Annotated in this window: 33 protein-coding genes, 1 other RNA gene, 3 pseudogenes and 1 other annotated feature; of the genes and pseudogenes, 18 read left to right on the forward strand and 19 right to left on the reverse strand. The window is 55.2% G+C overall.

Annotated features, from left to right (window positions below; translation table 11 throughout):
* Window positions 1-406: 406 nt before the first annotated feature.
* The 3 genes from clpB to rluD all read right to left on the reverse strand — a co-directional run bounded on the left by clpB (window position 407) and on the right by rluD (window position 4,819).
* A complete protein-coding gene (gene clpB / locus HYQ67_RS20125; protein ID WP_202306826.1) occupies window positions 407-2,980 on the reverse strand; it encodes an ATP-dependent chaperone ClpB in 2,574 nt (857 codons plus the stop codon).
* 130 nt (window positions 2,981-3,110) lie between these two features.
* Window positions 3,111-3,842 (reverse strand): purine nucleoside phosphorylase YfiH, encoded by a 732-nt coding sequence (gene yfiH, locus HYQ67_RS20130; RefSeq protein WP_202306827.1) that lies wholly within the window; start codon window positions 3,840-3,842, stop codon window positions 3,111-3,113.
* Window positions 3,839-4,819: a 23S rRNA pseudouridine(1911/1915/1917) synthase RluD gene (gene rluD, locus HYQ67_RS20135; protein ID WP_202306828.1), complete on the reverse strand. Its 981-nt coding sequence runs from the start codon at window positions 4,817-4,819 to the stop codon at window positions 3,839-3,841. Before rluD ends, yfiH begins: the two co-directional genes overlap by 4 nt.
* Window positions 4,820-4,950: 131 nt before the next feature.
* Between rluD and bamD the strand changes: the two genes are divergently transcribed.
* The 4 genes from bamD to pheA all read left to right on the forward strand — a co-directional run bounded on the left by bamD (window position 4,951) and on the right by pheA (window position 7,872).
* The gene (gene bamD / locus HYQ67_RS20140) at window positions 4,951-5,688 is read left to right on the forward strand and encodes an outer membrane protein assembly factor BamD (protein WP_202306829.1); all 738 of its coding nucleotides are present in this window, start codon (window positions 4,951-4,953) and stop codon (window positions 5,686-5,688) included.
* A gap of 271 nt (window positions 5,689-5,959) precedes the next feature.
* Window positions 5,960-6,301, forward strand: a complete 342-nt coding sequence (raiA, locus tag HYQ67_RS20145; RefSeq protein ID WP_202306830.1) for a ribosome-associated translation inhibitor RaiA — start codon at window positions 5,960-5,962, stop codon at window positions 6,299-6,301.
* A gap of 264 nt (window positions 6,302-6,565) precedes the next feature.
* Window positions 6,566-6,690: a sequence feature (Phe leader region), on the forward strand.
* Window positions 6,567-6,614: a pheA operon leader peptide PheL gene (gene pheL, locus HYQ67_RS20150; RefSeq protein ID WP_202306931.1), complete on the forward strand. Its 48-nt coding sequence runs from the start codon at window positions 6,567-6,569 to the stop codon at window positions 6,612-6,614. Its footprint overlaps the feature before it by 48 nt.
* Before the next feature lie 21 nt (window positions 6,691-6,711).
* Window positions 6,712-7,872, forward strand: a complete 1,161-nt coding sequence (pheA, locus tag HYQ67_RS20155) for a bifunctional chorismate mutase/prephenate dehydratase (protein WP_202306831.1) — start codon at window positions 6,712-6,714, stop codon at window positions 7,870-7,872.
* Window positions 7,873-7,907: 35 nt separating this feature from the next.
* On the opposite strand, the gene HYQ67_RS20160 is transcribed toward pheA, so the two are convergent.
* From HYQ67_RS20160 to aroF, 3 genes are all read right to left on the reverse strand, one after another.
* A complete protein-coding gene (locus HYQ67_RS20160) occupies window positions 7,908-8,780 on the reverse strand; it encodes an SMP-30/gluconolactonase/LRE family protein (protein ID WP_202306832.1) in 873 nt (290 codons plus the stop codon).
* Between the two features lie 71 nt (window positions 8,781-8,851).
* Window positions 8,852-9,973, reverse strand: coding sequence for a bifunctional chorismate mutase/prephenate dehydrogenase (gene tyrA / locus HYQ67_RS20165; RefSeq protein WP_202306838.1), 1,122 nt, complete (start codon window positions 9,971-9,973; stop codon window positions 8,852-8,854).
* 11 nt (window positions 9,974-9,984) lie between these two features.
* Window positions 9,985-11,055, reverse strand: a complete 1,071-nt coding sequence (gene aroF / locus HYQ67_RS20170) for a 3-deoxy-7-phosphoheptulonate synthase AroF (RefSeq protein WP_202306840.1) — start codon at window positions 11,053-11,055, stop codon at window positions 9,985-9,987.
* Between the two features lie 286 nt (window positions 11,056-11,341).
* Between aroF and HYQ67_RS20175 the strand changes: the two genes are divergently transcribed.
* Window positions 11,342-11,716, forward strand: coding sequence for a DUF2799 domain-containing protein (locus HYQ67_RS20175; RefSeq protein ID WP_202306841.1), 375 nt, complete (start codon window positions 11,342-11,344; stop codon window positions 11,714-11,716).
* Between the two features lie 97 nt (window positions 11,717-11,813).
* Here the strand turns inward: HYQ67_RS20175 and rplS are convergent, their stop codons facing one another.
* The 5 genes from rplS to ffh form a co-directional block, all read right to left on the reverse strand.
* Window positions 11,814-12,164 (reverse strand): 50S ribosomal protein L19, encoded by a 351-nt coding sequence (rplS, locus tag HYQ67_RS20180; RefSeq protein ID WP_064513203.1) that lies wholly within the window; start codon window positions 12,162-12,164, stop codon window positions 11,814-11,816.
* Between the two features lie 43 nt (window positions 12,165-12,207).
* Window positions 12,208-12,975, reverse strand: a complete 768-nt coding sequence (trmD, locus tag HYQ67_RS20185) for a tRNA (guanosine(37)-N1)-methyltransferase TrmD (RefSeq protein WP_202306850.1) — start codon at window positions 12,973-12,975, stop codon at window positions 12,208-12,210.
* Window positions 12,976-13,021: 46 nt separating this feature from the next.
* A complete protein-coding gene (rimM, locus tag HYQ67_RS20190) occupies window positions 13,022-13,570 on the reverse strand; it encodes a ribosome maturation factor RimM (protein WP_202306852.1) in 549 nt (182 codons plus the stop codon).
* 18 nt (window positions 13,571-13,588) lie between these two features.
* Window positions 13,589-13,837: a 30S ribosomal protein S16 gene (gene rpsP, locus HYQ67_RS20195; RefSeq protein ID WP_202306856.1), complete on the reverse strand. Its 249-nt coding sequence runs from the start codon at window positions 13,835-13,837 to the stop codon at window positions 13,589-13,591.
* Between the two features lie 113 nt (window positions 13,838-13,950).
* On the reverse strand, window positions 13,951-15,312 hold the full coding sequence (ffh, locus tag HYQ67_RS20200; protein WP_202306858.1) for a signal recognition particle protein: 1,362 nt from the start codon (window positions 15,310-15,312) through the stop codon (window positions 13,951-13,953).
* Between the two features lie 171 nt (window positions 15,313-15,483).
* Between ffh and HYQ67_RS20205 the strand changes: the two genes are divergently transcribed.
* Window positions 15,484-16,272, forward strand: a complete 789-nt coding sequence (locus HYQ67_RS20205; protein WP_202306859.1) for a cytochrome C assembly family protein — start codon at window positions 15,484-15,486, stop codon at window positions 16,270-16,272.
* 25 nt (window positions 16,273-16,297) lie between these two features.
* The gene (locus HYQ67_RS20210) at window positions 16,298-17,584 is read left to right on the forward strand and encodes an HlyC/CorC family transporter (protein WP_202306860.1); all 1,287 of its coding nucleotides are present in this window, start codon (window positions 16,298-16,300) and stop codon (window positions 17,582-17,584) included.
* A gap of 147 nt (window positions 17,585-17,731) precedes the next feature.
* Here the strand turns inward: HYQ67_RS20210 and grpE are convergent, their stop codons facing one another.
* Entirely contained in the window at window positions 17,732-18,313 is a 582-nt protein-coding gene (gene grpE / locus HYQ67_RS20215) for a nucleotide exchange factor GrpE (protein WP_202306861.1), read from the reverse strand.
* Between the two features lie 119 nt (window positions 18,314-18,432).
* Here grpE and nadK point away from each other — a divergent pair, with 119 nt between their 5' ends.
* From nadK to bamE, 3 genes are all read left to right on the forward strand, one after another.
* Entirely contained in the window at window positions 18,433-19,326 is an 894-nt protein-coding gene (nadK, locus tag HYQ67_RS20220) for an NAD(+) kinase (protein WP_202306862.1), read from the forward strand.
* A gap of 86 nt (window positions 19,327-19,412) precedes the next feature.
* On the forward strand, window positions 19,413-21,074 hold the full coding sequence (recN, locus tag HYQ67_RS20225; protein ID WP_202306863.1) for a DNA repair protein RecN: 1,662 nt from the start codon (window positions 19,413-19,415) through the stop codon (window positions 21,072-21,074).
* Between the two features lie 220 nt (window positions 21,075-21,294).
* The gene (bamE, locus tag HYQ67_RS20230; RefSeq protein WP_202306864.1) at window positions 21,295-21,633 is read left to right on the forward strand and encodes an outer membrane protein assembly factor BamE; all 339 of its coding nucleotides are present in this window, start codon (window positions 21,295-21,297) and stop codon (window positions 21,631-21,633) included.
* Between the two features lie 229 nt (window positions 21,634-21,862).
* Here the strand turns inward: bamE and HYQ67_RS20235 are convergent, their stop codons facing one another.
* On the reverse strand, window positions 21,863-22,156 hold the full coding sequence (locus HYQ67_RS20235) for an RnfH family protein (protein ID WP_202306866.1): 294 nt from the start codon (window positions 22,154-22,156) through the stop codon (window positions 21,863-21,865).
* Window positions 22,146-22,583 carry a type II toxin-antitoxin system RatA family toxin gene (locus HYQ67_RS20240; RefSeq protein ID WP_202306875.1) on the reverse strand — a complete coding sequence of 146 codons (438 nt, stop codon included), beginning with the start codon at window positions 22,581-22,583 and terminating at the stop codon, window positions 22,146-22,148. The genes HYQ67_RS20235 and HYQ67_RS20240 overlap by 11 nt, the downstream gene beginning before the upstream one ends.
* A 154-nt stretch (window positions 22,584-22,737) precedes the next feature.
* Here HYQ67_RS20240 and smpB point away from each other — a divergent pair, with 154 nt between their 5' ends.
* From smpB to ssrA, 6 genes are all read left to right on the forward strand, one after another.
* Window positions 22,738-23,220: an SsrA-binding protein SmpB gene (smpB, locus tag HYQ67_RS20245; RefSeq protein ID WP_202306884.1), complete on the forward strand. Its 483-nt coding sequence runs from the start codon at window positions 22,738-22,740 to the stop codon at window positions 23,218-23,220.
* 735 nt (window positions 23,221-23,955) lie between these two features.
* Complete coding sequence (locus tag HYQ67_RS20250) at window positions 23,956-35,487, forward strand: BapA/Bap/LapF family large adhesin (RefSeq protein ID WP_202306893.1); 11,532 nt, start codon at window positions 23,956-23,958, stop codon at window positions 35,485-35,487.
* 76 nt (window positions 35,488-35,563) lie between these two features.
* Window positions 35,564-36,970, forward strand: coding sequence for a TolC family outer membrane protein (locus HYQ67_RS20255; protein ID WP_202306895.1), 1,407 nt, complete (start codon window positions 35,564-35,566; stop codon window positions 36,968-36,970).
* On the forward strand, window positions 36,967-39,156 hold the full coding sequence (locus HYQ67_RS20260; protein WP_202306897.1) for a type I secretion system permease/ATPase: 2,190 nt from the start codon (window positions 36,967-36,969) through the stop codon (window positions 39,154-39,156). The genes HYQ67_RS20255 and HYQ67_RS20260 overlap by 4 nt, the downstream gene beginning before the upstream one ends.
* Before the next feature lie 7 nt (window positions 39,157-39,163).
* Window positions 39,164-40,327 carry an HlyD family type I secretion periplasmic adaptor subunit gene (locus HYQ67_RS20265; protein ID WP_202306933.1) on the forward strand — a complete coding sequence of 388 codons (1,164 nt, stop codon included), beginning with the start codon at window positions 39,164-39,166 and terminating at the stop codon, window positions 40,325-40,327.
* Window positions 40,328-40,383: 56 nt separating this feature from the next.
* Window positions 40,384-40,747: a transfer-messenger RNA gene (gene ssrA / locus HYQ67_RS20270) on the forward strand.
* 277 nt (window positions 40,748-41,024) lie between these two features.
* Here ssrA and HYQ67_RS20275 read toward each other — a convergent pair.
* Together HYQ67_RS20275 and HYQ67_RS20280 are read right to left on the reverse strand one after the other, a co-directional pair.
* Complete coding sequence (locus HYQ67_RS20275; RefSeq protein ID WP_202306899.1) at window positions 41,025-41,696, reverse strand: hypothetical protein; 672 nt, start codon at window positions 41,694-41,696, stop codon at window positions 41,025-41,027.
* A 63-nt stretch (window positions 41,697-41,759) separates the two neighbouring features.
* Window positions 41,760-41,975, reverse strand: a pseudogene (locus tag HYQ67_RS20280) (hypothetical protein); the annotation flags it as partial.
* A gap of 264 nt (window positions 41,976-42,239) precedes the next feature.
* On the opposite strand from HYQ67_RS20280, the gene HYQ67_RS20285 reads away from it, so the two are divergent.
* Together HYQ67_RS20285 and HYQ67_RS20290 are read left to right on the forward strand one after the other, a co-directional pair.
* Window positions 42,240-42,473 (forward strand): helix-turn-helix domain-containing protein, encoded by a 234-nt coding sequence (locus HYQ67_RS20285; RefSeq protein ID WP_202306903.1) that lies wholly within the window; start codon window positions 42,240-42,242, stop codon window positions 42,471-42,473.
* Window positions 42,474-42,560: 87 nt separating this feature from the next.
* Window positions 42,561-42,923 carry a SymE family type I addiction module toxin gene (locus HYQ67_RS20290; protein ID WP_202306914.1) on the forward strand — a complete coding sequence of 121 codons (363 nt, stop codon included), beginning with the start codon at window positions 42,561-42,563 and terminating at the stop codon, window positions 42,921-42,923.
* A 49-nt stretch (window positions 42,924-42,972) separates the two neighbouring features.
* Here the strand turns inward: HYQ67_RS20290 and HYQ67_RS20295 are convergent, their stop codons facing one another.
* The 3 genes and pseudogenes from HYQ67_RS20295 to HYQ67_RS24305 all read right to left on the reverse strand — a co-directional run.
* On the reverse strand, window positions 42,973-43,236 hold the full coding sequence (locus tag HYQ67_RS20295) for a hypothetical protein (RefSeq protein ID WP_202306916.1): 264 nt from the start codon (window positions 43,234-43,236) through the stop codon (window positions 42,973-42,975).
* A 601-nt stretch (window positions 43,237-43,837) separates the two neighbouring features.
* Window positions 43,838-46,011: pseudogene (locus HYQ67_RS20310) on the reverse strand (hemagglutinin repeat-containing protein); the annotation flags it as partial.
* A gap of 1,737 nt (window positions 46,012-47,748) precedes the next feature.
* Window positions 47,749-48,669 (reverse strand): annotated as a pseudogene (locus HYQ67_RS24305) (VENN motif pre-toxin domain-containing protein); the annotation flags it as partial.

A 48,669-nucleotide genomic window follows, 5' to 3' on the forward strand; every position in this document is an offset into this window, starting at 1 on the left:
AATGAATTACTGCCTGGTCACTCTTCAAGACTTGATATTTTTTTGCATCCGAAGATGCTTGAGATATCAATCCTGCGAGTGCCCACACAGATTGTCTGATAAATTGTTAAAGAGCAGTGAGTTACGCGCTTTCGCTTGCTAACTCGAGGTGGCGTATACTACGCTTTCCTCTTTCAGAGTCAAGCGTTTATTTTCGCTTTCGTCTGACTGAAGGGCCGGTTTGTAAGCCGTTGTGCCGTGTCAGTGGAGGCGCAGTATAGGGATTTTTAGGAATGTGACAAGCATAAAATTGAAAAATCTTATCGTTTGATTATTTTCCAGGCAATAACGATAAGAACCACCTAATATCGCCTGGTTTTTAAACAGAAACGAGCCCCGAAGGGCTCGTTTCTTTCTTTTTTGTGACTTACTGCACTGCCACAATATGATTATCTTTTACTTCCAGCCTGACGGCTTTACCCGGTATCAGCTCACCAGAGAGGATTTGCTGCGCCAGCGGGTTCTCGATTTGCTGCTGAATAGCCCTTTTCAGCGGCCTTGCCCCATATACCGGGTCGTAACCGCTTTCACTCAACAGCTTCAACGCATCTTCAGAGATAGTGACTTCGTAGCCACGCTCTTCAAGACGCTTATACAGGCGCTGCAGCTGAATCTGAGCAATAGAGGCAATATGGCGCTCACCCAGCGGATGGAAGACCACCACCTCATCTATACGGTTAATGAATTCCGGACGGAAGCTCTGGCTGACAATACCCAGAACCAGATCCTTCATATGCCCGTAGTCCAGCTCGCCGAAACGCTCCTGAATCAAATCAGAACCGAGGTTAGACGTCATAATGACGACGGTATTTCTGAAGTCGACCGTTCTGCCCTGCCCATCCGTGAGTCGTCCGTCATCCAGCACCTGCAATAAGATGTTGAACACATCCGGATGCGCCTTCTCCACCTCATCAAGCAGGATGACTGAATAAGGACGACGGCGAACAGCCTCGGTCAGATAACCGCCTTCTTCATAACCTACATAACCCGGAGGTGCCCCCACCAGCCGCGAGACGGAGTGTTTCTCCATGAACTCAGACATATCGATACGCACCATCGCGTCATCGCTATCAAACATAAAGTTCGCGAGCGTTTTGCACAGCTCTGTTTTACCGACGCCGGTCGGCCCCAGGAACAGGAACGAACCGATCGGACGGTTTGGATCGGAAAGCCCTGCACGGCTACGACGAATCGCGTTCGATACCGCTTCCACTGCTTCATCCTGGCCGATAACCCGATGATGGAGATCGTGCTCCATGCGCAGCAGTTTTTCCCTCTCACCTTCAAGCATGCGGGCTACCGGGATCCCCGTCCAGCGTGCCAACACATCAGCAATCTCTACGTCAGTGACTTTATTACGCAGCAGGCGCATGGTCTTACCTTCGCTCTGCGTCGCAGCTTCCAGCTGTTTCTCAAGCTCCGGGATTTTCCCATACTGCAGCTCGGACATACGGGCGAGGTCACCCACGCGGCGAGCCTGCTCAATGGCAATCTTCGCCTGTTCCAGTTCGGCTTTAATAGTCTGGGTGCCGGAGAGCGACGCTTTCTCTGCTTTCCACTCTTCTTCAAGAACGGAGTATTCGCGCTCTTTCTGTCCCAGCTCTTCTTCCAGCATATTCAGGCGTTTTTGGCTCGCCTCATCCGATTCTTTCTTCAGCGCCTGCTGTTCCAGCTTCAGCTGGATGATACGGCGGTCAAGGCGATCCAGCTCTTCCGGCTTCGAGTCGATCTGCATACGAATGCTGGACGCCGCTTCATCTATCAGGTCGATGGCTTTATCCGGCAGCTGACGGTCCGCAATATAGCGATGCGATAAGGTCGCCGCCGCCACGATTGCCGGGTCAGTGATCTGCACATGGTGGTGCAGCTCATAGCGCTCTTTCAGCCCACGCAGAATGGCGATGGTATCTTCCACTGTTGGTTCAGCCACGAACACTTTCTGGAAGCGACGCTCAAGGGCCGCATCCTTTTCAATATACTGACGATACTCATCAAGCGTTGTGGCACCCACGCAGTGCAGTTCGCCACGCGCCAGAGCAGGCTTAAGCATGTTGCCCGCATCCATTGCGCCATCGGCTTTACCGGCACCGACCATGGTATGCAGCTCATCAATAAACAGAATGACGTTGCCTTCCTGCTTAGAGAGATCGTTGAGCACGCCTTTCAGACGCTCTTCAAACTCACCGCGGTATTTCGCACCGGCCACCAGCGCTCCCATGTCGAGAGCAAGCACACGGCGGCCTTTCAGCCCTTCCGGTACTTCACCATTGATGATGCGCTGCGCCAGTCCTTCAACGATGGCGGTTTTACCTACGCCCGGCTCACCGATCAATACCGGGTTGTTTTTGGTACGACGTTGCAGCACCTGAATAGTGCGGCGAATTTCTTCATCACGGCCAATGACCGGGTCAAGCTTGCCCTGCTCGGCACGCTCGGTCAGATCGACAGTATATTTCTTCAATGCCTGACGCTGGTCTTCGGCATTCTGATCGTTCACGTTTTCCCCTCCACGCATTTGCTCTATGGCAGCAGTCACGTTTGCCGTGGTGGCACCCGCAGCTTTCAGCAAGTCTGTCAGTGAGCCACGCGACTCCAGCGCTGCCAGAACAAAGAGTTCAGACGAGATAAAATTGTCATTTCTTTTTTGCGCGAGCTTGTCGCACAGGTTTAAGACACGCACCAGGTCCTGAGATGGCTGAACATCGCCACCGGTACCTTCCACCTGCGGCAAGCGTCTCAAGGCTTGTTCAATGGCCGTGCGTAGCTGCCCCGCGTTAACGCCTGCGGAGGTCAGTAAAGGACGTACAGATCCACCCTCCTGATTGAGCAGCGCGCTCATCAGGTGAAGGGGTTCGATGAATTGGTTGTCTTGCCCAAGTGCGAGAGACTGGGCATCAGCGAGAGCAAGCTGGAATTTATTGGTAAGACGATCCAGACGCATAACTCCTCCCATTAACAGGTCAAATTTGCTACTGGAGATTAAATGAGGTCATCCCTCAATTATTCAAGGTTAATGACCTGAAATATGTGAAGTAATCGTTACCCGTACTGGATCGTCTTGATTCTATAGGTTATATCAGCCAAATGAAACTTGCCATACGGCCGGTGATTCTGTCCCGACGATACGAGAAGAAATCTTCCGCTTCGCTATGGGTGCAACGATCGCCGCCGTAGACCTGTTCGATACCCATATTCGCCAGGCGCTGGCGCGCAAGGGTGTAGATATCAGCAAAATATTTTTCGCCCATCGGACGGAAAGCCGCATCGGCCTTCGCATCCTTCTGCATAAACGCCTCGCGGACTTCCGGGCCAACTTCAAACGCGTCAGGGCCAATAGCAGGCCCCATCCAGGCGATGATATTTTCCGGGCTGTCCTTGAAGCAGGCAACGGTCTCTTCCAGCACGCCATCACATAATCCACGCCATCCGGCATGCGCGGCGGCGACTTCGGTGCCTGCCTTATTACAGAATAACACCGGCAGGCAGTCCGCCGTCATGACGGCACAAACCGTACCCGGCGTGTCGCTGTATGACGCATCTGCTCGTTTGGAAGCGTAAGGCTCGTCGGTTAAGCGCAGCACGGCTTTTCCATGCACCTGCTCAAGCCATACCGGCTTAGAAGGCATACCCGAGGCAGCATAGAAAAGACGGCGGTTCTCTTCGACGTGCTCCTGGTTATCACCGCAGTGAGCCCCCAGATTAAGCCCGTCATAAGGAGAGTGGCTTACCCCGCCGATGCGAGTCGAACTACAGGCACCGACGCCTGGAGGTAGCGGCCATTGCGGGACGATCACTTTGCTCATAGCCAGTCCAGTTGATCCTTGTAGGCTATGGTATCCGCGCGCAGTGCTTCTATCAGGTCCACCATGTCCTGGGGGATTGGCGCATGCCACTCCATCAGAACGCCGCTGATCGGATGATAAAGACGCAGCATAGTCGCATGCAGAGCCTGACGGTCAAACTTACGCAGAACCGAGACAAACTCTTCAGAGGCACCTTTTGGCGGACGCGGGCGGCCACCGTAGAGCTGATCGCCTACCAGCGGATGAGTAATGTGAGCCATGTGAACACGAATCTGGTGCGTGCGACCTGTTTCCAGACGCAGACGCAGACGCGTATGAACGCGGAAATGTTCCATGATGCGGTAATGCGTCACCGCAGGCTTACCCATGGGGTGAACGGACATGTGGGTGCGTTTGGTTGGGTGACGGCTGATAGGCTCGTCTACCGTGCCGCCAGCGGTCATATGACCAATTGCCACCGCTTCATACTCACGGGTAATTTCACGCAGCTGCAGCGCCTCAACCAGGTGAGTCTGAGCTGGAACGGTTTTCGCCACCACCATCAAACCGGTGGTGTCTTTATCCAGACGGTGGACGATGCCCGCGCGCGGTACATCGACAATCGGCGGATAATAGTGCAGCAATGCGTTCAATACGGTTCCGTCCGGATTACCTGCCCCCGGATGAACAACAAAGTCGCGAGGCTTGTTGATGACAAGAATATCGTCATCTTCATAGACGATATTGAGCGGGATATCCTGCGGCTCCCAGCGGACATCCTCTTCGATTTCTGCGTTGATGGTGACGCTCTCACCACCCAACACTTTTTCTTTCGGCTTGTCGCTAAGCTTGCCATTGACCAGCACGCGCTGATCGAGAATCCATTCTTTTATACGCGAACGTGAATAATCCGGGAACAATTCGGCCAAAGCCTGATCTAACCGTTGACCGAGTTGTGAATCGGATACTGTTGCGTTGAGTTGTACTAGTTGTGCCATAGACAGCTTCTTCGTTAACGTTGGGTTTTACGGCAATGCCGTTTAATATAGTGTGCTATTGTAGCTGGTCTTTATTGGGAGCTGGAACTGCGAGCCTCCCGGAATAACATTACTTAGGAAAGTCAAACGTCATGACGCGTATGAAATATCTGGTGGCAGCTGCCACGTTGAGCCTGGCTTTGGCTGGTTGCTCCAGTACCAAGGATGAGGTTCCTGATAATCCGCCTTCTGAGATTTATGCGACTGCCCAACAAAAGTTGCAGGACGGTAACTTTAAAGCGGCGATAACGCAACTGGAAGCGCTGGATAACCGTTATCCGTTCGGGCCTTACTCGCAGCAGGTGCAGTTGGACCTGATTTACGCTTACTACAAGAACGCCGATCTTCCGCTGGCTCAGGCCGCGATTGACCGTTTTATGCGTCTTAACCCTACCCATCCGAACATCGACTACGTACTTTACATGCGTGGCCTGACGGACATGGCGTTGGATGACAGCGCATTGCAGGGGTTCTTCGGTGTCGATCGCTCCGACCGCGACCCGCAGCACGCGCGTGATGCCTTCAACGATTTTTCAAAACTGGTTCGAGGCTATCCGAACAGCCAGTATGTCACCGACGCGACCAAACGTCTGGTGTTCCTGAAAGATCGTCTGGCCAAATATGAGCTTTCCGTGGCGCAATACTACACCAAACGCGGCGCGTGGGTGGCAGTAGTTAACCGCGTTGAAGGAATGCTGCGTGATTTCCCGGATACTCAGGCGACTCGCGACGGCTTAAAACTGATGGAAAATGCTTATCGCGAAATGCAAATGACGGCTCAAGCCGACAAAGTCGCGAAAATCATTGCCGCTAACGGTAGCAAAACCTGATTAGCAAAACTCAGAACGACAAAACGGCAGCCAGGGCTGCCGTTTTTATTGCCTGATACCACAAAACTGAAACGGTTTAGCGTCAGGTCATCCCATCAAATATGGACGTCTTTTCTTGTTATCACAAGCGAAATTGGCCGATATCCTGCCCTTTCTCACAAAAAGGCTCACTTGACAAAAAGTGACAAAATTACGTGATTCACATCACACTTTTTGACATTGAGAGAGGTATGCTGGCGTTACCAAGACGGGAATGACAAGAGGTAACTTTATGACAATGAACATTACCAGCAAGCAAATGGACATCACCCCAGCTATTCGCCAGCACGTCGCGGACCGTCTCACTAAACTGGACAAGTGGCAAACACATCTAATAAACCCACACATCATTTTGTCCAAAGAACCCCAGGGTTTTGTGGCCGATGCCACCATCAGTACGCCGAACGGGCAGCTCGTCGCGAGCGCCAGGCACGATGATATGTACACGGCCATTAACGAATTAATTAGCAAACTGGAGCGGCAGTTAAACAAAGTGCAACACAAAGGTGAAGCGCGTCGCACCAACGGCTCAATGAAAGATGCCGTCTTCGCCGAGAGTGAAGAAGAAGAGTAATTTGAAAGTCGAATACCATTTGCAACGCGCCTCCGGGCGCGTTTTTTTATGACAGACGCCCATAACGTCTTAAGATTCCGGATAACTTACTGCAACAAAATTCAGGAAAATCAATTTATTGATTTTCGGCTGCTTACTACAAAGAAGGAAAAACCACGCTTTTTCCTTCTTTGTCAGCGATCTCAACGCGCCTCCGGCGCGTTTTTTGTTGACAGCTTTTAAACAGAGCGAGTAAGTTAACCCTCAGACTTGTCAGGAATCAGCCATGAGACATCAACCGTTTTTCTTCGCATTCTTTTTTACCTTCCCCTGAACGGGAGGCAATTCGTCGTGTGATAAAGAATGCGAAGACGAACAAACAGGCCTCCCAAACGGGAGGCCTTTTTTATGGACATCGAAAAGGTAGCGTTATGACTGAGATAAACCCCTTACTGGCACTACGCGATAAAATCAGCGCCCTGGATGAAAAGCTGCTGGCCCTGCTGGCCGAGCGCCGCGGGCTTGCCGTAGAAGTTGGTAAAGCGAAGCTCGAATCTCACCGCCCGGTTCGAGATATTGACCGCGAAAGGGACCTGCTAGAACGCCTGATTACGCTTGGTAAAACGCACCATCTCGACGCGCACTACATTACCCGCCTCTTCCAGCTCATTATTGAAGATTCGGTTCTCACCCAGCAGGCCTTGTTGCAGCAACATCTTAATAAAACCAACCCGCACTCCGCCCGCGTTGCCTTCCTCGGTCCGAAAGGCTCCTATTCTCACCTGGCTGCACGTCAGTACGCCGCACGTCATTTCGAACAGTTTATTGAAAGCGGCTGCGCCAAATTCCACGACATCTTTAATCAGGTTGAAACCGGCCAGGCGGATTACGCAGTGGTGCCAATCGAGAACACCAGCTCTGGGGCGATTAATGACGTATACGACCTGCTCCAGCACACCAGCCTGTCCATCGTCGGTGAAATGACTGTGCCTATCGACCACTGTGTTCTGGTCAGCGGCACTACGGATTTAGACAAAATCGAAACGGTTTACAGCCATCCGCAACCTTTCCAGCAGTGCAGTCAGTTTATTAATCGCTACCCACACTGGAAAATTGAATACTGCGAAAGCACTTCTGCGGCGATGGAAAAGGTCGCGCAGGCAAATTCGCCGCACGTTGCAGCGTTGGGCAGCGAAGCCGGCGGCGGGCTTTACGGGTTGCAGGTGCTGGAACGCAATCTGGCCAACCAGACCCAAAATATCACTCGCTTTATCGTGCTGGCTCGCAAAGCGATAGATGTTTCAGAGCAGGTACCGGCAAAAACTACGCTGCTGATAGCGACTGGCCAGCAGGCCGGTGCGCTGGTTGAAGCGCTGCTGGTGCTGCGTAACCATAACCTGATTATGACCAGGCTGGAGTCCCGCCCGATCAACGGTAATCCGTGGGAGGAGATGTTCTACCTGGATATCCAGGCAAACCTGAAGGATCTGGAGATGCAGAAAGCCCTGCGTGAGCTGGGCGAGATTACCCGCTCGATGAAAGTGCTGGGCAGCTACCCAAGTGAAAACGTCGTGCCCGTCGATCCAATCTGACGCTGAGATTAACGGGTCAGCGCCAGTCTGACCCGTTACTGTTCTTTAAATTTTAGCTTCGACAAGCCGGCTACACCAACGGTCAGCGTAAAAATAGCACCGGATAACGGGCGCTCCGAAAGCTCTTCGGCATCCATGTTTTCTCGGGTCGTGGTGATAAACAGCGTTTTCATGTCGTCGCCCCCAAAGCAGACCATCGTCGGGCAGCGCACCGGAAGCTTATACTCTTCAAGAATCTCTCCTTCCGGCGCCAGCCGGGCAATACGATAGCCATCAAACAGCGCCGTCCAGTAGCAGCCCTCAACGTCCATGGCAGCCCCATCAGGGATGCCCTCGCCTTCGGCAAAGCGTCTGAACACCTCCCGCCTGCCCGGTTCACCCTGCTCGTCCAGCGGCGTCCGGTAGATGACGCCGTTTGGGGTATCAGAGGTATACATCCACTTTTTATCTTCGCTGAAGGCCAGACCGTTGGCGCCCATGATGTCATGCTGGATAACATGCGGCGTTAAATCATTATCCACGCGGCACAGCAGCGCCCCGTTGAAATCTGTTGGCCCCCAGAATGTACCCGCGTAAAAGCGGCCATCGCGATCCGTCCCACCGTCGTTAAAACGGGCAAGTTCAGGATGACTCGGATTATCGCAGACTTTTTGGGTTATCAGCCCGGTGCGGTTGGTCAGATAGATACCGCTGCGCAGCGCCACGATAAGTCCACCATTCTCCCGAAAGGCAAAGCAGCCGACCTCCTCGGAGAACTGAATGACATCATGTTTACCGCTGTCGAGATGAAAACGATGGATCTCGTTTTCGAGAATATCCGTCCAGTAGAGACTTTTCTCCTCGCCATGCCACGTTGGGCATTCGGGCAAGTGACCGGTGTAATCAAACAGAACTTGCGGCTGCGTCATCTCGGGTTTCCTTTTCGCACAAAAAAGCCAGCGGATCTCCCGCTGGCTTTGATTATAAAACCTTTTTGCCGTTACTGACGGTTATCATTCGCCTGACGCAGCAGGATACGGCTCTCAGACTGGAAGCGCTGGGCGTAATCGCCAAACCAGTGTTCCACCTTGCGGAAGCTGTCGATGAAGGCTTGCTTATCACCGTGCTCCAGCAGGCCAATCGCCTCGCCGAATCGCTTGTAGTAGCGCTTAATCAGCGCCAGGTTGCTTTCGGACGACATGATAATATCGGCGTAGAGCTGGGGATCCTGCGCAAACAGTCGCCCGACCATCGCCAGCTCCAGACGGTAGATTGGCGAGGAGAGCGCAAGAAGCTGCTCAAGCTGCACGTTTTCTTCCGCAAGATGCAGACCATATGCAAAGGTCGCAAAGTGGCGCAGCGCCTGGATGAACGCCATGTTTTGATCGTGCTCAACGGCGCTGGAACGATGTAGCCGCGCGCCCCAGACCTGAATTTGTTCCAGGAACCACTGGTAGGCCTCCGGCTGGCGACCATCGCAGTAAACCACAACCTGTTTTGCAAGGCTGCCGCTGTCCGGTCCGAACATCGGGTGCAGGCCCAGAACTGGCCCGCCATGTGCCGCTAACATGGCCTGTAACGGACCATTTTTCACCGAAGCGAGGTCGACCAGCACGCAGTCTTCCGGCAGCACGGGTAACTGGCTTATCACCTGTTCCGTGAGATGGATTGGCACGCTGACGATAACCATGCCTGCATCTGCCATCACTTCCTGCGCGCGCGGCCAGTCGTCTTTTTCGAAGATCCGCACTTGGTAACCAGACAGCGTGAGCATTTTTTCGAACAAACGCCCCATCTGGCCACCGCCGCCGACAATCACCACCGGGCGAAGCGCCGGCTGCAACGTTTTGAAGCCCTTGTCGTTCTCACTGGAGTAGGATTCGCGCATGACCCGGCGCAGAATATCTTCAATAAGATCGGGGGGTACGCCGAGCGCCTCAGCCTCTTTGCGGCGGGATGCCAGCATTGTCGCTTCACGCTCTGGAACATAAATCGGTAAGCCGAAGCGGCTTTTGACTTCGCCGACTTCCGCGACCAGCTCAAGGCGCTTAGCCAGCAGATCCAGCAGCGCCTTATCCACCTCGTCGATTTGATCGCGTAACGCGGTCAATTCAGCAACCATAGTAAAACCTCTTATACCTGACGCGCCGCAAGCGTACCGTTCAGATCCTGGTGAATCTCGCGCAGCAGGCTTTCCGTGCTTTCCCAGTTGATGCAGGCATCAGTCACGGAAACGCCGTATTTCATTTCGCTACGCGGCTGCTCTGACGATTGATTCCCTTCATGGATATTACTTTCAATCATCAGGCCAATAATCGAACGGTTACCATCTTTGATCTGAGCGATAGCGGATTCTGCCACGCCCGGCTGACGGCGGTAGTCTTTGTTTGAATTGCCATGGCTGCAATCTATCATCAAGGCCGGGCGCAGTCCCGCCTGTTCCATCTCTTTTTCACACTGGGCGACGTCTGCCGGGCTGTAGTTCGGTGCTTTGCCGCCACGGAGGATCACGTGTCCATCCGGGTTACCCTTGGTCTGCAACAGGCAAACCTGACCTGCCTGGTTGATACCAACAAAGCGGTGTGGCATTGCCGCAGCGCGCATAGCGTTGATTGCCGTCCCAAGGCTGCCATCGGTGCCGTTTTTAAAGCCCACTGGCATGGAAAGACCAGAAGCCATTTCACGGTGGGTCTGGGATTCCGTAGTACGAGCACCGATTGCTGACCAGCTAAAGAGATCGCCAAGGTACTGAGGGCTGTTTGGATCCAGCGCTTCCGTTGCCAGCGGCAGGCCCATGCTGACCAGTTCTACCAGCAGATGACGCGCAATTTTCAGACCTGCTTCTACATCAAACGAGCCGTCCATATGCGGATCGTTAATCAGCCCTTTCCAGCCCACGGTAGTACGTGGTTTTTCAAAGTAAACGCGCATCACGAGGTACAGACTATCGCTGACTTGTTCAGCCAGAATTTTAAAACGACGAGCATATTCAATCGCGGCTTCAGGATCGTGGATCGAGCAAGGTCCACAAACCACCAGCAGACGAGGATCGCGACCGGCGATAATGTCAGAGATTGTCTGCCGGGACTGCTCGATCTGCGCTTCCTGCGCCGCAGTCAGTGGAAGCTCGGCTTTCAGCTGATCCGGAGTGATTAAAACCTGTTCGTCAGAAATATGTACGTTGTTCAGCGCGTCTTTTTGCATGATGGCGGTCCTGTTTAGCTCGTTTGCGATAGTCGTTTCCTCGGTGAGGTGTGCTTACCTTACCATGGAGAGTAAAGATTGCAATCCATATTACGTAAAGAATACGTTACATACACACAATTCACCCTGATTAACAGCCAGAATCGGAAACTAATGTGTACACCCAGAGGGGCGTTATGAATAGATACGCTGACAGAACGAACAACAATGCAAAATTTTCACGCTTAGCAGCTAAATCAGTCACTCCCTTCTATGATCAATTTATCTTCTGAGAAAGGATAAATTTATGCTGCGCGCCTGTTTAGTTTTTCTGATTCTGGGAGTGTCCGGCTGTTATCTCGATCCCTATGCCCCCACGCCAAAGCCAGGCCCTACGGACTGGTATCAGGCGGGCTGGGACGATGCCATGGCAGGCGATCCCATCAGAAGTGATTTAGTGCTGGCCCATGTTCATAACGATGACGAGGTGGACAGACAAGAGTGGCTCAGGGGCTATGCCAAAGGCCAGCAGCGTATTTGCAACCCCGACTTCCTGAAGGTTCAGGGCAGCGCCGGAAAATCTTTCCCGCAGAGCTGCGAGAAATTACCCGATACGGAAGCGTTAAGAGCCACCTGGCAAACGGCGACCGATGCAGGAATAAAGGCCTCCCGCCTTAATTAAACCGCTGCCGCACAGTGATCCCTCCCCCCAAATTCAGAGCACAAAAAAAGGGCTGCCAGATGGCAGCCCTTTATATGGATGTCGCGTTAGCGAAATCTTACTTGGTAAGACGCTCTTTGATACGAGCAGATTTACCAGTACGCTCACGCAGGTAGTACAGTTTAGCTTTACGAACGGCACCACGACGTTTAACAGCAATGCTGTCGATTACCGGGGAGTGAGTCTGGAATACACGCTCAACACCTTCGCCGTTGGAAATTTTACGAACAGTGAATGCAGAGTGCAGACCGCGGTTACGGATTGCGATAACCACGCCCTCAAATGCCTGCAGACGTTTTTTAGAACCTTCAACGACCCATACTTTCACTTCCACGGAGTCGCCCGGACGGAAGGAAGGTACATCCTGTTTCATCTGTTCTTGTTCAATTTGCTTAATAATGTTGCTCATAATTTAATCTCTTATCCTGGGTAAACTGATGTATTGGGAGGTCTTAACCTTGCCCATCATGTTTATGTTGCTGTTGTGCGTGTTCCCGTTGGAACTCCGCCAGCAACCTTGCTTGCTCTTCAGTCAGAGCCAGGTTTTCCAGAAGTTCAGGTCTTCTAAGCCAGGTGCGGCCCAGCGACTGTTTCAGGCGCCAACGGCGTATCTCGGCATGGTTGCCCGACAGTAACACCGCCGGTACTTCCATCCCTTCTAACACTTCAGGACGGGTATAGTGTGGACAGTCCAGCAACCCGTCAGCAAACGAATCTTCGATTGCTGATGCTTCATGGCCCAGTACTCCCGGAATAAACCGTGAGACGGAGTCAATCAGCGTCATTGCTGGTAACTCACCACCGCTGAGAACGTAATCGCCGATTGACCATTCTTCATCAATTTCGGTTTGGATCACGCGCTCATCGATTCCCTCGTAACGGCCACAAACCAGAATTAACTTCTCATTTGTTGCCAGTTCACTGACGCCTGCTTGATCAAGCTTGCGCCCCTGAGGTGAAAGGTAGATGACCTTTGCGCCTTCCCCTGCCGCCGCTTTCGCTGCGTGGATGGCTTCCCTTAGCGGGTTTACCATCATGAGCATACCCGGTCCGCCGCCGTAAGGACGTTCGTCCACGGTACGGTGCCGGTCGTAAGCGAAGTCGCGAGGACTCCAGCTCTGGATGCTCAGCAGGCCATTTTTAACTGCCCGGCCAGTTACCCCGTAATCGGTAATCGCGCGGAACATCTCTGGAAACAGGCTAACTACACCAATAAACACAAGCCTTTCCCCATCACGCCGTTGTTATTACCGTTTATCCGGAGGTTTAGAAACCAGGATCCCAATCTACTTCAATCGTTTGAGTAGCGAGATCGACTTTCTTGATAACCTGCCCATCGAGGAACGGAACCAGCCGCTCCTTGATACCGAACGCATCTTTCAGGTTTGCCTTAATGACGAGAACGTCATTGGAGCCGGTTTCCATCATGTCGATGACTTTACCGAGCTGATACCCCTGAGTGGTCACTACCTGGCAACCCATGAGGTCTTTCCAGTAATAATCACCCTCTTCGAGGCCAGGCAACTGCGCAGAATCGATAACAATTTCGCAATTGGTCAACAGATTCGCGGCATCCCGATCGTCAACGCCTTTCAGCTTGATGATCAGATCCTGATTGTGGTGCTTCCAGCTTTCCAGCTGTACCTGCTGCCACTGACCCGCCTTCTGGATAAACCAGGGCTGATAGTCAAAAATGCTGTCGGCGTCTTCGGTGGAGGAAAACACTCTGAGCCAACCACGAATACCGTAGCAGGAGCCCATCTTGCCCAATACGATTGGGTTAACAGGAGCCTTTGCTGCGAGTTGATTGCTCATCATGACCACCGTGACAGATTAAGCTGCTTTCTTTGTAGCTTTGATCAGCGCAGATACGCGATCGGAAACGGTAGCGCCAAGGCCAACCCAATGCTCGATGCGATCCAGATCCAGGCGGGAAGCCTCGTCTTTTTCACCAGCGATAGGGTTGAAGAAGCCAACGCGCTCAATGAAGCGACCGTTACGTGCATTACGGCTGTCAGTAACAACAACCTGGTAGAACGGACGCTTTTTTGCGCCGTGACGTGCTAAACGAATAGTTACCATAACATCCTCTTTAGTGAATAAAACACCGGGCCCCATCGAGGGACGGAGCCCGGTGTCATATTAAAAGCCCGAAAATTTTACTCATTTGGGCGCAAAAAGCAATCTAAATGAGCTTAACGGCCTGGGAAACCTGGCGGCATCATACCTTTCATGCCGCGCATCATTTTCGCCATTCCGCCTTTTTTCATCTTCTTCATCATGCGCTGCATGTCGTCGAATTGTTTAAGAAGGCGGTTGACGTCCTGAACCTGCATACCGGAACCCTGCGCGATACGGCGCTTGCGGGAGCCTTTAATGATTTCTGGCTGGGCGCGTTCTTTCAGCGTCATGGAGTTAATAATCGCCTCCATGCGCACCAGCACTTTGTCGTCCATCTGCGATTTAACGTTGTCCGGCAGCTGGCCCATGCCCGGCAGCTTGCTCATCATGCTCGCCATGCCGCCCATGTTTTTCATCTGCTTGAGCTGCTCAAGGAAGTCGTTGAGGTCGAACCCGTCGCCCTTCTTCAGCTTGCTGGCAAGTTTTTCTGCTTGCGCGCGGTCAACCTTGCTTTCGATATCTTCGATAAGCGACAGCACGTCGCCCATGCCCAGAATACGGGAGGCAATACGATCCGGGTGGAACGGCTCCAGCGCTTCGGTTTTCTCGCCGACGCCGAGGAACTTGATTGGCTTACCGGTAATATGACGAATGGACAGCGCAGCACCGCCGCGCGCGTCGCCGTCGACCTTGGTCAGTACCACACCGGTCAGCGGCAGCGCTTCGTTGAAGGCCTTCGCGGTGTTCGCGGCATCCTGGCCGGTCATCGCATCTACTACAAACAGCGTTTCAACCGGGTTAATTGCGGCGTGAACCTGTTTGATTTCGTCCATCATCGCTTCGTCAACGTGCAGACGACCGGCGGTATCCACCAGCAGCACGTCGAAGAACTTCAGCTTCGCTTCTTTCAGCGCGGCGTTAACGATATCGACTGGCTTTTGCCCGACGTCAGACGGGAAGAACTCCACGCCAACCTGTTCGGCCAGCGTTTCCAGCTGTTTAATCGCCGCAGGGCGATAAACATCGGCAGAAACCACCAGCACTTTCTTTTTGTGCTTTTCACGCAGGAACTTACCCAGCTTACCGACGCTGGTGGTTTTACCCGCGCCCTGCAAGCCCGCCATCAGCACAACGGCCGGCGGCTGCGCGGCAAGATTCAATACGGCATTTTCTTCGCCCATTGCGGCAACCAGCTCGGCGCGCACAATTTTGACGAACTCCTGACCCGGGGTCAGGCTCTTGTTGACTTCATGACCAACCGCTTTCTCTTTTACGCGGCTGATAAAATCACGCACCACCGGCAGCGCAACGTCCGCTTCCAGCAGCGCCATGCGCACTTCGCGCAGCGTTTCTTTAACGTTCTCTTCAGTCAGCCGCCCACGGCCGCTGATATTGCGCAGGGAACGCGACAGACGGTCAGTTAAATTATCAAACATGGTATTTTGCCTAACGTGGTAACTAAGGCCGCGGTACGCGACACAAAACAGAATTTGGCCGATTATATCATGAAGCCGCCCGGCGTGTGATGTAACGGTTAGAGTTGGAGCAGGCGACAGGTAACGTTATACTGCCTTTTTTCATCTCTGGCTAATTGACCGACACCTTATATGCCTGTTTTCGCAATCCTTGCGCTTGTAGCCTACTCCGTCAGCCTCGCGCTGATCATTCCCGGCCTGCTTCGGAAGAACAGTGCGTGGCGCCGCTTAGCTATTTTATCGGCCACCATTGCGCTGATCGGCCATGCCCTGGCACTGGAGTCACGTATTTTTACCGGTGACGGCGGACAAAACCTGAGCCTGCTAAACGTGGGCTCGCTGGTCAGTCTGATGATCTGTACGGTAATGACGATTGTCGCCTCGCGCAACCGCGGCTGGCTACTTTTGCCTATCGTCTACGCCTTTGCGCTGATCAATCTGGCCTTAGCCAGCTTTATGCCAAATGAATTCATCACCCATCTGGAAGCCACACCGGGCATGATGATCCACATTGGCCTCTCGCTCTTTGCCTACGCCACGTTGATTATCGCCGCCCTGTATGCGCTGCAGCTAGCCTGGATTGACTACCAGCTGAAGAATAAAAAGCTGGCCTTCAGCGCGGAGATGCCACCGCTGATGGTCATTGAACGAAAAATGTTTCATATCACCCAGGTGGGCGTGGTACTGCTCACCCTGACGCTCTGTACCGGGCTGTTCTACATGCATAATCTCTTTAGCATGGAAAATGTCGACAAAGCCGTGCTCTCAATTCTGGCATGGTTTGTTTACATCGTTCTGCTATGGGGACACTATCATGAGGGTTGGCGTGGTCGCCGCGTGGTGTGGTTCAACGTCGCCGGTGCGGCAATTCTTACCCTTGCCTACTTCGGTAGCCGGGTCCTGCAACAGTTTGTTGGCTAACCTGCATTATTAAAGGACAACCCTTTTGGAACACATCTCAACCACCACGCTGATCGTCACCCTGATCATCATGGTGGTGGTTTCAGCGTACTTCTCCGGTTCGGAAACCGGCATGATGACGTTAAACCGCTATCGCCTGCGCCATCTTGCCAAGCAGGGCAACCGCGCCGCTAAACGAGTTGAAAAATTACTGCGCAAACCAGACCGCCTGATCAGTCTGGTTCTGATTGGTAACAACCTCGTCAATATCCTCGCCTCCGCGCTGGCCACCATTGTGGGCATGCGTTTGTACGGCGATGCTGGCGTAGCTATTGCGACGGGTGTACTGACCTTCATCGTACTGATTTTTGCAGAAGTGCTGCCAAAAACGATTGCCGCGCTCTACCCAGAAAAAGTTGCCTTTCCCAGCAGCGTCCTGCTCGGCCCACTGCAAGTTCTGATGATGCCGCTGGTCTGGTTGCTCAACGTCATTACCCGCATGCTGATGCGTATGGTAGGGATCAAAACCGATAACGTCATCAGCGCCGCGCTCAGTAAAGACGAGCTGCGCACTATCGTGCATGAATCCCACTCGAAAATTTCCCGCCGCAACCAGGACATGCTGCTTTCCGTGCTGGACCTGGAAAAGATGAGCGTCGACGACATCATGGTGCCGCGCAACGAAATCGTCGGGATTAATATCAACGACGACTGGAAATCCATCGTTCGCCAGCTGACCCACTCCCCCCACGGTCGCATTGTGCTCTACCGCGATACGCTGGACGATGCCATGAGCATGCTGCGGGTGCGCGAAGCCTACCGCCTGATGACGGAAAAGCAGGAGTTCACCAAAGAAACCCTGCTGCGTGCCGCCGATGAAATTTACTTTGTCCCGGAAGGCACGCCGCTGAGCGTGCAGCTGATCAAATTCCAGCGCAATAAGAAGAAGGCAGGACTGGTCGTCGACGAATATGGCGATATTCAGGGGCTGGTCACAGTAGAAGATATTCTCGAAGAAATCGTCGGTGACTTCACCACCTCGATGTCCCCAACGCTTGCCGAAGAGGTCACGCCGCAGAACGATGGTTCGGTGATTATTGAAGGCAGTGCGAACGTGCGTGAAATTAATAAAGCATTCAACTGGACGCTGCCGGAAGACGAAGCCCGCACCGTTAACGGCATGCTGCTGGAAGAGCTACAGGAGATCCCGGCGAACGACACGCGCGTGCGTATCCTGCAGTACGACATTGATATTCTGGACGTGCAGGACAACATGATTAAGCAGGTGCGCGTCACGCCCGTTACGCCGCTGCGACAGAGCGTCGAAGAATAACCGATAAAAAAAGCCAGCCGCTAAGGGCTGGCTTCAGTGAGCTAAAGGAACTATTTGTAGAGCGGATAAACGCAGTGCTATCCGCCGCTAGATCCTCTGCGACTTCGGTGGATGGCGCTCACGCTTATCCACCCTACCAAAAGCAACTTACTTCGCTTTCGCCACGGAAACCATCGCGGCGCGAATGGTACGACCGTTCAGGGTATAACCCTTCTGCATCACCATCAGCACGTGGTTTGGCTCAACCTCTTCAGACTCAACCATGGCAATCGCCTGGTGGACGTCCGGGTTAAACGGCACGTTAGTATCACCAACCACTTCCACGCCAAACTTGCGCACCACGTCCAGCATGGATTTCTGGGTCAGTTCGATACCTTCGATCATTGCCGCCAGGTCCGCATTGGACTTGTCAGCCACTTCAAGGGCACGGTCGAGGCTGTCGATAACCGGCAGCAGCTCATTCACAAACTTGTCCAGCGCAAACTTGTGCGCTTTCTCGATATCTATCTCGGTACGACGGCGCAGGTTTTCCATCTCGGCTTTGGTGCGCAACAGGCTATCGCGCTCACGCTGCTGGACTTCTTCAAGCTGTGCAGTCAGATCGGCAATCTGTTCGTCGCGCGGATCCACCACCTCGGCACCTTCTACGGCCTCGACTTCTTCGTGGCCTTCCATTGCAATTTCGTCTGAGACTTGCTCGTCTGGTGTTTTCTGTTCTTTACTACTCATGAAATTCTCCGCGTTTTTAGCATTCATCTCGCTGGTTCGCTTATTATGGGGATCAGTTTCCGGGATTCAAGGGAACGTGACATATTGTCATAAACGTTTGCGTAATAAGGACCACCACGATGACGACCACGATCAAGAACGCCCATTTTAACTGCATTGGCATCGTTGGGCATCCCCGTCACCCTACCGCACTGACTACGCACGAGATGCTCTATCGCTGGCTGTGCGGCAAAGGTTACGACGTTATCGTGGAACAGCAAATTGCCCAGGAGCTGAACCTCAAGAATGTGAAAACCGGCACGCTGGCAGAAATTGGACAGCTTGCCGACCTGGCCGTGGTCGTTGGCGGCGACGGCAATATGCTTGGCGCGGCCCGCGTACTGGCCCGTTACGATATCAAAGTTATCGGCATCAACCGTGGCAACCTGGGCTTTCTGACTGACCTTGACCCGGACAACGCCCAGCAGCAGCTGGCGGACGTGCTGGAAGGCCATTACATCAGTGAAAAACGTTTTCTGCTGGAGGCCCAGGTATGCCAGCACGACAAAGCCACTCGCCTGAGCACCGCCATCAACGAGGTCGTTCTGCATCCCGGCAAAGTCGCGCACATGATTGAGTTTGAAGTTTACATTGATGAAGTCTTCGCGTTCTCCCAACGTTCCGATGGCCTGATTATCTCCACGCCAACGGGCTCAACGGCCTATTCGCTCTCTGCCGGTGGCCCGATACTAACCCCGTCGCTGGATGCGATAACGCTGGTGCCAATGTTCCCACACACGCTGTCGGCGCGCCCGCTGGTTATCAATAGTAGCAGCACCATCCGTCTGCGTTTTTCACACATGCGAAGCGACCTTGAGATCAGCTGCGACAGCCAGATTGCGCTGCCTATACAGGAAGGTGAGGACGTTCTGATCCGTCGCTGTGACTACCATCTGAATTTAATCCACCCTAAAGACTACAGCTATTTCAATACGTTAAGCTCTAAACTCGGCTGGTCGAAAAAATTATTCTGAAAATTCATCAGGCCACTTTACTGTATATAAAACCAGGCTATACTGTATGCAATTACAGTCATGGCTTTACGTACAGGAAGGTGGCTATGCTCGCTCAACTCACCATCAGTAACTTCGCAATTGTTCGTGAACTCGAAATCGATTTTCACCACGGTATGACCGCCATCACCGGCGAAACCGGTGCCGGTAAATCTATTGCGATTGATGCGCTGGGGTTGTGCCTGGGCGGCCGCGCCGAAGCAGACATGGTACGCAGGGGCGCAACCCGCGCCGATCTCTGCGCCCGTTTCTCATTAAAAGACACCCCTGCCGCCTTGCGCTGGCTGGAAGAAAACCAGCTTGAGGAGGGAAAAGAATGCCTGCTGCGCCGCGTCATCAGCAGCGATGGTCGCTCCCGTGGTTTTATCAACGGTACCGCCGTCCCCCTATCTCAGCTGCGTGACCTCGGCCAGCTGCTGATCCAGATCCACGGTCAGCATGCTCACCAGCTGCTGCTAAAACCGGAACATCAAAAAAATCTGCTGGATGGCTACGCTGGGGAGCAATCCCTTATCGCACAAATGGCAGAGCGCTATCGCGCATGGCACCAGAGCTGCCGCGACCTTGCGCAGCATCAGCAGCTTGCTCAGGAGCGCGCTTCCCGCGCCGAACTACTCAACTACCAGCTTAAAGAGCTGAACGAATTCGCCCCCATTGCCGGTGAGTTCGAACAGATCGACGAAGAGTACAAACGCCTGGCCAACAGCGGTCAGCTGCTGTCCACCAGCCAGCAGGCGCTGAGCATTCTGGCAGATGGCGAAGGCAGCGACCTGCAAAGTCAGCTCTACAGCGTGCGCCAGCTGATGACCGAACTCGTCAGCCTGGACGGCAAACTCTCCGGCGTACTGGAGATGCTCGAAGAAGCGGCGATTCAAATATCGGAAGCCAGCGACGAGTTGCGCCATTACTGCGACCGTCTGGATCTTGATCCCAACCGTCTCTACGAGCTGGAACAGCGTATCTCCCGGCAAATCGCCCTGGCGCGTAAACACCATATCACTCCCGAAGAGCTGCCCCTGTTTCACCAGAAGCTGCTGGACGAACAGCTGCTGCTGGACGACCAGGCCAGCTCGCAGGATGAGCTTATGCAGGCCGTGGCGCTTCACCACCAGCAGGCTCTGTCCGTGGCCCACGAGCTGCATCAGCGTCGGGTTCATTACGCCGCCGAGCTCTGCGGGCTGATTACCGAAAGCATGCATTCGCTTTCCATGCCGCACGGCAAGCTGGCTATCGACGTAGAATTTAATGAAAACCACCTTACCGCTGAGGGTGCTGACCGCATCGACTTCCGCGTCACCACTAACCCCGGCCAGCCGTTACAGCCGCTGGCTAAAGTCGCCTCCGGTGGTGAGCTGTCGCGTATTGCGCTGGCTATTCAGGTGATCACCGCCCGTAAAATGGAAACCCCGGCGCTAATTTTCGATGAGGTGGACGTGGGGATCAGTGGGCCAACCGCAGCGGTGGTCGGAAAATTACTGCGCCAGTTGGGTGAATCAACCCAGGTGATGTGCGTGACTCACCTGCCACAGGTGGCTGGCTGTGGGCATCAGCACTTCTACGTCAGCAAAGAAACGGACGGCGAAATGACCGAAACGCATATGCAGCCGCTGGATAAACGCGCCCGTCTGCAAGAGCTGGCCCGTCTGCTGGGTGGCAGTGAAGTCACACGCAACACGCTGGCAAACGCGAAAGAGCTCCTTGCTGCGTAGCAATCCCCTACGGCAGGGTAGCGGTTTATACCGCACCCTGTTCAAAAAACAAGCAGTCAGCCATCACTTTGCTCATTGAACAGCTTTTGAGCCAACTTTTTTAGCCTCTCACGGTCTGAGTTGAGCGCCTTAAGGTTTTAAACTGCGAAAAGGTTTATTATCATCGGCATATTACGAATGAGCCACGTGCTGCTCGGGCCCGAAAAGGAATCAAATCACTATGCGCTGTAAAACGCTGACTGCTGCCGCAGCGGTTCTTCTTATGTTGACCGCAGGCTGTTCCACTCTGGAGCGAGTGGTTTACCGCCCCGATATTAACCAGGGGAACTACCTGACACCGAATGACGTGTCGAAGATCCGTACAGGTATGACCCAACAGCAGGTTGCTTATGCCCTGGGTACGCCGATGATGAGCGATCCGTTTGGTACTAATACCTGGTTCTACGTTTTCCGTCAGCAGCCTGGCCATGAAGGTGTGACTCAGCAAACGCTGACCCTGACCTTCAACAGCAGCGGCGTACTGACTAATATCGACAACAAGCCGAAGCTGGAAAAATAATGCCCGGTTCGATGCAAATGAAAAAAGGCGCCTGAGGCGCCTTTCAGACTGATGACAAACCGAAAGCGAATGCGTTTCGCAAAGATCTCACCGAATAAATAACAAGGAAAATCAATTCATTGATTTTCGCCTGCTTATCACCAAGAAGGAAAAACCACGCTTTTTCCTTCTTGGTCAGCAATCTAAAAGGCGCCTGAGGCGCCTTTTTTATGCTTTCGATACGGGACAATTACGCTTTCTTCGCGGTTTTCTCGGCGCGTTGACGACGCAGCTCTTTCGGATCGGCGATCAGCGGGCGATAGATCTCGACCCGATCGCCGTCGTTCACCACATCCGTAAGTTTTACCTGGCGGCTGTAGATACCAACTTTATTTTTAGTCAGATCGATATCGCTACGCAGCTCAAGCAGGCCGGAAGCGATAATCGTCTGCTCCACAGTGCTACCTGCGGCCAGCAAAACCCGACGCAGATACTGTTTCTCCGGCAGCGCGTAAACCACCTCGACGCTAATCTCAGGCGACACTGTAAACCTCTTTCGCCCGCACGGTAAACGCCTGGACCATGCTGCCCGCCAGCTCTTTAAAGATGCGGCCAAACGCAAGCTCAATCAGCTTGTTGGTAAACTCGAAGTCGAGCTGAAATTCAATGCGGCAGGCCTCTTCGCTGAGCGGCGTAAATTTCCAGCCCCCCATCAGCGACTTAAATGGTCCATCGACCAGATGCATCAAGATGCTCTGATTGCTGTGCAGCGTGTTACGGGTAGTAAACGTTTTACTGATCCCCGCTTTCGACACATCAACCGCGGCGGTCATTTGGTTCGAAGAAGCATCAATAACCCGGCTGCCGGTGCAACCAGGTAAAAAGTCCGGGTAGGATTTCACGTCATTCACTAACTGATACATCTGCTCGGCGCTGTAGGGCACCAGGGCATTACGGCTGATCTGCGGCATAGCATTTCCTGTGGGTCATCCAACGCATAAATAATAACATTTATCCTCACGCAATGAAAAACTCTCGGCCCAGGGCATGCTAAGATATCTGCTTTCCGCCCGTGAGCTACGCGGGGTGTCTTTGAACTCTTGATTGCGTATACTGAGCAGCACTATGACGAAGAAAAAAGCAAACAAACCAGGCTCAGCCACCATTGCGCAGAACAAGCGCGCCCGCCACGAATACTTTATCGAAGATGAGTTTGAAGCGGGCCTTGTGCTGCAAGGCTGGGAAGTGAAATCTCTGCGTGCCGGGAAGGCGAACATCAGCGATAGCTATGTCATTATGATTGATGGCGAAGCATTCCTTTTTGGGGCCAACTTCATCCCGCTGAACGTCGCCTCAAGCCATGTTGTATGTGACCCGACGCGAACCCGTAAACTGCTGCTTAACCAGCGCGAACTGGAAAACCTCTACGGTAGCATCAGCCGTGATGGTTACACCGTCGTTGCTCTTTCGATGTACTGGAAGAACGCCTGGTGCAAGGTGAAGATCGGCGTTGCGAAGGGTAAAAAGCAGTATGACAAACGTACCGATCTGAAAGACCGCGAATGGGCAGTAGATAAAGCGCGTATTATGAAGCACGCCGGTCGATAAAATCTCTTCTCCTGGTCCTGCGCACAGGGCCAGGTTTTACTTCCCTGGTTTTACTCCCTTAATTTTAATGATATTGCATTGGGTATGCCCTGGTGCTAAATAATACCTCCCGTAAAACAACTATTAATTTCACTTAAATACCGCACTGGGAATATATGATATTTTATCTTTCAGCCTGACTTCAGATTGACGCACCCTGCATTTTTACAACTTCATTAGATTTATTCGGCTTCATACTTAAGTCGTAGCCTCACCTTCAGACACCAATACCCACACCCTTAACATCAGTATTAATCAACCGATTGCGAAGTATAACCCAAATCCCTCCAGCTGCTTTTTATTTATCAACACCCTTCAAAAACAACCAGATAGACACATGAAAACTTCTACAGCCTCATTGGCTCCTGTACACATTTTTATTCCGCCACTTTACACACCAGACACTTCACCACCACTTAACATTTAATTAAACACTACTTAATTTGCGCTTTGATTTATTCCTGTCTATATCATCAATACCCCTGATTGAAAAAGATAATACGTTATGATCCTTCGCGTTAAATAAACGCAGCCGCACAGCAGAAAATCAACGTTTATAAAGAGCCTAAAGTCAGCGTTTTTGCTGGCAGGATTCGTGCGCGCTTAATTTATCTGACGTTTATCCAGGGGAATCATTTGCTTATTTAGACTCAGTTCAGGACTACACCCACGTTCATCTCGAATGGAGTGATAACAATGCGTTCAATCTCGATTATCTCCAAACTAACCGGCGTCACAAGCAACGTTGAAGCCTCTGAAATCACACTAAATGCTCCATCAATTGTCGAGCTGAAAGCCGAACGCGCGGATATCGCCAGTATCGTTCGCTCGAATCAGGACATGATTATCACTTTACGGGATGGTCAGACCGTCACCGTCAAAAACTTCTATGCCTATACCGATCAGGGTGGTAACCAGCTTGTCCTTGAGGACAGCAACGGGGCGCTGTGGTGGGTACAGGACACGGCCGGCGGCTTCCACTTCGAGCATATTGCCAATATTGACGAACTGATGGTTGCCACGGGCGCGCACTCTGATGGCGGCGCCATCTGGCCCTGGGTGCTGGGCGGCGTGGCCGTGGCCGCGGGGATTGGTATTGCCGCCGGAAGCGGCGGTGGTGGTGGCGGTGGCGGTGGCGGAAGTGATGATTCAAATAATGGTGGTAATGGCGGCGGCGGCACCGGAGGCAATAACGGCGGCACCGGAGGTGATAACGGCGGCGAACCGGGCACATCAAACCCTGGCGGCGGATCTACCGCTGATACAACGCCTCCCACTGCACCAACGAATTTAGCCGTATCCGGGGACGGTAAAACCGTCACCGGTAGCGCAGAGCCAGGCAGCACCGTAACCATTAAAGACGGTAACGGGAACGTCATTGGTACAGGTACCGCGGGCAGCGACGGCAGCTTCAGTATTCCGGTAACGACGCCACAAATCAGCGGCGAAACGCTGGACGTGTCTGCTACCGATAAAGCAGGCAATACTGGCCCATCGGGTACGGTCACCGCGCCGGATATCCTCCTGCCCGCCACGCCAGAAATAGCCAATATCATCGATGATGTCGCGCCAATTGCCGGCATCACCGCCAAAAATCAGCAGACGAACGACAGCACACCTACCCTACAAGGTTACGGCACCGCCGGTTCAGTTGTGCATATCTACGATAACGGCAAAGAAATCGGCACTGCCGACGTGAACGCTCAGGGTAACTGGAACTTCACGCCGGGCAAGCCGTTAACCGACGGTAGCCATGCGTTTACGGCTGTCGCGATCAATGCTAAAGGGGAAAGCAGCCCATCGGCCAGCTACATAATCACCGTTGATACCACGGCCCCGGATGCGCCGACCGTCGATCCGCTGATGGATAATGCAGGTACGATTACCGGCCTGATAACCTCAGTAAACGCCACGGATGAAGCAAAACCAGTCGTCAGCGGCAAAGGTGAGCCGGGGGATATCGTCACCATTTCCGATAATGGCAAAGTCATTGCCACCCTCGAAGTGAACAGCGAAGGGAAATGGACATTCACACCGGCAGGCCCCCTTACCGATGGCCCACACAGCATCACGTTAGTGCAGACTGACCCGGCGGGGAATATTAGCTCTACCACTACTCTACCAACCTTTACTATCGATACCACGCCACCCGCAGCTGCCACAGATCTCGAAACAAGCCTTGACGGCACTAAAGTCAGCGGCACGGCAGAAGCTGGCGCAAGCATCAGCGTATACGACAGCAATGGCACCTTTTTGGGTTCGACAACCGTTGATGCAGGCGGTAGTTTCACCGCCCCGATCAAACCAGCCCAGACCCACGGCGGAGAGTTGACCATCAAAGTGGAGGATAACGCCGGGAACCAGGGACCGGATGCGACGGTTGGCGCTTCAACCTCAGGCTATCCAACCGTGCCGGAGCTGGTTAGCGTTAACGATAACGTACAGCCAACAACCGGCGAGTTAAGCAGCGGCAGCGCCACTAACGATCCCACGCCGACCCTGGTCGGTACAGGGGAAGCCAACAGCACAGTCACTATCTACAACAACGGCGTCAGTATTGGCACGGCCCCGGTAGACGTTGACGGGAACTGGAGCTTCACGCCAGCCTCCGACCTGACGGACGGAACCTACAACTTCACCTTCAACGCGACAAACGACAAAGGCACCAGCGGAACCTCGTCGTCCTTCACGCTGAGCGTTGACACGGCAGCTCCGACCGACCCGGTGGTGCAGGCGGTTTCCGTAGATGGGTTGACGGTGACCGGAACAGCCGAGGCGGGCAGCCAGGTCGCGGTTAAAAACGCAAACGGCGACACGATCGGCACCGCCACGGCCGACGGTAGCGGTAATTTTAGCGTGACGATTTCACCGGCGCAGACCAACGGCGAAGCGCTAACGGCCACCGCAACCGATAAGGCAGGTAACGCCAGCGGCGCGACTGATTTCAGCGCGCTTGATAACACACCACCAGCAGCACCAACTGACCTTGCCGTGTCGCCTGACGGCCTTCATGTTACCGGCACCGCCGAACCGGGTAGCACGGTCATTATCAAAGACGCTGATGACAAAGTCCTGGGCACAGGCCAGGCCGACCCCGTCACTGGCGCTTTCGATATCTCGCCGCTGAATCCGCCGCAAACTAACGGTGAAGTCCTGACGGTCAATGCTCAGGATGCTGCGGACAACCTAAGCCCGGACGGCAACGTAGTAGCCCAGGACTCCACCCTTCCTGAAGCCCCTAAAGACGTAGCTGTCTCCGACGACGGCACGACGGTGACGGGCACCGCCGAAGCGGGCAGCACCGTCACGATTAAAGACGATGATGGAACCACCATCGGTACCGGCAAGGCCAACGACGAAGGCAGCTTCAGCGTACCGATTACCCCGCCGCAGACCAACGGCGAAACCCTGGCTGTGACGGCAACCGACAAAGCGGGCAACACCGGCCCGGCAGCCGAAGCGACTGCTCCGGATACCACCGCACCGGATGCGCCCGTTATCACCGCCGTCATTGATAATGTAGATGCCGTTACCGGCAACCTCACCAACAACCAGCTGACTAACGACGACAAGCCCGAGATCAAAGGGACCGCTGAAGGCGAATCGATCGTTAAGATCTACGATAACGGCGTGCTGCTCACCACCATCGCAACTGACAGCACCGGCGCCTGGGATTACACCCCAACCACCGCGCTGGGCCAGGGTCTGCACAACCTGACCGTCACCGCTACCGATAGCCACGGCAACACCAGCCCTGCGGCATCGTTTAGCATTGTCGTCGATTCCGTGCTGCCGCTGGCGGCAACAATCACCCAGATTAACGACGATGTTGGCACGCTCACCGGCACAATTGGCAATAACGGCGTGACCAACGACCCGACGCCAACCTTGAGCGGTTCGGGCGAGCCTAACACCACTGTCAGCATCTACGATGGCAATACGTTACTCACCACGTTCACGGTCGATGACTCTGGCACGTGGAGCTACACCACGACGACCAGAAGCGACGGCGTACACAACTTCACGGTCACCGCATCGGATGCTGCTGGCAACACCACGCCGCGTTCGGATGTCTACACCATTACCGTTGATACCGGCATCCCTGCAACACCGGCGTTTACCAATGCGTTCGATAATGTTGGCACGGTGACAACTCCCCTGCTCAGCGGCGCGATTACCGATGATACCCGGCCACAGTTCAACGGCACGGGGGCTATTGGTTCCACCATTACGCTGTATGAAGGCGCAACGGCTATCGGCACCGCAGCCGTAGACGGCAGCGGCAACTGGACAATTACCCCTGCGCAGGCGTTAAGCGAAGGGGCACACTCGCTCACGGCCATCGCCTCTGACGCAGCCGGTAACGCCAGTCCGGCAGCAGGCTTTACCCTGACGGTGGATACCACCCCTCCTGGCGCACCGCAAATCCTTTTGGCGCAGGGGGATGTCGCCGGTACGCCTGCCGATATTACCAACGGTGGCAGCACGCAAAGCGGCGATCCGCTTCTCTCCGGGAAAGGCGAAGCGGGCGCGAAAATTGAGATCTTTGAGAATGGCGTCTCATTAGGCACCACTACCGTGCTGGGTGACGGCACATGGTCCCTCACGCCAGCACCGGCTCTGGGACAGGGCACACACACGCTGACCGCGGTCGCAACGGATGTTGCAGGCAACGCCGGTGTTCCTTCCACAGGCTTTACGCTGACGGTGGACAATGTGGTACCTGTCGCGCCACAAGCGCCGGTTATCAACGATGACCAGGCGCCAGGGTTGGGTACCGTCACCCCGGATGGTGAAACCAACGACACCACGCCAACCTTTACCGGAACGGGTACGGCTGGCGATACCATCACGATATATAACAACGGTACGACAGAGCTGGGCAGCGCGACGGTCCGTGCCGATGGCACATGGAGCGTCACGCCTGCCACGCCGCTGCCGGAAGGCACCTATAACATCACCGCGGTTGCGACGGACCCGGCAGGTAACAGTAGCCAGCCATCCAATACGGTCAGTTTCGATGTGGATACGTCGGCTCCTGATACGCCAGAAATTACGTTCGCAAACGATAATGTTGGCGATCTCACGGGCAACCAGATTAGCGGCAGCACTACCGATGACAACCTTCCTGCTTTCCAGGGGACGGGTAACGAAGGCGACACCATCACGCTGTATAACGGCACCAATGTTATCGGCACGACGGTCGTTGGCACGGGCGGGGTCTGGACGATTACCCCATCGACACCATTGCCTGATGGCGTCTACAGCCTGACCGCAACGGCCACAGATCCTGCGGGCAACGTCAGCCCGGTATCTAATACATTCGATCTCACCGTTAATACCACCGTTCTTACTGAGCCAGTTATCACGGCCATTGTAGATAACGTTGGCCCGATTCAGACGCCGCTGATCAACGGCAGCGTAACGGACGACACCACCCCTACGCTACAAGGCACGGGCGCTGTCGGCAGTACTATAACCATCTATGACAATGGTTCGGCAACCCCACTGGGCACAGCAACTGTGGGGGCAGACGGCACGTGGAGCTTCACGCCGGATCCCGCGCTTGGCGCAGGCCCTCACTCCTTCACCCTGAGCGCTACCGATGCAACGGGTAACGCGGTCGGGCCAACCGATCCTGTTGCTATCAATATTGATATCACGGCCCCGGATGCGCCAACCGTTACCACGCCGGTTGAAGATACCGGTACGCTTATCACCGGTACGGCGGAGCCGGGTAGTACCGTCATTATTAAAAACGGTGCAGGCGACGTACTGGGTACTGGTGTAGCAAATGACACTACGGGTGCCTACACCGTCACCATCTCTCCGGCACAAACCGAAGGTGGCAGTCTGACGGCAACCGCTCAGGACCCTGCGGGTAACCAAAGTGAACCAACCACCTTCCCGGCTGCTATTTCTGATATCCCTCACCCGCCTACGCTGGAAGTCCTTGATGACGTCACGCCGGTAACCGGTGATTTGACCAGCGGGCAAAGCACCAACGATAACCTGCCAACCCTGAGCGGCGTCGCGGAAGCCAACGCGACCGTTACGCTCTATATCGACGGTATCGCCCAACCAGCAATCACGGCAGACGGCGCGGGGGCCTGGAGCTATCAGTTCACCGCTCCTCTGGGCGATGGCCTGCACACCTTTGCCGTCAGCCAGACGGTGGGCGGGTTAACCAGCGGTATCTCACCGAACGTTGCCATTACCGTTGATACTGTCGATCCTACCGCCCCAACCATTACCGATGTCACTGACGACGTCACGCCGGTAACCAGCCTGCTGAACAGCGGTGATGCAACTAACGATCCGCGCCCAACAATTTCCGGGACCGGCGAGATTGGATCGACTATCAATGTTCTCAGTGATGGGGTCTCTGTCGGCAGCGTTGTTGTTGGCCCGACGGGAACGTGGAGCTTAATCCCTGGTGCCGACATCCCTGATGGACAGCATACCCTGACGGTAACGGCCACTGACGCCGCAGGAAACGCAACCGCCTCTTCCGCCGGGTTCGTGGTGAACGTTGATACTACCCTTCCAGCCGCGCCGGTCGTTACAGGCGCAAGCGAAAACGTTGGCGCGCCTGGCCCGGTAGTCTCAGGTCAGCCGACCAACGACACCACGCCAACCCTGACCGGCACCGCCGAGCCGAACGCCACGCTGACCGTCCGCGACAACGGCACAGTTATTGGCACCGCTAACGTCGACGGCACGGGTAACTGGACGTTCACGCCATCCCCGGCGCTGACGGAAGGCAGTCATAATCTGACGCTTACCGCCACCGACGCGGCAGGCAACGTTGGCCCCGCGTCCGCCGCATTCAACGTCGTGGTCGATACCGCAGCGCCGGTCGTACCGGTCATTACTGCGGTGATTGATGACCAGACCGTCATTGGCACCGACACGCCGCTGACTAACGGGCAGCTCACCAAAGACACCCTGCCGACGCTGAACGGCACCAGCGAAGCCAACGCCATTGTGACCGTTCGCGAGGGCACAAACGTTATCGGCACCACCACGGCGGATGGCAGCGGGAACTGGTCGTTTACGCCAACCGCCCCGCTCGGCCAGGGCAGCCATAGCCTGAACGTCACCGCCACCGATGCCGCAGGCAATATCAGTAGCCCATCCTCCGCATTCTCCTTTGTCGTGGACTCAGTGGCCCCGACACTACCGGCTATCGTGACGGTTACCGACAATACCGCACCGTCCACCGGGCCAGTCACCAGTGGCATCGCCACCAACGAAACTCGTCCGGCGCTGACCGGTACGGGAGAAGTCGGTGCGACTATCACCGTGTATAACGATGGCGCCGCCATCGGCACCACCACGGTGGGCGCGGGTGGAACCTGGAGCTTTACGCCAGCCGCCGCCATCGCCAGCGGTTCGCACACCCTGACCGTCACCGCCACGGATTCTGCCGGTAACATCAGCGCACCTTCCGCCGGGTTTAACCTGGTGGTGGATATCGCCGCACCGGTCGCGCCGACGATAACAACGGTGGCAGACGATGCGGGCACCGCCGTTGGCAACCTCACAAGTGGACAGACAACGGACGACGCCACGCCGAAACTCACCGGCACGGCGGAAGCCAACGCCACGGTTAACATTTACGACAACGGAACGCTGATTGGCACCGCGCCTGCGGACGGCACGGGGGCCTGGACATTCACGCCCGGCACCGCCCTCGGCAACGGCAGCCACATTTTTACGGCAACTTCTACCGACGTGGCGGGCAACGTCAGTCCGGCCACCGGCCCGTTCACGATTATTATTGATACCCAGGCCCCAACCTCGCCGGTTGTTATCCAGGCCTACGATGATATCGCCCCTGGCATTGGCGCTCTGGTCAGCGGTCAGACAACCAACGACAAGCAGCCGCTGCTGAGCGGGACGGCGGAAGCAAACTCTACCGTCACGCTGTACGATAACGGCACGCTGATGGGCACGGCGACCGTCAATCCGGCAGGGACATGGACATTTATCCCAACGACTGCGCTGGGTGAAGGAACCCATGTTTTCACCGCCACCTCCACCGATGCGGCGGGCAACGTCGGCGCGATTTCAGGAAGCTTCACGCTGGTTATCGACAGCGTTGCCCCGACCTTACCTGTGCTGGTCACGGTAGTGGACGACGTGGCGGGCGGCGTCTTTAACGGCCCGCTCACCAACGGACAGATCACTAACGATGCCCGTCCGACCCTCAACGGCACGGGTGAAACGGGCAGCACCATCTCCGTCTTCGACGGCAGCACCCTGCTCGGAACCACAACGGTAGTTAACGGCGCCTGGTCATTTACACCGGCCACGCCGCTGACAGCAGGTTCCCACACGCTCACCATTTCGGCGTCGGACACCGCCGGTAACACCAGTGCGGCTACGGCTGGCTTCACGGTGGTTGTGGATGCCAGCGCGCCAGCGACGCCAGCCATTACTTCGATTGTGGATGACGTAGCGGGTGGCGTATTTAACGGCTCGCTCAGCAACAACCAGCTCACCAACGATGCGCGCCCAACCCTTAACGGCACGGCGGAAGCGGGCTCTACGGTCAGCATCTACGACAATGGCCTGCTGCTCACCACCGTCACGGCCAACGGCAGCGGCAGCTGGACCTATACTCCAACGGCGGCGCTGTCTCAGGGGAATCACAGCTTCACCCTTTCCGCCACCGACCCGGCAGGCAATACCAGCGCAACCAGCCTGCCTGCGGCGATTGTGGTGGATACCGTGGCACCGGGCGCACCTACGGGTATCACGGTTAACGCCACGGGGACCAGCGTCACGGGGACTGCCGAAGCGGGCAGCACCGTCACCATCACCAGCGCAACCGGAACCGTTCTGGGTACGGCAACGGCGGACGGTACGGGTACGTTCACCATCGCCATTTCCCCAGCCCAGACCAGCGCCCAGCCGCTCTTGGCCTTTGCAACGGATGTGGCCGGGAACCTCGGGGTCTCCGCAGGCTTTACCGCGCCGTTCACCGGCGTGCCGGGAGTGCCACTTATCTCCAGCATTGTGGATGACACTAATCCGCAGGTTGGCACCGTGGCGAACGGGCTGAGCACCAACGACACCACGCCGACCATCAACGGGACGGCCGAGGCCGGGGCGACCGTTAACGTCTACAACAACGGCGTGCTGATGGGCACGACCAGCGCCAACAGCAGCGGCAGCTGGAGCTACACGCCAACCGGCGCGCTCGGCGAAGGCTCCCACGCCTTTACCGCCACGGCGACCAACGCCAACGGCACGGGCAGCTTCTCTTCTGCCGCAACGGTGATTGTTGATATTACGCCGCCAGCAATCCCGACTGCGGTTGTCAGCGCGGATGGCTCAACGGTCAGCGGGATAGCGGAAGCCAACAGCACGGTGACCATCACTCTGCCAGGCGGAGGAACGGTAACCGCCACGGCGAACGCCAGTGGGAATTACAGCGCCACGCTGCCGGTGCGCCAGATTGAAGGACAGCAGCTTTCGGTCAACGCGACGGACGCGGCGGGCAACACCGGCTCCTCACTGAACATTAACGCGCCTAAGCTGCCGCTGGCAGCGGACAACAACGTGGTGGATCTGGCGTTGACCTCCACCGCTACCGTGACCACCGAACATTACAACGATTACGGCGTGCTGCTGGTTGGCGCGCTGGGCAGCACGGCTTCGGTACTGGGTAATGACACCGCGCAGGTAGGCTTTACCATCGCCGACGGCGGCAGCGGCGCGGTCACCATCGACGCAGCGGCGACGGGCGTGGTGCTATCGCTGCTCAATACGCTGGAAATTGCAGTACAAAAATATGATTCAACGACCGGCACATGGAGCACGGTTTACGACTCATCAATGCCGCAGTTTGCCAACCTGCTGACCCTGGGAGCGAGCGGCGTCACCATGAACATCGCCGGGCTGAGCGGCGGGACTTATCGGGTGCTGAGCTACAACACCAGCCTGCTGGCGACAGGATCACTGACCAGCCTCGACGTCACCGTGCTGAAGTCCAGCGCGGGGACATTGAGCGGCACAACGACGCATCCAGGCAACGTGATCACCGATGTCGATCCGAACGGCGGGCAGGACAATGCGCCAACCGGAACGGTCGTCACCTCGGTCGCCAACGCGATGGGCGTCAGTACGCCGGTCGGCGCTGGCGGGGTAGATATTCAGGGGCAGTACGGCGTTCTGCACATTAATCAGGACGGCAGCTACACCTATACGCTGACCAGCACTTCACCGTCGGTCATTGGTCGTACGGAGAACTTCACCTACACCATCACCCACAACGGCGTGAGCGACTCGGCTCAGCTGGTGGTCACGCTCGGCAACCCGCTGCCTGCCAGCAGCGTCACGCCAACGGATAACACGGCGGCGCTGACCTACAGCACCGATGTTGAAGCGGTCAACCACGGGCCTTCTTCCCAAAGCGGCTTCTCGGTGGTTGGCGTCGGGCTGGGCAACGTGCTGAGCCTGAACGTGCTGGCCAACATGGCCAACCCGATAATCTTCGACGTGGATGAAGGCTCAACGCGAACCCTGACACTGCAGGCGAACGTGGGCGGGGTGGCGCTGCTGTCGACCTTCGACCTATATATTTACAAATTCAACGATATAACCCAGCAGTTTGAGCAATATAAGGTGGAGAAAACCTGGCTGACCGCGCCGCTGCTGGGCGGGCAGTCCGCGCAGCTCACCCTGACGCTGCCGGGCGGGGAGTACCTCTTCCTGCTCAACAACGCCAGCGGTATCACCGTGCTGACAGGCTACACGCTGAACATTCTGCAGGATCACACCTACGCCGTAGAAAGCGTCAGCGCCACTACGACGGGCAACGTGCTCAGCGATGATATTGCACCGACCGACAGCCACGTAACCCAGGTTAACGGCGTCTCCGTTGCTGGCAGCGGCACCACTACGATAAACGGGGAATACGGCACCCTGACCATCGATGCTAACGGCAACTACACCTACAAGCTGAACGCGGGCGTAGGGGCAGACAGCATCAAAACACCGGACAGCTTCGTCTACACGGTCACCGCGCCGAACGGCGATACCGGCGCCGCATCGCTGAACGTGACGGCAACGCCACGAACCGTTGACGCCATTGATGACACCAGCGCGCTGATGGCGGTCAGCACCGCGCAGGACACTGCGGCCTACTCGGATACGACCGTCGGAACGGCATCATGGAACGCCGCCCTTCTGTCATCCACCTCCGGCAGCGGCAGCGGCACATTTGTCGTCGACAGCAACGCCGTGCTCCACAACCCGGTGCTGCATTTCAGCGTCGTGTCCCTGCTGTCCCTGGGAGGATTATCGGTTAACTGGACGCTGAGCGGCCCGTCAGGGGTGGTGAAAACCGGTTCGTTTAACGGCGGGCTATTACTGGGCGGCGTGGCGAATGTCGATCTGAGCGGCACGGATCTCCAGGCTGGCACCTACACCCTGAGCTATACCGGCAACATGGGCCCCCTTGGCGTTGGGCGGATCACCGTCACGCCATCGGTGACCGGCACCACGCTGGATCTCGACAGCTATTCAACCCTCGCGGGCCACACCGTACATGGCAACCTGTATGACGGAACGGACGCTGCAGGTGCAGTAGATCAGCTGGGAACGGTTCATACGCTGATGACCATCACCGGCTACAACGGCAGCACCGCCACGCTGAACCCGGTCAACAGTGCCGACACCAGCGCCACCATTCAGGGACATTACGGCACGCTGCAAATCGGCGTTGACGGGGCCTACACCTACACGCTGAACAGTGGGATTTCGCCTGCGACAATAACCTCTAAGGAGACGTTCAACTACACCCTGAACGACCAGAACGGCCATTCGGACAGCGCCACGCTGACCATCAACATGAATCCGCAGTTTGTCAGCACCAACCAGAGCGACGTGATCAACGGTTCGGTGTATGGCGATACGTTGGTTTATCACCTGCTCAACAGCACGGATGCGGCGGGCGGCAACGGCGCGGATACGTGGAAAAACTTCAGCCTGGCGCAGGGGGATAAGATCGATATCCACGACCTGCTCACCGGCTGGAACGGGCAGCAATCCACGCTCGGTAACTACCTGAACGTGACCACCAGCGGTAACAACACGGTGGTCTCCATCGACCGCGACGGTACCGGCTCAACCTACCATTCCACCAACATTGTGACCCTGGAGAACGTCCATACCACGCTCGATGAGCTGGTGCAGCAGAACCACATTGTGACCTGAGTTAAACCAACAAAATCCCCGGGTGCAAAGACGCCCGGGGAATAAGAAACGTAGTGACATTTATTAGGGACAAACTATGGGAAAATTTCAGCCTGCTGCTTTCTGGCTGGCGTACGGCCTGTGTGTAACCCAGGCGTATGCCGATGACACTCCACAATTTATTACCAGCCAGGGCCTTGCCGAGAAGCAGGAACTACCGGCGCTGGATGGCTCCACAGCGCTACCGCTGGACGCACCCGCGCCCGGCACGCTAACGCTTAACGAGGCGGTCAACCGTGCCGTCACCTGGCACCCGGCCATTCGCGAGGCGATTGGTAAGCTGTACGGCCAGTCCGAACAGGTTAACGTCGCAAAATCTAAATACTATCCGCAGATAAGCGCGGGGGTGAACAACGGCTACAGCAACACCTACACGGACAGCGGCTTCAGCCCGTCGCTGGTGCTTTCCCTTTCCCAGATGCTCTATGACTTCGGCAAGGTTTCGAGCCAGGTGCGAGCAGAAAACGCGGGCGTGGCGCAGGAGCAGGCCAACGTGCTGGTCAGCATTGATAACGTCGGGCACGGCACCGCCATCGCCATGGTTCAGGTGCAGATGTACCACCAGATGGTGGACATCGCCAAAGACCAGCTCGACGCGCTGAGCAAAATCGGCACCCTGACCCAGCAGCGTAACGACGAAGGCGCGACGTCCATGTCGGACGTGGTGCAGACCAACGCCCGCATCGAATCCGCCCGCTCGCAGCTGATTCAGTACCAGTCCAGCCTGGAGAGCGCCCAGGCGACCTTGATGAGCTGGCTGGGCTGGAACAACCTCAACGGCATCAGCACCGAATTCCCGAACAAGCTTGGCAACAGCTGTGAGGTCGCCCAGCCGGACGATCGCCTGGTGCCCGCGGTTCTTGCCTCCTGGGCGCAGGCCAACGTGGCACAGGCCAATCTGGACTATGCCAACGCGCAGATGACGCCGACGATATCCCTCGAACCGCAGGTACAGCACTATCTGAACGACAAATACGCCAGCCACGAAGTGCTGGACCGCACCCAGTACTCGGCGTTCGTCAAAGTTGAAATGCCCATCTATCAGGGCGGCGGCCTGACCGCCCGGCGTAACGCGGCCTCGCACGCCGTGGAAGCCGCTCAGTCCGGCGTACAGCGCACCCGTCTTGATGTACGCCAGAAGCTGATGGAGTCGCGCAGCCAGGCGCTCAGCCTCGCTGGGGCCATTCAGGTGCTGGCGCGCCAGGAAGCGTTAAGCGCCCGCACCCGGGAACTCTATCAGCAGCAGTATCTCGACCTGGGTTCCCGCCCGCTTCTCGACGTGCTCAACGCCGAACAGGAAGTCTTCCAGGCGCGCTTCGCCCAGCAGCAGACCCTCAGCCAGCTCCATCAGCTGCAGCTCAACTGCCTGTATAACACCGGCAAATTGCGCACCGCATTTGGTCTGGAACACCGCAGCATCCAGTCACTGGAGATCCAGCCATGAGCCATACTCCTCCTCCCGCGCAGGAACATCTCTCTGAACAGGCGCTGGGCAACTGGGCGCACGCCATCAGCCACGTTGCCGCCCACTACCGCGTTGTCTGCTCACCCGGCACCATTCAGGCCAACGCGCCCTGGTTTAAAGATAAAGCCATGCTATCGGCGCTGACCCAGCTGTCGCGCCAGGCCGGCCTTTCATTTCATCTGCTCAGTACGCCGCAGCAGGCCATCGCCCAGTGGCGGCTGCCCGTGGTGGCGAATTTAACCAACGGGCATCTGGTGGTTATCGAGCATTTCGACGGCGAGGACACCGTTGAAATCTGCCTGATCGACGGCGGCGAACGTCAGCTTAACCGGGTTGCGCTCAGCAAGCTCCTGCCCGAGATCGGCTTCGTGGCAGCGCTGCGCCCCCTTTCGGCGCTGAAGGACAGCCGCGTGGATGCCTACATTTCCCGCTTCAGCCCGGACTGGCTGAAGGAGCTGGTTATGCAGGATCTTGGGCCGTATGGCCCGGTGATGCTCGCCGCGTTTCTGGTCAACGTGCTGTCGCTGGCGGGCATTCTGTTTTCAATGCAGGTTTATGACCGGGTGATCCCCGCGCAGTCCTACCCGACGCTCTACGTGCTGGCGTCCGGCGTGATGCTGGCCGTGGCGTTCGGCTTTCTGCTGCGCGTGACCCGCAGCCATATCATGGACGTGCTCGGCAAGCGGGCCGATATGCGAGTCTCCGACCGGGTGTTCAGCCACGCCCTGCGGCTGCGCAACAGCGCCGTGCCCCGCTCCACCGGCAGCTTTATCTCCCAGCTGCGCGAGCTAGAGCAGATCCGCGAGATGATCACCTCGTCGACGATCTCGACGATCGTCGATCTGCCCTTCTTCTTCCTGTTTATCATCGTGCTGGCGCTGATCGCCCCGCAGCTGGCGTGGATCGCCCCGGTCGCCGCCGTGCTGATGGTGCTGCCCGGCCTGCTGCTGCAAAAGAAACTGGCGATGCTCGCCAACCAGTCCGCCCATGAAGCCACCCTGCGCAACGCCGTGCTGGTGGAGAGCGTGCAGGGGCTGGAGGACATCAAATTAATGCAGGCGGAAAACCGCTTCCTGCAGCAGTGGAACAGCTACATCCGCATTACCGCCGAGTCCGGCCTGCGCACCCGGCAGCTGACCCAGGGGCTGATCAGCTGGGGAATGACGATCCAGAGCCTGGTCTACGCCGCCGTAATCCTGTTCGGCGCGCCGCTGGTCATTGAAGGTGATATGACGACGGGTGCGATGGTCGCCGCCTCCATGCTCGCCTCCCGCATGATCGCCCCGATGGCAAACCTGTGCGGCGTGCTGGCCCGCTGGCAGCAGGTGAAGGCCGCTAAACAGGGGCTGGACAGCATCATGCAGCTGCCCGTGGAAACCCAGCGCGACGAAAGCCTTGTGCATCAGGACATCTTCCACGGTCACTATCTCTTTGAGAACGCGCAGTTCCGCTACCACAGCGACGACCAGCGCATTCCGCTGCGCATCACCCGTCTGGAGATTCAGCAGGGCGAACGGGTAGCGGTGCTGGGCCGCAACGGCGCGGGGAAATCTACCCTGCTACAGGCGCTGGCGGGCGGCGTCGACCTGGTGAGCGGCGACGTGCGCCTCGACAACCTGAGCATGACGCAGATCGATATGGCGGATTTGCGGCGCAACATCGGCTTCCTGAGCCAGAACGCCCGGCTGTTTTACGGCACGCTGCGCGAAAACCTGACGCTCGGCGCGCCCCACGCCAGCGACGAATCCATCTTTGAAGTGCTGGAAATCAGCGGCGCGGGCGGCTTCGTAAAGCAGCTGCCAAAAGGCCTCGACCATCCGATTATGGAGGGCGGCGCGGGGCTGTCCGGCGGCCAGCGTCAGTCGATTTTGCTGGCCCGCATGCTGCTGCGCTCGCCCAACATCGTGCTGCTGGACGAGCCGACCGCATCGCTGGACGACCACACCGAGCGGGAGTTTATCCAGCGGCTCGGGCAGTGGCTGGGCAACCGCACGCTGATTGTCGCCACCCATCGCGTGCCGATGCTCGAACTGGTGGAGCGTGTACTGGTCATTAAGGACGGACAGCTGGTGATGGACGCACCGAAAGCACAGGCGCTGAGCAACAGCCGCGCCGCGGCACAGGCAACCGGACGGGAGTGGAAAAATGAAAACCAGTCAGCGTGACGCCGCCATGGACGATCCGGATATCCAGCGCGAAAGCGAATACTCCGGCGCGAGCCGCATAATCTTACTCAGCACGCTGCTGTTTATCCTCTTCGGCGTCTGGGCGTGGTTCGGCAAGCTCGATGAAGTCTCTACCGGCACCGGCAAAGTCGTCCCCAGCGCCCGCGAACAGGTGCTCCAGTCGCTGGACGGCGGCATCGTGACCGAGTTGCTGGTCCACGAAGGCGACAAAGTAGAGGCCGGGCAAGTCGTCGCCCGCCTCGACCCTACCCGCTCGGAGTCCAACGTCGGTGAAAGCGCCGCCCGCTACCGCGCGTCGCTGGCCTCCAGCGCCAGGCTGTACGCGGAGGTTAACGACCTGCCGCTGAAGTTCCCGGACTCGCTGAAGGCCTGGCCGGATTTACTGATGTCTGAGACACGGCTCTACAAAACGCGCCGCGCCCAGCTGACCGACTCCGAGTCTGAGCTGCAAGACGCGCTGGTGTCGGTGAACAAAGAGCTGGCGATCACCCAGCGGCTGGTAAAAAGCGGCGCGGCAAGCCACGTGGAAGTGCTGCGCCTGCAGCGGCAAAAAAGCGATCTGGGCCTGAAAATCACCGACCTGCGCTCGCAGTATTACGTGCAGGCTCGCGAAGCGCTGTCAAAAGCCAACGCGGAAGTAGACATGCTTGCGGCCATTATTAAGGGCCGCGAGGACTCCGTATCCCGCATGACCGTGCGTTCGCCGATGCGCGGCATTGTGAAAAACATCCAGGTGACCACCATCGGCGGCGTCATCCCGCCGAACGGCGAGATGATGGAAATCGTGCCCGTGGACGACCACCTGCTGATTGAAGCGCGACTTTCCCCGCGCGACATTGCCTTTATCCATCCGGGTCAGCGGGCGCTGGTGAAGGTTACCGCCTACGATTATGCCATCTACGGCGGGCTTGAGGGCATCGTTGAAACCATCTCGCCGGACACCATTCAGGACAAAATTAAGCCGGAAATCGTCTACTACCGGGTGTTTATCCGCACCCATCAGGATTATCTGGTCAACAAAGTGGGCCACAAGTTCTCCATCACGCCGGGGATGGTCGCCACCGTGGACATTAAAACGGGGCAAAAAACCATCATCGATTACCTGATCAAACCGTTCAACCGTGCCAAAGAAGCGCTGCGCGAGCGTTAACTGGAATGGGGGTGGTAACGGGCGCTACATCTCTGTTATACTGACAAAACACTTGTGGGGCTGATTCTGGATTCGACGGGATTTGCGAAACCCAAGGTGCATGCCGAGGGGCGGTTGGCCTCGTAAAAAGCCGCAAAAAAATAGTCGCAAACGACGAAAACTACGCACTAGCAGCTTAATAACCTGCTTAGAGCCTTCTCTCCCTAGCCTCCGCTCTTAGGACGGGGATCAAGAGAAGTCAAACCCAAAAGAGCTCGTGTGGATGTCTTGCCTGGGGCTGAAGCACTAAAACTAATCAGGATAGTTTGGTAATGGCGTGTCTATCCGCAGTTGCCCGGCGAATGTAAAGATATGACTAAGCATGTAGTGCCGACGGTCTAGGAATTCCGGACGCGGGTTCAACTCCCGCCAGCTCCACCAAAATTCTTTGTTGACGGTTACCAGAGCCAGATATGAAGTCCTGAAAGCCCGCTAGCGCAAGCTACGCGGGCTTTTTTGCGTCTGTGATTTGTGCTGTGGGGATTATTGCGGGGCACTTACACCCGGTCATCACCATCCGCCCGTCAGAAACGCCATTCACAAACGTGCTGAGCAACACCAACCATCTGCCAGGAAAAGAGTAGCAGCAAGTTATGGTCTACCGGGCGTGATAGCGAAAGTGATGCTTGAAAAGCGGTAATGCTGGTTTGAAAGGGAATTATTTCTTAAGTAAGCGCAGCAATTGATTGTTAAGCTCAAGCAAACAGCTATTCATATACTTTTCTGTCTCGGTCGAGACTTTGGCATAATTATTCATGCGCCAGTCAGATAATTTTGCTTCCACTGGTGTTGGCGAGCATTCCGCCACGGTAAAGGCCGAGAAGATATTGCCACCTTCAGGGCGCTTATAGAAAATCACCTTGTATTTCAGCTGATAAGACGGGTCGGCCGCCGTTGCATCGTTATAAATCAGCGCCCATGTGGCATGACCAATATAAAGAGGCTGCTTGTAAGTATAACCATTAGCGTTGGCCGCCAGCCACTGACTAATATTCTGCTTCGCTTTCGGCGTAAACCAGGCATCCGTAGGATTGGTCAATGCATCAATAGTGTTTCCTTTGTAATTCTCTTTATCAAAATCACCGCTATTGATGTTACCAGTCAGTGCCCCTAACACAGCCAATCCCATTCCCGTCGCGGCATGCGTCGGCGTGACCTCGCGCAGCTTGTTATCGGCTATGCGATTTTTATTTAGATCGGCAAGTGCTGGCACGCTGAGAATATCAACAGAACTGCCATTCGCCGCTTTTACTGTGTCAGGCTTAACCGATGTAGCACAACCCGTTAAGATTGCCATTGATGCCACGACAGTGAGAAGTTTTGCTTTCATACATCATCCTTTTGTTTAATTAAATCAGAGACTTTTCTAGCTCTGTTTTGGGTAGATACAGATTAGGTTCACAGCATCGTCTGCTCCCACAGACGAGCCTTTCACCAGCAGGTTGTTACCGGCGCTGACCTGCACATTGTCTCCGCTCAGCAGAGTCTCTGCTTCACGGATGGCGCTGTCATCTTCGGTGGTATGGGTTGTATTCTTGCTGAGGAACCCTTTTTTGGTTTTGGTCTGCACTTTGCAGTGATAATCGCTTTCGGTGGCGGTGCTCAGGTTGGGAGATGAATCAGAAAATTTTAGCTGCAGGCAGGAATGCTACCGCCCGGCCATGATGAGAATCTGCACCTCACAAATCATACCTATAAAATCAAGATGCAAAAGCAGCTTTTCTCTTTGTTTCGCATACAGTTAAAATTCTCGATGCACATCGCATAAACGTATCAAGATGGATTATTTCACTCTAATTCAGAGTAAAATAATTCGAGTAAAAGGATCTACGGTTTATGCTTATGGCAACTAATAAAATATGAAAACAATGCCATGAACGAAAAAGATAAAATATTTTTTATTGCCTTAGGGAAGCGCATTGCACTGGCAAGGAAAGAGAAGGGATTAACACAAAGCCAACTGGCACAACAACTTGGTATTGCTCAGCAAACACTGGGGCATTACGAAGGAGCAAAGCTAAAGCTTCCGTCCTCACTTCTTGCTGATTTGTCCAGAATTTTAGATATTCCAGTCGATACGTTATTGGGTATGAAGGAAGATTGTTAGCGAAAGGAAGCGAAAATAGTCGCGGTTGAAATGAGTTCGCACCTCACTCCAACCGCTAACCACAACAACTAGTTAGGAGTAGTTATCATGGCTGAGCACGATTCTAAGTCAGAAGTTGTTACAACAGAAGCACCGGCGTTAAAAACCCGCCGGTATACCGTGGGTTACATTCGCGACTGGCAGACCCACGAACCCGCACCAACCATAACCCTCAAGGGCTACTGGCTGGAAGATGCGGGATTTGCGACCGGAACACCGCTGAAGATCCGCGTGATGCCCGGTTGTCTGGTACTCACCGCCCAAGAGCCGTTACCTGCACCGCCGCCAGAGCCGGAGATCATGCAGACGCTGAAGAAGGTCTGTAAGCTCCCGATCCGCAAGCAGCGACAGATCACTGATTTTATTGAAATGATCACAGCTAAAAAACCGTCTATCGGGAAGTGGGGCTGACGGCTGGCAGATAAAAAAATCCCGCCGACTAAGGGCGGGATTGAGAAGCTTACTCAGGATCCGACGGAGTGGATTTTCGGGCTTTGCGTTCATCTATTTTGGCAAAAAACCACGATCTAAGAGCCGCAGCTCCTCCTGCAATACCGCTTACTATTAGAATATTTTTAATATCCGATTGCTCAATACTCACACTATGGCTGATAACTAATTTCACAACTATCAAGGCCAGAGAAAAAAAAACTACGCAGCAAACAAACATGTAAACGATGCTCAGGAACAGTAACCATATTGTGGGTTTATTTTTTCTTTTCATTTTTATGAACCTCATCCTTAATTGCATTACTTATAAACTCACCACCCATTGACCCAATGATATCACCTACAGGAGCAGAACCTGCCCCTAAGACAGGGTCAAATAAAGGAGGTGCAACTAAACCTGCTACTGTACCAAATGCCCAGCCAGCTCCGGTGCCAGTTAAGGCACCTTTATCTGGCCCATCAGTAAATAAGGTTCCACCTGCCGCGATCCCCGCGTTTTGCCAAATATTCCGGCCAGGAGCTAATGCACCAGTGATACCTGCTGAGACACTTCCCTTATAGTCCCAGCCTTTATTTTCATTACCTGGCTGACTCAGATCGAACCACTGATAAGTACCGTTGGCGATTTCCGCGATTACTGCACCACCCACTACTTTACCTGCTGACGCTGCCGGACCTAAATAAGCTGCCCCCGCGATCAACACGCCATCCTTATATCCATTCACGATAACTTTGGTGATATTCGCGCCATCTGGCAAATCACCTTTAGCGAGTTTATCCAACCCGGCCTGTGTCTGCTCCGGCGTCAGTTTATTGTTCTGTGCATATTGGTTCCATGAGGCAACTGCCTGCCCGTAATTCATCATTCCCGATGGCAGACTCAGCGCATTATTCTCGGTGGAATTTTTCCCGGCACTTGCCCCCGCAGCAGCACCTGAAGCATCCCCGCCAGCGATCCCGCCGGCCATACCCGACGAAATACTCGCCAGCGTACTCAGCGTCTGTTTCTGATCTTCGCTCAGCGTCGACAGGTCCTTAACGTCCGGGTAAAGCACCTTCGCAATAGCTCCGGCGATAAGCTCTCCCGTTGCGCCACCTGCGGCACCCGCTGCTGCGCTGTTGCCCTGAAGCGCAGCCGTCACGCCGCCCAGAATCGCATGAGCAACGGCCTTCGCTTCATCATTGTCATCAATGCCCGCATGATGGCCGATGATGTTCGCCAGCTCCGGTGCCGATGCTCCGGCCAGCGCACCGCCGATATTTCCACCCGCCAGGCCCTGAAGCGCCGCGGTCGCTGATTAGCCCGATTTCCTTCAGCCTGTTCTGCTCTTTCTCCTTGTCGAAGATGGGGCTGATACTGTCGTTGGCGTGTTCCGTATCGCGGCTGAGATTAGCGATATCCTGCTGCTGATCGTCCTTATCACGAACGGTGATGGTGCCACCGGCAATGGCTGCCTGCGTGGTGCAGGTCGCTGAAGCCCAGCGTTCCGGTATCGAGGCTGTTTTTGTCCGCCGTTGCCGTGGAGGCAATCACCGCCCCGTCCAGCTGGGTGTGGTTACCCACCGTGATGTCGAAGCCGCCGTTACCGGCGTACAGCCCGGTCTGCTCCGCCACCGAGTCAAAGCGGCTCTTCATCTTGTCCTGGTTCGCGCTGATGTAGCCCGAACCGGTCATGGAGCCGAAGGTGAAGCTGCCGTCCGCCGCCACGCTGGTCTGCTTGCTGTCGTAGTCGTTGTTGTCCTGCTGGCTGCTCATCAGCAGGTCGCGGCCCACGTCTGCGATGATTTTATTGCCGTTAACCAGGGCACCATCAAGCACCGTGTCGCGCCCGCTGTTGATGGTGACGGTGTTGCCGCTGTCGATAGTGGTCTCGGTCCAGTCGGTGCCGTTGCCTTTCTCTTTACCGTGGGCAGAGTTGCCGTTGGCAAAGACGCTGATGCCCCAGCCACCGCTGCCGACACCAATCCCGACACCCACGCCGCCGCCGCTGCTGCTGTTCTTTCCGCTGATTTGCTGCGTATTGCCGGCTCCGCTCAGCAGAATATCGTTCTGCGCGCTCAGCAGCGTATCGCCCCCGGCTTTCAGCTGGCTTCCGGCGATGGCGATATCGCCGCTGTGCTCGCCTTTATTTTTGCCCGTCGCGATAACAGAGAGGTTGTTACCGGCGTTCAGCGTGCTGCCTGATACCGCATCGCTCTGTGCGTGCTGCTCAGATTTGGAATGTTGGGTGGTCAGAGACGCACTGATCCCGATGGTGTCGGTGCTGGGATTATCGGTGTTGCCGCTATTGGCAGTGTCTGTTGCATTTGCCTGCACGGCCTGGATACCTGACAGAGCCGATTTGGTTGCCTGCAGCGCTGAAAGACGATCGTCACTCTCTTCGTGAGCATCCTGTGCGGAACTCACAGCGTTGTTAATGGCGCTGCCCACCGTGCCGGAGAGCGCCAGCGTCAGGCCGCTTTTCTTCTGCTCAAAAGTTTCGTCTCGGGTCCGCCTGTCGTGGCCCGGGTCGATGAGGACGCTGTCGCCGATAACCGCCAGGTCCTTGCCCGCAATCAGGTCGGCACCGCCGATGTGTGCCTGATTACCGGCTGAAATCACCACGCTACCACCCGTCGAGCCCACGGTACTGAAGCTCTGACTCTGGGTGATGCCCGCCGCGCTCAGGTCGTGTGTGGTTTTACTGCTGCCGGCGGTGATACCTATCCCGCCGGTGCCCATCAGGCCACTCTTCTTCACTTCCTTAAAGCGCCAGCCTGAATCTGTGTTGGTGGCGGCAACAATATCCACATTATTACCCGCGCTCAGGTTCACCGCATCATCCGCGACCACGGACGAACCTTTCACCAGCAGGTTGTTTCCGGCGCTGACCTGCACGTTGTCTCCGCTCAGCAGGGTCCCTGCTTCACGTGTGGCGCTGTCCTCTTCGATGGTATGGGTTGTCTTCTTGCTGAGAAACCCTTTTTTGGTTTTGGTCTGCTCTTTGTAGTGATAATCGCTTTCGGTGGCGGTGGTGAGATTCACATCCCGCCCCGCAGCCACGCCGAGTGTGGTGTTCTGATCCTGACTACGGCCAAAAGTTCGATTTATTCAACAAAGCCACTAACAGGTTAAAAAAAAACCAACCGTGCGGGTTGGGCTTCTGCTAAATAGTTATATCAGTGGATATTAAATCGATATTTAACCCATAAGCCAAGGACTATTACACCGCTAACAAACGAACCAATCTTTATACTCAAAAACAAAATATTAATAACTGAAACATTGATTCTCCCTGTTTCAAAATAAAAAATAATGGGCTTAATAAAAAGTGCAAAAAATGAACTCAAGCTCATGATTATCATCAGAACCATAAAAATAGTGAGCCAACGGTAACAATTATTTTTCATTTTCCATCCCCGACTGCAAGCTATTCGTAGCTTTAGAGCCACCTTGCCCTGTTGCTTCTGTAATGATTGATGATATAGCGTTACCGGATATTCCTGGTATTGGTGATAAAGGTAATGGCTTACTTATCCCCATCCCCATATCAACCCACTCGTAATTTTTCCATGCAGGATTAACCCATTTATCTAATGAATTTGTGGCCGCCTTACCGAGTCCATAACCAAACCCCGAAGCGGCACCACTTATTACACCACCTTTAAACGGATCATCTCCGTTCAGATAGCTTGATGTCGCGCCACCTGCTGCATTCCACCTGGTAAATAAATCAGCCCCGCTGCTGCCAACGCTCCTGCATACGCTTTATTTTCTGAGATCCCTCGCTGGCAGGCTGCACCTGACGGGTTATCTGCACAGGAGAGAACATCGGCACCATGCCTCTGTACAGCTTTGATTTGATCTTCTTCCGTACCCAAGAAGTTATTCTCAACGACTTTGACTCTTGGAGAAATTAAAAACCTTTCACTCTAAAAATCCTAAGCAATACTATCCCGCCCCCTAAAATACTTCCACCTGCCACACTGATTTTTAGCATTTTTTTCAGTTGAAAAGGATCCATTGAAATAGGAACACTACCATAGAAATAAAAAAATATTTCTATGGTAAGATAAAAAATGAACGCGGCGGCAAACAATCCAATTATTGATACACACACTACAACTATCAAAAAGAAGAGCCATTTCATTTTTTACCTGCCATTTTATCTAATTTATCCTGTATAGCCGAACCACCAAATTCTGAGACGGCACTACCTCCAACATCTCCTGTAGTTCCCGGGATTTTACTTGGTAACATATCCTTGGATATCCCCATTTGCCCTTTAATTTCGGTGTACTTCAGTAGGTCAGGGTTAAATTTTGGATCCCAACCATTGGTAATAAATTTTCCTGCTGCATTAGTGGCAGGCTTCACAATATAGTTACCAACTCCGTAACCTAACCAAGCACCGGCCCCGTTAGTTATAGCTCCAGTCATTGGGTCATCACCATTTATCTGGTTAGCGAGCGCACCACCAGCAGCATTCCCGGCAACTGTTCCTTTCCAGCCATTACCCATCGTAGCAACATTCACCCAACCGGCAACAACAGCGTTCACAGGATTTATTTCCCCGCTACCAGCGTATTGAACTCCTGCATTCATTCCCGCACCTAGCCCCCACATAGCTAATGCTTCCCCGGGTAATGAAACTGCGCCCCCGCTAGCAAGAGCCAGCGCTACAGCATTCCTTTCATTTTTGGCTTTTTGGCACGCTGATCCGGCCGGATTATCGGAACAACTCGCCATGTCTGCTCCATGCTGACGTATCCATGCCGCTTGTGACTCTTCATTTCCGCCAAACAGGTTATTCTCAACTGCATTCTTCCCGGCACTTGCCCCCGCAGCAGCACCTGAAGCATCCCCGCCAGCGATCCCGCCGGCCATACCCGATGAAATACTCGCCAGTGTGCTCAGCGTCTGTTTCTGATCTTCGCTCAGCGTTGACAGGTCTTTAACATCCGGGTAAAGCACCTTCGCAATAGCTCCGGCGATAAGCTCTCCCGTCGCACCACCTGCGGCACCCGCTGCTGCACTGTTGCCCTGAAGGGCGGCGGTCACACCCCCCAGAATGGCATGAGCCACAGCCTTCGCTTCGTCATTGTCATCAATGCCTGCGTGGTGGCCGATAATATTCGCCAGCTCCGGTGCCGATGCCCCGGCCAGCGCACCGCCGATATTTCCACCTGCCAGGCCCTGGAGGGCTGCGGTGGCCGCCTGAATACCGCGCTGCATGTCGCTGCCGGTGCCGTATTTCTTCAGTTCGCCTTTGTATTCCGGCGAGTTACGCAGTTTCGTCAGATACGCCTGACGTTGTTCTTCTGTCGCATTCGCTGGCAGGTCGCCGTAGGTTTTCTTCGCTTCGCTTAGCGCATTAATCTCACCCTGCGTCCGCGCAATATCTGCCGCCTGGCCGCCGATGTCACTGATTAGCCCGATTTCCTTCAGCCTGTTCTGCTCTTTCTCCTTGTCGAAGATGGGGCTGATGCTGTCGTTGGCGTGTTCCGTATCGCGGCTGAGATTAGCGATATCCTGCTGCTGATTGTCCTTGTTACGGATGATGATAGCGCCATCAGCCACTGCCGCCTGCGTGGTGCCTTCCGCATGACCGCTGTTACCTGCCACGGCAATGATGCCCCCCGGCATGTTGCCCTGGAAATTATCCCCGAAGCTGCCGCCCCCGCTCAGGCTGATGCCCGAATGTTCGGTCTTAAAGTCCGCTTCGTT

Source organism: Dryocola clanedunensis subsp. sulfonylureivorans (assembly GCF_016756775.1).
In the GTDB taxonomy this organism is placed as follows: Bacteria; Pseudomonadota; Gammaproteobacteria; order Enterobacterales; family Enterobacteriaceae; genus Dryocola; species Dryocola clanedunensis.

Excerpts from the sequence above, each read along its gene's own strand:
- clpB (WP_202306826.1), bottom strand. The coding sequence starts at position 2,980 with ATGCGTCTGGATCGTCTTACCAATAAATTCCAGCTTGCTCTCGCTGAT.
- yfiH (WP_202306827.1), bottom strand. The coding sequence starts at position 3,842 with ATGAGCAAAGTGATCGTCCCGCAATGGCCGCTACCTCCAGGCGTCGGT.
- rluD (WP_202306828.1), bottom strand. The coding sequence starts at position 4,819 with ATGGCACAACTAGTACAACTCAACGCAACAGTATCCGATTCACAACTC.
- bamD (WP_202306829.1), top strand. The coding sequence starts at position 4,951 with ATGACGCGTATGAAATATCTGGTGGCAGCTGCCACGTTGAGCCTGGCT.
- raiA (WP_202306830.1), top strand. The coding sequence starts at position 5,960 with ATGACAATGAACATTACCAGCAAGCAAATGGACATCACCCCAGCTATT.
- pheA (WP_202306831.1), top strand. The coding sequence starts at position 6,712 with ATGACTGAGATAAACCCCTTACTGGCACTACGCGATAAAATCAGCGCC.
- HYQ67_RS20160 (WP_202306832.1), bottom strand. The coding sequence starts at position 8,780 with ATGACGCAGCCGCAAGTTCTGTTTGATTACACCGGTCACTTGCCCGAA.
- tyrA (WP_202306838.1), bottom strand. The coding sequence starts at position 9,973 with ATGGTTGCTGAATTGACCGCGTTACGCGATCAAATCGACGAGGTGGAT.
- aroF (WP_202306840.1), bottom strand. The coding sequence starts at position 11,055 with ATGCAAAAAGACGCGCTGAACAACGTACATATTTCTGACGAACAGGTT.
- HYQ67_RS20175 (WP_202306841.1), top strand. The coding sequence starts at position 11,342 with ATGCTGCGCGCCTGTTTAGTTTTTCTGATTCTGGGAGTGTCCGGCTGT.
- rplS (WP_064513203.1), bottom strand. The coding sequence starts at position 12,164 with ATGAGCAACATTATTAAGCAAATTGAACAAGAACAGATGAAACAGGAT.
- rimM (WP_202306852.1), bottom strand. The coding sequence starts at position 13,570 with ATGAGCAATCAACTCGCAGCAAAGGCTCCTGTTAACCCAATCGTATTG.
- rpsP (WP_202306856.1), bottom strand. The coding sequence starts at position 13,837 with ATGGTAACTATTCGTTTAGCACGTCACGGCGCAAAAAAGCGTCCGTTC.
- ffh (WP_202306858.1), bottom strand. The coding sequence starts at position 15,312 with ATGTTTGATAATTTAACTGACCGTCTGTCGCGTTCCCTGCGCAATATC.
- HYQ67_RS20205 (WP_202306859.1), top strand. The coding sequence starts at position 15,484 with ATGCCTGTTTTCGCAATCCTTGCGCTTGTAGCCTACTCCGTCAGCCTC.
- grpE (WP_202306861.1), bottom strand. The coding sequence starts at position 18,313 with ATGAGTAGTAAAGAACAGAAAACACCAGACGAGCAAGTCTCAGACGAA.
- nadK (WP_202306862.1), top strand. The coding sequence starts at position 18,433 with ATGACGACCACGATCAAGAACGCCCATTTTAACTGCATTGGCATCGTT.
- recN (WP_202306863.1), top strand. The coding sequence starts at position 19,413 with ATGCTCGCTCAACTCACCATCAGTAACTTCGCAATTGTTCGTGAACTC.
- bamE (WP_202306864.1), top strand. The coding sequence starts at position 21,295 with ATGCGCTGTAAAACGCTGACTGCTGCCGCAGCGGTTCTTCTTATGTTG.
- HYQ67_RS20240 (WP_202306875.1), bottom strand. The coding sequence starts at position 22,583 with ATGCCGCAGATCAGCCGTAATGCCCTGGTGCCCTACAGCGCCGAGCAG.
- smpB (WP_202306884.1), top strand. The coding sequence starts at position 22,738 with ATGACGAAGAAAAAAGCAAACAAACCAGGCTCAGCCACCATTGCGCAG.
- HYQ67_RS20250 (WP_202306893.1), top strand. The coding sequence starts at position 23,956 with ATGCGTTCAATCTCGATTATCTCCAAACTAACCGGCGTCACAAGCAAC.
- HYQ67_RS20255 (WP_202306895.1), top strand. The coding sequence starts at position 35,564 with ATGGGAAAATTTCAGCCTGCTGCTTTCTGGCTGGCGTACGGCCTGTGT.
- HYQ67_RS20260 (WP_202306897.1), top strand. The coding sequence starts at position 36,967 with ATGAGCCATACTCCTCCTCCCGCGCAGGAACATCTCTCTGAACAGGCG.
- HYQ67_RS20265 (WP_202306933.1), top strand. The coding sequence starts at position 39,164 with ATGGACGATCCGGATATCCAGCGCGAAAGCGAATACTCCGGCGCGAGC.
- HYQ67_RS20275 (WP_202306899.1), bottom strand. The coding sequence starts at position 41,696 with ATGAAAGCAAAACTTCTCACTGTCGTGGCATCAATGGCAATCTTAACG.
- HYQ67_RS20285 (WP_202306903.1), top strand. The coding sequence starts at position 42,240 with ATGAACGAAAAAGATAAAATATTTTTTATTGCCTTAGGGAAGCGCATT.
- HYQ67_RS20290 (WP_202306914.1), top strand. The coding sequence starts at position 42,561 with ATGGCTGAGCACGATTCTAAGTCAGAAGTTGTTACAACAGAAGCACCG.
- HYQ67_RS20295 (WP_202306916.1), bottom strand. The coding sequence starts at position 43,236 with ATGAAAAGAAAAAATAAACCCACAATATGGTTACTGTTCCTGAGCATC.